We start from the raw sequence: 57,671 nt of genomic DNA on the forward strand, positions 1-57,671 counted from the left end.
TCGCCGCCGAATTGTCGATGCAACAGGCCAGCGACGCCCTGAAAGCCAAGGCTGGCGACAGCGCCGAGCCTTACCGCGCGGTACTCAAACAGCTGCGTGAGCGCCTGCGCGCAACCCGTAACTGGGCCCAGGCCTCCCTGACGGCCACCACGCCGGCGTCCGCCGATGTGCTGCAAAACAACCGCGACCTGCTGGACCCGTTGGAGCTGTGTTACCACTCGCTGCATGAATGCGGCATGGGCGTCATCGCCGATGGCCCGTTGCTCGACTGCCTGCGCCGTGCGGTGACGTTCGGGCTGTTTCTGGTGCGCCTCGATGTGCGACAGGACTCGTCGCGCCACACCGCGGCCATGACCGAAATCACCGATTACCTCGGCCTGGGTCGTTATGAAGACTGGAACGAAGAGGAGCGCATCGCCTTCCTGATGCGCGAACTGAACAATCGCCGGCCGTTGTTGCCGGCCTACTTCAAGCCGTCTGCCGACACCGCCGAAGTGCTGGCGACGTGCCGGGAAATCGCTGCAGCGCCGGGGGCTTCCCTCGGCTCGTATGTGATTTCCATGGCTGGCGCTGCTTCCGACGTGCTGGCCGTGCAGTTGCTGCTCAAGGAATCCGGCGTATTGCGGCCGATGCGTGTGGTGCCGCTGTTCGAAACCCTTGCCGACCTCGACAACGCGGGCCCGGTGATTGAAAAACTGTTGCTGCTGCCGGGCTATCGCTCGCGCCTGCAAGGGCCACAGGAAGTGATGATCGGTTATTCCGACTCGGCCAAGGACGCCGGCACTACGGCGGCGGCCTGGGCGCAGTATCGGGCGCAGGAGCGATTGGTAGACATTTGCCGGGAGCAACAAGTGGAGCTGCTGTTGTTCCACGGCCGTGGCGGCACCGTGGGCCGTGGTGGCGGCCCGGCGCACGCGGCGATTCTGTCGCAGCCGCCGGGGTCGGTGGCGGGGCGTTTCCGCACCACCGAGCAGGGGGAAATGATTCGTTTCAAATTCGGCCTGCCGGACATCGCCGAGCAAAACCTCAATCTGTACCTGGCGGCGGTGCTGGAAGCGACCTTGCTGCCGCCACCACCTCCCGAGCCTGCCTGGCGCCATTTGATGGACGAACTGGCCGCCGATGGGGTCAAGGCTTACCGCGCCGTGGTGCGGGAAAATCCGCAGTTCGTCGAGTATTTCCGCCAGTCCACCCCGGAGCAGGAGTTGGGGCGTTTGCCGTTGGGCAGCCGCCCGGCCAAGCGCCGCGCCGGCGGCATCGAAAGCCTGCGCGCCATTCCGTGGATTTTCGGCTGGACCCAGACGCGCCTGATGTTGCCGGCCTGGCTCGGCTGGGAAACGGCGCTGAGCAAGGCGCTGGAGCGCGGCGAAGGGGAGCTGCTGGGGCAGATGCGCGAGCAATGGCCGTTCTTCCGCACCCGCATCGATATGCTGGAAATGGTGCTGGCCAAGGCCGACGCCGATATCGCCCAGTCTTACGACGAGCGCCTGGTCGAGCCGGATCTGCTCCCTTTGGGTGCGCATTTACGCGACCTATTGTCGCAGGCCTGTGCGGTGGTCCTGGGGCTGACGGGTCAGTCCCAGCTACTGGCACATAGCCCAGACACCCTTGAATTCATCCGCCTGCGCAACACCTACCTCGACCCGCTGCATCTATTGCAGGCCGAACTGTTGGCCCGTTCGCGGCAGCAGGATGAAGCGCAGGGCAGCCCGGTAGAACAGGCGTTGCTGGTGTCTGTGGCGGGGATTGCCGCCGGTTTGCGAAATACCGGCTAAGGTTTTCGTCATAGGGAACAGGCACCTGGCGCGAGCGTCGAGTGCCTGCTGGCGAGCGGTCGAAAAGGTCTGTCAGGCGACAGTTAATGACGGGGTTGCGACTTGGGGTACCCCTTCGAAAGGGCACGTCCTGCGCAGGTTTCTCCGACTTTCGGCGGCTTGTGTGGGCAGGGTCTGCTGTGTATCTTGATCAGCCTTTGGCCGTTTGGGCGGTCACGACCCTATTTTTTGAGATTGGCCCTACGAGGCGAATCCTTTGTTTTGTTTAAGTAATTCTAAATAAAAAATTGAGGAGCACATCTAATGCGCGTCATTCTGCTGGGAGCTCCCGGGGCCGGTAAAGGTACTCAGGCTAAGTTCATCACCGAAAAATTCGGCATTCCGCAAATCTCTACCGGTGACATGCTGCGTGCTGCTGTAAAAGCCGGCACCGAGCTGGGCATCAAAGCCAAAAGCATCATGGATGCCGGTGGTCTGGTCTCCGACGATCTGATCATCGCTTTGGTCAAGGACCGTATTGCGCAGCCTGACTGTGCCAACGGTTTCCTGTTCGACGGTTTCCCGCGCACCATTCCGCAAGCTGAAGCGTTGGTAGACGCTGGCGTGGAACTGGACAACGTGGTCGAAATCGCCGTCGATGACGAAGAGATCGTTCAGCGTATCGCCGGTCGTCGCGTTCACGAGGCCAGCGGCCGCGTGTACCACACCGTCTACAACCCGCCGAAAATTGCCGGTAAAGACGACATCACCGGTGAAGAGCTGGTGCAGCGCAAGGACGACACCGAAGAAACCGTGCGTCATCGCCTGTCGGTCTACCACTCCCAGACCAAACCTCTGGTGGAGTTCTACCAAGGCCTGGCCGCTGCTCAGGGCAAGCCGAAGTACAGCCATATTCCGGGTGTCGGCTCGGTTGAGACGATTACCGGCAAGGTGCTTGAAGCACTGAGCTGAAAAGTCTGATCGGCTTCATCTTCTACGGCCCGCTTGCGGGCCGTAGTTGTTTATACTGGCGCACTTTTTCTGACCTCTCTTACGGATACATCGATGAGCACCTTGCTGGCCCTGGACACCGCGACTGAAGCTTGCTCCGTTGCCTTGCTGCATGACGGCAAGGTCACGAGCCATTACGAGGTGATCCCGCGCCTGCATGCGCAGAAGCTGCTGCCGATGATTCAGCAACTGCTGGCCGATGCCGGGACCACGCTGCAAGCGGTCGACGCCATTGCGTTCGGTCGTGGGCCGGGCGCGTTTACCGGTGTGCGGATCGCCATCGGCGTGGTGCAAGGGCTGGCGTTTGCGCTGGACCGTCCGGTGTTGCCGGTCTCCAACCTCGCAGTGCTCGCCCAGCGGGCTTATCGCGAACACGGCGTCAGCCAGGTCGCGGCAGCCATCGATGCGCGTATGGATGAGGTGTATTGGGGCTGCTACCGCGAAACGGCGGGGGAGATGCGGCTGGTGGGCAACGAAGCGGTATTGCCACCGGAAGCCGCCGCGTTGCCGGTCGATGCCAGCGGCGAGTGGTTCGGCGCGGGCACCGGTTGGGGTTATGCCGAGCGTATTGCAGTGAACCTGAGCGGCCAGGACGCGAGCATGCTGCCCCACGCCGAAGATCTGCTGACCCTGGCGCGTTTCGCCTGGGAACGCGGTGAAGCGATCGTGGCCGATCAGGCGCAGCCGGTGTATCTGCGCGATAAGGTCGCGACGCCGAAAGCGCGTTGATCCCGGTTGTCCTGTGGCGAGGGAGCTTGCTCCCGTTCGGCTGCGGAGCAGCCGTAGAACCTGACGGCGCGATGTATCTGACTGCGCGTAGGGGGCAGCTTCGCAGCCCAGCGGGAGCAAGCTCCCTCGCCACAAAGTGTTCCAACCGCAGCCAATCATCAGTTTCTGCCCGTCGCTTTTAAACCTTTTCGCTTTTCTGTGTTCTAGTTATCACTCGGCGGTTTGCGAAGTGGGTAATGCGCCACTAAACTGCCATCATCGATACCGAGCATGCACTTATGCGTATAGACGGCGTTTCCTCCCAGTCCTACCCGATCAAGCGCAAGCCTCGTAAAGGCCATGTGTCTGAGGATGACTCCGTCGATATCGACGGCGAGCTGGAATTCCCTACCGAAGAGCAATTGGCCGCCCGCGCCGCCAAAGCCTCCGCGCAACGCCTGAGCAATCTTCCCGCGCGTCAACAAGACATGATTTATCACCGCGCCATGAGCAAAAGCGTGGCGATGGCACTGGCCAGTTACCTGAGCACTGCCACTTTTGTCGATTGGGATGCGGATGTGCTGGGTCTCGACCTGTACATCTGATGCTGCCTTATTACCTCGGCTGCCCGTCCTGGAGCGAAAACGCCTGGCGCGACTACTTGTATCCACAGGACGCCAGGCCCGCCGAGTTTCTTGATCTTTATTCCCAAGTGTTCAACGCCGTGGAAGGCAATACGACCTTCTACGCGAGCCCGGCTGCCGCCACCGTGCAGCGCTGGGCCGAGACCATGCCCGAACACTTTCGCTTCACCGCCAAATTCCCCGGCGACATCAGCCACAGCGGTGACCTGCGCGAACAATTGACCGCCACAGAAACTTTCCTGCAATTGCTCAGCCCTCTGGGGGCGCGGGTTTCGCCATTGTGGCTGCAATTGTCCAAAAGCTTCACCCCGCAACGACTGTCAGAGCTGGCCGGTTTTATCGATGCGGTGGACCGGCCCTTGGCGGTCGAAGTGCGGCATGACGAGTTCTTTGCCAAGGGCGATGCCGAGCGAATGCTCAATCGCCTGTTGCTGGACCGTGGTGTCGAGCGCATTTGCCTCGATCCGCGAGCGCTGTTCAGCTGCACCTCGACCGATCCTTCGGTGCTTCACGCCCAATCGAAAAAGCCCAGGGTGCCGCCTCGCCCTGCGGCGTTCACTCAGTTTCCACAGGTGCGTTTCATCGGCCATCCGGAGCTTGAAGCCAACGATCCGTTCCTGGTGCCATGGGTCGAGAAAATCGCCGTCTGGATCGAAGAGGGGCGCACGCCGTATATCTTCCTGCACACCGCCGATAACCTGCTGGCGGCGAAACTGGCACAACGTTTTCACGCACAACTGATGCAGCGTTTGCCTGGCTTGCCGCCGCTGCCTGAGCTATACAGAGAACCCGCCGCCGAGCAACTTGGTTTGCTCTGAAGCGGGTTTTCCCTTTTTCAGGAGTCTGCCAATGGATGCGCAAACCCTTCGAGCCCAGGCGTTCAAAGCACTGCACGAACGCGAGGGCGCTTTTGTCATTCCCAATCCCTGGGACGCCGGCTCGGCGAAAATGCTCGCCAGCCTTGGCTTCGAGGCACTGGCAACCACCAGCGCCGGTTATGCCTTTTCCCAGGGCCGCCCCGATGGTGGGCTGACGCTCGACGATACCCTGGCGAACGTTCGGGCGATTGTCGCGGCGACCGACCTGCCAGTCGCGGTCGATCTGGAAAACGGTTTCGCTGATGACCCCGCCGAGTGCGCGCAAAGTATTCTGCGGGCCGCCCAGGCCGGTGCCGTAGGCGGTTCGATCGAGGATGCCACCGGGCGTGAAGACGGTCCGATCTACTGCTTCGAGCATGCCGTGGCGCGTATCGAAGCCGCCGTAGCAGCAGCGCGCAGCTTGCCTTTCCCCTTCACGTTGACGGCGCGTGCCGAGAACTATTTGCACGGCAATCCTGACCTCGACGATACCATTCGCCGCTTGCAGGCATTCGCCGAGGCCGGCGCGGACGTGCTTTACGCCCCAGGCCTACGCAATGCCGAAGAGGTCTTGGCGGTGGTTCGCGCCGTGGCACCGAAACCGGTCAATGTGTTGATGTCCGGCGGACTCAAGCTGACGGTTGCGCAGTTGAGCGAAATGGGCGTCAAGCGCATCAGCGTCGGTTCGGCCCTGGCTTTGGCAGCGTATGGCGAGTTCTTGCGCGCGGCCGAGGAAATCCAGCAACACGGGACCTTTGGCTTCACTTCCCGGTCGATGCCGTTCCAGAAGGCCAATCAATTCTTCAAAGGCTGACAGGGTCGGACCGAGGTGGCTGGGCCGCTGAGGGGTTATGCGGCGATGCGCAGGTTCTGCAGAACGATCGGGCGCGCCCAGCCGTTATCGAAATCGAGTTGTTTCTGTTGTTCCACCAGTTCTTGCGGTGAGAACGGCGGGAACGGCTTGTCCAGCAGGTCGAGTTCGAACTCGGCGATCGGCAAGTGCAGCGGACGTGGTTGCGGCGCGGCGCCAGGCTCGGGCAGCGGTTGACCGGCGGTGAGCACGATCGGGCGAACCCAGCCGCTTTCGAAATCCTGCTGTTTCTGTTGCGCGACGATTTCTTCCGGCGGGAACGGTGGGAACGGTTTATCGGCCAGGTCCATTTCGAACTCGGCAATTGGCAGAAACAATGGTTCCGGCGGACGGACTTCGGTTTCTTTCACATCACATTCACGCTGGGAAATGATGTGCGCCAGCAGCTCGCTGCCGACGGTCGGTTCGACCGGGCTGTCGAGATCGACCGGCGGGAAGTTGAGCGACGCCGGCACCCCATCACCCGACTGATCGGCCAGGGCCTGGGCAAAAAAATCTTGCCACAGGTGACTGACGCCGCTCAGTGCTTGGGAGTTTCGCAGGCCAAAATCGCCGTGGGGCGAGATGTAACCTATCGATGTGCGTTGAATGCCTGACATTTTTCTCGGTCGACGCTCAGCTCTGGCAAAATGCTCGATAGTTTGGTTATCGGCCGTTTTTGCCGATCATTAATTTTTTGAGCGTGTTTTCCCATGATTGAGCAACCTGCGGCCTGCCGCATCCATGTCGAAGCCTTGGGCGCGACGTTCCAGCCACAGGCCGAGCAATGGGCCGAGCGCCTGGGTTTGCCGTTGCAGGTGGATGACGGCGAGTTTGCCCTGCAGGTGGGTGAGCAGGGTTTGCAACTGCAACAACTGGGGCCGGATGCACCGGGGCCGGTGCGGGTCGACTTCGTCGAGGGTGGCGCGGCCCATCGTCGGTTGTACGGCGGCGGCAGCGGTCAGATGATCGCCAAGGCGGTCGGCATCGCCCAGGGCGTGCGCCCGCGGGTGCTGGACGCCACGGCCGGGCTGGGCAAGGACGCGTTCGTGCTGGCCAGCCTGGGCTGCGAGATGAGCCTGATCGAGCGCCAGCCGCTGATCGGCGCCTTGCTTGAAGATGGCCTGGCGCGCGGCGCGGAAGATTTCGACGTAGCGCCGATCGTGGCGCGGATGCGTTTGCTCAAGGGCAATTCGATCGAGGTGATGCGCAACTGGGAAGGCGAGCCGCCGCAGGTGATCTACCTTGACCCGATGTTTCCCCATCGAGAGAAAACCGCGTTGGTGAAGAAGGAAATGCGCCTGTTCCGGCCGCTGGTCGGCGATGATCCGGATGCACCGGCCCTACTCGAAGCGGCGTTGGCCCTGGCCAGTCACCGGGTGGTGGTCAAACGCCCGCGCAAGGCGCCGTGCATCGATGGGCCGAAGCCGAGCCATGCGCTGGACGGCAAGTCCAGCCGGTATGACATCTATCCGAAGAAAGCGCTCAAGCCCTAAAAAGATCGCAGCCTTCGGCAGCTCCTACAGGATCGGGTTTACATCATCCGATGTAGGAGCTGCCGCAGGCTGCGATCTTTTTGCAGGCAACACTTATTCCGCTGGATTCAGGGCCGATACGCCCGCATAAACAATCCCACCACTTCCTGCACATGGGCTTCGGCCGCATCCCCGGTTACCGGTTCGCCGCAGCCATACAGCAAGCGGAAATTCCCCGCACCCTTGAGCAGGCAGAAGAAGTGCTCGGCGGCATTGCGCGGTTTGTCGATGCTCAACACGCCACTCTGATCGATCTTGCTCAGCAAACGCTCCATGCCGTGCAGCACGCGTTCCGGCCCGGCCTCGAAGAAGATCTGTGCGAGTTTCGGGTCCTGGCTGCCCAGCGTCATCATCAGCCGGTGCAGGTTCACCGATTCGTCGCTGTTGATCAGTTGATGAAAGCCGTGTGCGATGTTCAGCAGCACGGTTTCCACGGCGATGCCGTCCGGCAATTCAAAAGCCAGCGGAGGCAATTGCTCCTCGCATTTGGCCACGACAGCGGAAGAGAACAGCGTCTCCTTGTCGTTGAAATGGCTGTAGACCGTCAGCTTCGACACGCCGGCCTCAGTCGCTACGGCATCCATGCTGGTGTTGGCGTATCCCTTACTCAAAAACAGGATTTTCGCCGCGTCGAGGATTGCCCGGCGCTTGGCCAGATCCTTGGGACGGCCCGGACCGCTGGGGGTGGAAAGATTGTCTGACATTCTTCGCTTTTAATACTGGACTGGTGAGTTTGCTATTAATAACATACTGGTCAGTATAATTATTCCAAGCCCCATTAGCGAAAGGTCGTTCACCATGCTGCGCTTTGCCTTGCCCCTCGCGTTGCCGGTCAGTCTGGCTTTTTTATTGTCGGCATGTGGCCATGAAGAAGCCCCTCCGGTCAGCGTGCGCCCGGCCATGGTGGTGCAGCCAGAGCCCTCGGCCCAGGCAATGGAAAGTTATCCTGGTGAAGTCCGTGCGCGGTATGAGCCGGACCTGGCCTTCCGGATTGGCGGCAAAGTCAGCCGACGACTGGTCGAAGAAGGGCAGCGGGTCAAGGCTGACCAACCCCTGGCGGAACTCGATCCTCAGGACGTGCGCCTGCAACTGGAAGCCACCCGTGCCCAGGTCGCGGCTGCCGAAGCCAATCTGAACCTGGTGCGCGCCGAGCGTGATCGCTACAAGACCCTGATGGAGCGGCAGATGGTCAGCCGTTCGCAGTACGACAACGCGGAAAACCTCTATCGCTCCGGTGAGGCCCGCCTCAAGCAAATCAAAGCCGAATTCAACGTTTCGACCAATCAGGCCAGTTACGCGGTGTTGCGTGCGCCGCAGGATGGCGTGGTGGCCAAGCGCGCGGTTGAAGTCGGGCAAGTGGTGGCGGCCGGGCAAACCGTGTTTACCCTGGCCACCGATGGCGAGCGCGAAGTATTGATCAGCCTGCCGGAGCAGAGCTTCGGCCGCTTCAAGGTCGGTCAGCCGGTCTCGGTGGAGCTCTGGACCCAACCCGATCAGCGTTTCCCTGGGCAGATCCGTGAGTTGTCGCCTGCCGCCGATCCCAAATCCCGCACTTTTGCCGCCCGTGTCGCATTTACCGCCGGCAAGGTTCCCGCCGAACTCGGCCAGAGTGCCCGGGTGTTCATCCAGACTGCCGAAGTGGTGCCGTTGTCAGTGCCGCTGTCGGCCCTCACCGCAGAAAACGGCGCCACCTACGTGTGGGTGGTCGGCGCCAACAATACCTTGAAAAAAGTCCCGGTGCGGGTCGGTGCATTTGGCGAGAAAACCGTGCCGGTGCTCGAGGGGCTGAACGCCAGCGACTGGGTGGTGGCGGCCGGTGTTCATGTGCTTCACGACGGGCAGCAAGTGCGCCCGGTGGATCGCTCCAACCGCGTGGTCAATCTGGCGCACAAGGAGTAATCCCCGATGGGTTTCAATCTATCCGAATGGGCGCTGCGTAACCGCCAGATCGTACTGTTCCTGATGCTCCTGCTGGCTGTGGTCGGGGCGTTGTCCTACACCAAGCTTGGCCAAAGCGAAGACCCGCCGTTCACCTTCAAGGCCATGGTAATTCGTACCAACTGGCCGGGGGCCACCGCCGAGGAAGTGGCGCGCCAGGTCACCGAGCGTATTGAAAAGAAACTGATGGAAACCGGCGAGTACGAACGGATCACCTCGTTCTCCCGCCCGGGCGAGTCCCAGGTGACGTTCATGGCGCGCGATTCCATGCATTCGGTGGATATCCCGGACCTCTGGTATCAGGTCCGCAAGAAAATCAGCGATATTCGCCAGACCCTGCCACCGGGGATCCAGGGCCCGTTTTTCAACGATGAATTCGGCACCACGTTCGGCAATATCTACGCCCTGACCGGCGAGGGCTTTGATTACGCAGTGCTCAAGGATTACGCCGACCGCATCCAGATCCAGCTGCAACGGGTCAAGGATGTGGGCAAGGTCGACCTGCTCGGGTTGCAGGACGAGAAGGTCTGGATCGAACTCTCCAACGTTAAACTGGCCACCCTCGGGGTGCCGCTGGCGGCGGTGCAGCAGGCACTTGAAGAACAGAACGCGATGTCCACCGCCGGCTTCTTCGAAACCACCAGCGAGCGTTTGCAGCTACGGGTCTCGGGGAATTTTCAGACGGTCGACGAGATCAAGAACTTCCCGATTCGCGTTGCAGATCGCACGTTCCGCATCGGTGATGTGGCGGACGTTCGTCGTGGCTTCAACGATCCACCGGCGCCGCGCATGCGCTTCATGGCTGAAGACGCCATCGGTCTGGCGGTGGCCATGAAGGACGGTGGCGATATTCTGGTATTGGGCAAGGCGCTGGAAATCGAGTTCGCCCGGATTCAGCAAAACCTGCCGGCCGGCATGCAGTTGCGCAAAGTCTCCGATCAACCCGCCGCGGTGAAAACCGGTGTGGGCGAGTTCGTTCAGGTACTGGTGGAGGCCCTGGCGATTGTGTTGCTGGTGAGCTTCTTCTCCCTTGGCGTGCGCACCGGCATGGTCGTAGCGCTGGCGATACCGCTGGTGTTGGCGATGACGTTCGCCTGCATGTATTACTTAGGGATAGGCCTGCACAAGATTTCCCTCGGCGCGCTGGTGCTGGCGCTGGGCTTGCTGGTGGATGATGCGATCATCGCCGTGGAAATGATGGCGATCAAAATGGAGCAGGGCTTCGACCGGATCAAGGCCGCCAGCTATGCCTGGACCAGCACCGCGTTCCCGATGCTCACCGGTACGTTGATCACCGCGGCCGGTTTCCTGCCGATCGCCACCGCGCAATCGGGCACCGGCGAGTACACCCGCTCGATCTTCCAGGTGGTGACTATCGCGCTACTGGCGTCTTGGGTGGCCGCCGTGGTTTTTGTGCCTTATCTGGGGGAGAAACTCCTGCCGGACCTGGCAAAAATTCACGCCGCCAAACACGGCACTGGCGACGGCCAACCCGACCCTTACGGCACGCCGTTCTATCAGCGCGTCAGACGGCTGGTGGAGTGGTGCGTACGCCGGCGCAAAACGGTGATCGTGCTGACCATCGTGATGTTCGTCGCGTCCGTGGTGTTGTTCCGTTTCGTGCCGCAGCAGTTCTTCCCGGCATCGGGGCGACTGGAATTGATGGTTGATCTGAAACTCGCCGAAGGTGCCTCCCTGAGCAACACCGCCGAGGAGGTCAAGCGTCTCGAAGGCCTGCTCAAGGATCACGCCGGGATCGACAACTATGTGGCTTATGTCGGCACCGGTTCGCCGCGTTTCTACCTGCCGCTGGACCAGCAACTTCCGGCCGCAAGCTTCGCGCAATTTGTTGTCCTGGCCAAAACCATCGAAGACCGCGAAACCCTGCGCACTTGGCTGATCGAAACCCTCAATGAACAATTCCCGGCCCTGCGCTCGCGGGTCACGCGTCTGGAAAACGGCCCGCCGGTTGGCTATCCGGTGCAGTTCCGGGTCACCGGTGAACACATTGCGGACGTCCGCGCCCTGGCGCGTAAAGTCGCGGCCAAGGTTCGCGAGAATCCACACGTGGCCAACGTGCATCTGGACTGGGAAGAGCCGAGCAAAGTCGTGTACCTGAACGTCGATCAGGACCGCGCGCGGGCGCTGGGCGTGAGCACGGCGAACCTCTCGGGGTTCCTGCGAAGCTCGTTGACCGGCTCCAGTGTCAGTCAGTACCGCGAAGACAACGAATTGATCGAGATCCTGCTGCGCGGCACGGTGCATGAGCGCACTGAACTGGCGTTGCTGCCGAGCCTGGCCGTGCCGACCGACAACGGTCGCAGCGTGGCGTTGTCGCAGATTGCCACGCTGGAATACGGCTTCGAAGAAGGCATCATCTGGCACCGTAACCGCCTGCCCAACGTGACGGTTCGCGCCGACATCTACGGCAAGGAACAACCGGCGACACTGGTGCAGCAAATCATGCCGACCCTCGATCCGATCCGCGCCGAACTGCCGGACGGCTATCTGCTGGAAGTCGGCGGTACGGTGGAAGACTCGGCCCGTGGGCAGAACTCGGTGAAGGCCGGCGTGCCGCTGTTCATCGTGGTGGTGCTGACGTTGCTGATGCTGCAACTGCGCAGTTTCTCACGCACTGCCATGGTGTTTCTGACAGCGCCGCTGGGGTTGATCGGGGTGACGCTGTTTCTGATGGTGTTCCGTCAGCCGTTCGGTTTCGTCGCCATGCTCGGGACCATCGCCTTGTCCGGGATGATCATGCGTAACTCGGTGATTCTGGTGGACCAGATCGAGCAGGACATCGCTGCCGGGCTCAAGCCCTGGCAGGCGATCATCGAGGCGACGGTGCGGCGTTTCCGGCCGATTGTGTTGACCGCGCTGGCGGCGGTGCTGGCGATGATTCCATTATCGCGCAGTGTGTTTTTCGGGCCGATGGCGGTGGCGATCATGGGCGGGCTGATTGTGGCGACGGCGTTGACGTTGCTGTTCTTGCCGGCGTTGTATGCGGCTTGGTTCAGGGTCAAGAAAGAGCCTGTTTGATCTTGGCGGCCTCGACCTCGTGGTTTGGCTCGCCGCCTTCCCTTGTAGGAGCATCCTGCGGTAGCTCCTACATGTATTTCAGATCCGTCTGATATTGAGTCAGAGCAAGGGCGGTGTTGTACTCGAGACTCGGTTTCGTGAGTTTTTGAGACAGCAATGATGAAAAAGCCGCCCATGCTGAAGGGCAGATCCGACCCGGTGTTCGATCGGTTGGGGCAATCGCCCAATAAGGAACGCCTCTCGGACTACCTCGCACTGCTCAAGCCTCTGGACGATCAGGGGCGTTACCTTCCATTCGATGACTTGCGCTACCGCTGGGCGCCGGGGCTGGACTCGAATCTGTGCTGGGCCTTGGTCAAAAAAGCCCGGACCGCCCAGTACTCAACCCTTCTGCCATTGGGCGAGCCTGTCCAATGGGGTCGCTTCGTGCTCACGCCGCTGGCGCAGAAAGCGGTTTCTGCCGTCGATCGGCAAGCGACAACGGCAGCGCTGGAACACATGACCAGCCAGATCGGCGAGCATGCGCATTTCAGCTATCTGCTTAACGATCTGATCGAAGATGAAGCAATCAGCAGCAGCCAACTCGAAGGTGCAGCGACCACTACCCGAGTGGCAAAAGATATGCTCAAGCGCAAGCGGCTGCCGCGTACGCCGGATGAGCGGATGGTCATCGGCAACTACAAAATGATGAACTTCGCCTGGGAAAAGCGTTATGAACCCTTGAGCGTCGAGCTGATTACGGCGATGCATCGTGTCGGCGTCGAGGGCATCGATGACACTCAATATTCACCCGGAGCTTTCAGGGCCAACGATGATGTGGTGGTGCAGGATGGCGAGGGCAATACCGTTCATACACCACCGCCCGCAGCAGGGCTGGTGTCACGGCTGCAGGTGCTGTCGAACTGGATCAATCAGTCCCACAACGACCCCTATCAAGTGGATTATCTTCATCCGTTGATAAAAGGCATCGCCCTGCATTTTGCGTTGGGTTATGAGCATCCTTTTCGCGACGGCAACGGCCGGGTCGCGCGGGCGCTGTTTTACTGGTTCATGTTCAAAAATGACTTCTCGGCCTTTCGTTATATAGCGATCAGCATTTTGCTGCGCAATGCGCCGGTGAAATATGGCCGCTCGTATCTGAATACGGAAGCTGATGAGCTGGACCTGACATATTTCATCGATTTCCAGTGTTCGGTGATTCTGCGTGCTGTCAGTGGTTTTACTGAGGCCTATCGGAAAAGTCTGGCTTATGCCGAGAACTTTGATCGATGGTTGTTGGAATCCGGCTTTTTTGACCAATTGACCGAGAGACAGCGCGCGGTATACCAAGTGGCCAAGAGTGGAATGGCCAAGGAATTTACGGCGGTCAATGTGAAGGAGAATCTGGACTGCTCTTACAACACCGCGTCGGCGACCTTGAATGGGTTGGTTGGGTTGAACGTGTTCGAGAAGAGGAAAATGGGCAGGGAGTGGGTGTTCTTCTTGCGCGGAGCGCCATAGGCGCTGGCAAGCTGCCATTGTTGACTTGTGACATAAGTGAAAAGCCCGCTGACCCCTTAAAAGGTCAGCGGGCTTTTTGCTGAGTCTGATTATTCCCAACCCATGGAAACGATCAGGTTACGGCTCAGAACAATATCTTCGCCACATCCGCAAAGCGCTTGGCAAAGTGCACGGTAATGCCTTCCTTCAGGTAGTCCGGCAACTCCTCGAAGTTACCGCGGTTCGGCTCCGGCAAAATCAGTTCATTGATCTTCTGCCGACGCGCCGCGATGACTTTCTCGCGCACACCGCCAATCGGCAGTACATGCCCGGTCAGCGTCAGTTCACCGGTCATGGCCACGCCTTTTTTCGGCGGTTGGTTGCGGGCGAGGGAGAGCAGGGCGCTGGCCATGGTCACGCCGGCGCTCGGGCCGTCTTTCGGCGTTGCGCCTTCCGGTACGTGGAGGTGGACGAAGGCTTCATCGAAGAACGTCGGGTCACCGCCGAATTGCTTCAGATGGGAGCTGACGTAGCTGTAGGCGATTTCCGCCGACTCTTTCATCACGTCCCCCAGCTGCCCGGTGAGTTTGAAGCCTCGGTTGAGGGTGTGGATGCGCGTGGCTTCGATCGGCAGGGTCGCGCCGCCCATGCTGGTCCAGGCCAGTCCGGTGATCACGCCGACGCCGGACAGCACTTGCTCGTTGCGGAACACCGGACGGCCGAGTGAGGCTTCCAGGTCTTTGGGGCCGAGTTTGATGACGGCTTTCGGTTCGTCGAGCAGTTTCATCACCGCTTTGCGCACCAGTTTGCCGAGGTTTTTCTCCAGCTGACGGACTCCGGCCTCTCGGGCATAGCCGTCGATCAAGGCCCTCAATGCAGTGTCGCTAATGCTCAAGTTGCCTTTGGAGACGCCGGCCTTTTCCAGCTGTTTCGGCCACAGGTGACGCTTGGCGATGGCGACTTTTTCTTCGGTGATGTAACCCGACAGGCGAATCACTTCCATCCGGTCCAGCAACGGGCCGGGGATCGAGTCCAGGGTGTTGGCGGTGCAGACGAATAGCACTTTCGACAGGTCCAGGCGCAAGTCCAGGTAATGGTCGAGGAATTCGACGTTCTGTTCCGGGTCGAGGGTTTCCAGCAGCGCCGAGGCCGGGTCGCCCTGGTAGCTCTGGCCCATCTTGTCGATCTCGTCGAGCATGATCACCGGGTTCATCACTTCGACGTCTTTCAACGCCTGGACGAGTTTGCCCGGTTGCGCGCCGATGTAGGTGCGGCGATGGCCCTTGATCTCGGCTTCGTCGCGCATGCCGCCGAGGCTGAAGCGATAGAACGGCCGCCCCAGGGATTCGGCGATGGATTTGCCGACGCTGGTCTTGCCCACGCCCGGCGGGCCCACCAGCAAGACGATGGAGCCGCTGATCTCGCCTTTATAGGCACCGACCGCGAGGAATTCGAGGATGCGGTCCTTGATGTCGTCGAGGCCGGCGTGGTGTTTATCCAGCACCTTGCGCGCGTGCTTGAGGTCGAGTTTGTCCTCGCCGTACACGCCCCACGGCACTGAGGTCGCCCAGTCGAGGTAGTTGCGGGTCACCGCGTATTCCGGCGATCCGGTTTCGAGGATCGACAGTTTGTTCATTTCCTCAACGATGCGTTTCTGCGCCTGGGGCGACAACACCTTGCCCGTCAGGCGTTGCTCGAACTGCTCGATGTCGGCGCTACGGTCGTCCTTGGTCAGCCCCAGCTCTTGCTGGATGACCTTGAGTTGTTCCTTGAGGAAGAACTCGCGCTGATGTTCGCCAATCTTGCGGTTAACTTCAGCGGAAATCTCTTTCTGTAAACGCGCGACTTCGACTTCCTTGCGCAGCATCGGCAGGACTTTTTCCATGCGCTTGAGCATCGGCACGCAGTCGAGCACTTCTTGCAACTCGCTGCCCGTGGCCGAGGTCAGGGCGGCGGCGAAGTCGGTCAGGGGCGACGGATCGTTGGGGCTGAAGCGGTTGAGGTAGTTTTTCAACTCTTCGCTGTACAGCGGGTTCAGCGGCAGCAGCTCTTTGATCGCATTGATCAGCGCCATGCCGTAGGCCTTGACCTCGTCGGTCGGCTCGGTGGGCTGGTGCGGGTATTCGACTTCCACCAGGTACGGTGGGCGATGGTGCTTGAGCCAGGTTTTGATGCGCACCCGGGTCAGGCCCTGGGCGACGAATTGCAGTTTGCCGTTTTCGCGGCTGGCGTGATGGACTTTGACCAGCGTGCCGTATTCCGGCAGGGCTTTGGTGTCGAAATGGCGCGGGTTGTCCTGGGGGGCATCCATGAAGAACAGGGCCAGAGAATGGTGGTCGGACTGGCTCACCAGTTCGAGAGTCTCGGCCCACGGCTCTTCGTTGACGATCACCGGCAGCACTTGCGCCGGGAAAAAAGGCCGGTTGTGGATCGGGATGATGTAGACCTTGTCCGGCAGGTTCTGGCCAGGCAGGGTGAGGCCTTTGCCGGTTGAAGGGTGTTCGTTGTTGTCTGTTTCGGCGTATTCGCTCGGGTCTTCGGGGAATTCTTGCTGGTCGGTCATGGGGCACCTGCGCAATAGGGTATGGATCTTAGATGGGGCAGGTGGGGGGTGGTTTCAATGGGCCTGGCTATTTCAGAGTGTGTGTTCAGGATTTTGACAGGTATTGGGCTCCTTGGCGGCCTTTGGGCCGACCATGTTCTTGTTGGTGGTGTACATATCCGTTGCTGCGGTAACGGCAGCTGGCGGTTTCGCCCTTACGGCGACTCCCTTTTTTACAAGCGCCTAAAAAAGGAAGCAAAAAACGCTCGGGTATGACTCACCCACATAGGTAACAAAACAGTTCAAGCACATAGGTAACAGTTTTTAACTGGCACTGGTCGATTCCGAGGATCTGACCATGCCGTGGCGGCCTGACAGCCGACCCATCTCTCCCAGATGTACCCCGTTCAAACTTGTAGGAGCTGCCGAAGGCTGCGATCTTTTGATCCTGGTGTCTTTACTGACTGCTGAAAATCAAGGTCAAAAGATCGCAGCCTTCGGCAGTTCCTACGGGGGCGGGTGACCTGAAACAATCGAGCACAAAAAAGGCGACGCCCCTCACAGGGCGTCGCCTTTGTTTTAACTGCCGCTACCGCTTATTCCGACAGTTTGTACGCAATCACATAGTCACCTTGCTTGGTGCCCAGCGAGCCGTGACCACCCGCAACGACGAGCACGTATTGCTTGCCGTCCTTGCCGGTGTAGGTCATCGGTGTGGTTTGCGCGCCGGCTGGCAGGCGGCCTTCCCAAAGCTGCTTGCCGTTTTTCACGTCGTAGGCGCGCAGGTACTGGTCGAGGGTGCCGCTCAGGAAGGCTACGCCACCGGCAGTGGTGAAGGTCCCGCCCAGGCTCGGTACGCCCATGCTCAGAGGGATCGGAACCGGCGAGCTGTCACGCACGGTGCCGTTTTTGTGTTTCCAGATGATTTTGCTGGTGGTCAGGTCGACCGCTGTCACGTAACCCCAGGCCGGTGCCTGGCACGGCAGGCCCATTGGCGAGAGCAGGGGTTCGAGGATGACGCCGTATGGCGCGCCTTTGTTCGGCTGCACGCCTTCGGTTTCGCTTTTACGCGGGCCTTGGGCTGCGATTTCGGCGGCGGGGATCAGTTTCGATTTGAACGCCATGTAGTCCGGGTTCATGAAAGCAATCTGACGCACCGGGTCAACCGAGATACCACCCCAGTCGAACACACCGAAGTTGCCTGGATAAACGATCGAACCTTGCAGCGATGGCGGCGTGAACGGGCCGTCGTAGCGCAGGGATTTGAAGTTGATCCGGCAGATCAGTTGGTCGAACGGGGTGACGCCCCACATGTCGCGCTCTTTCAGCGGCGGCGGCATCAGGTTCAGGTCGGATTTCGGTTGGGTCGGCGAGGTGTGATCACCTTCGACAGCGCCTTGTGGCACCGGCACTTCGTTGATCGGCACGATGGCCTTGCCGTTGCTGCGATCCAGCACGTAGATGCTGCCTTGCTTGGTGGACGCGAGCACCGCCGGTTTCACACCGTCTGCGGTTTTCAGGTCCATCAGGGTTGGCTGGCCACCGACGTCCATGTCCCACAGGTCATGGTGAGTGAACTGGAAGTGCCAGCGCACTTTGCCGGTGGCGATGTCCAGCGCGGTCAGGCCGGCGGAGTGCAGTTCCGATTCAGGGGTACGCGCGCCACCGAACTGATCCGGGGTCTGGTTGCCCATCGGCAGGTAGAGCATGCCGAGTTTTTCGTCGACGGCGAACATGGACCACATGTTCGGCGAGTTGCGGGTGTAGACCTTGCCTTCGGCAATCGGCGTGGTGTCGTCCGGGTTGCCGCTGTCCCAGTTCCACACCAGTTTGCCGGTGTGCACGTCGAACGCGCGGATCACGCCGCTTGGCTCGTCGGTGGAAACGTTGTCGGTGACGTGGCCGCCAATCACCACCAGGTCTTTGGTGACCGCCGGTGGCGAAGTGGAGTAGTAACCACCAGGGGTGAAACCGCCGATGTTGGCGGTCAGGTCGACCTGGCCACCGTTACCGAAGTCTTCGCACATTTTGCCGGTGTCGGCGTTCAGGGCGATCAGGCGGGTGTCGGCGGTCGGCAGGAAGATCCGGCGCGGGCAGACGCTGGTCACTGGTGGGTTGGCAGTGCCGGTCGGGCTCTGCTCGGATGCGTAGGTGGCATCATCGTGATAGGTCACGCCACGGCAGGTCATGTGCGCCCAACCCTTGAAGTTCGCCGCGTTCTGCGTGGAGAGCTTCGGATCGAAACGCCAGATTTCCTTGCCGGTGTCCGGGTCCAGTGCGATCACCTGGCTGTGCGGCGTGCAGACATAGAGCATGCCGTTGGCTTTGAGCGGGGTGTTTTCGGCGGTGGTTTCGCCCGGGTCGTTCGGGCCAGGCAGGTCACCGGTACGGAAAGTCCAGGCGGGAACCAGTTTGCTGACGTTCTGCGGGGTGATTTGCGCCAGTGGCGAGTAGCGATCGCCATGGGCGCTGCGGCCGTAGGAGTTCCAGTCGCCATCCGGCATGGCCGGGGCGGTGTTGCTCATGCCAGGCACGGCGTCACGGTCCAGTTGGCCTTTGATTTCACCGGGGTTGGTGAACAGGCTGGCCAGCGCGGCGATACCGGCGATAACCACGGCGACGCTCAGTGCGCCGGTGCCGATCGGGTTGAACTCACCGCGATGCAACGGGCGACGAACCCACGGCAGCAGCAGGACGATGCCGAGGGCAAAGAACAGCGCCAGGCGCGGCACTAATTGCCACCAGTCGAGGGCGACTTCCCACAGCGCCCAGACGGTGCTGGCGAACAACACGGCTGCGTACATGCCCAGTGCCGAGCGGCGGGCAGCGATCAGCAGACCCCCGGTCACCGCCAGGCCGATACCGGCCAGCAGGTAATACAGCGAGCCGCCGAGCATGCTCAGCTTGATCCCCCCGGCCAGCAAGGCCAGGCCCATTAGTAGAAGCAGAATGCCGAGCAGGGTCGGCAATAAACGGCTTCGACTCAAAGCACCGTCAGTGCTCATAGTGTGGTTCTCCGTGACGTTTTAAGTAGTCCCGCGCAAGTTCACTGTAGATGACGATCTGGCGCGGGCATGGTTCATCGAAAAAGTGTTTGGTTGATGCGGTCCCTGTGGGAGCAGGCTTGCCAGCTCCCACAGGTTTTATGCGTTTAATCAGAACGATGACTGGATCTTGATCCCGCCAATCAGCGCGTCGTCGACCTTGTCCACGCCACCGGGGTGGCGGATGTATTGCAGGTTCGGGCGCACGGTCAGCCAGTTGGTGACGTGCACGCCGTAATAGAGCTCGCTGCTGTATTCGGTGTCTTGCGGGGGCAGGAACGACGGGTCGTCGAAGTCCTGGACGGCGCGGGCCTGATTGGTCGCCTCGGCGTTCTTGCGGTAAGCCGGGTTGACGTGGACACGGGCCAGCGCGAAGCCGATATCGTCCTTGGCGCGGGCATCGAACAGGCCTTTGTAGACGACGCCGGCCTGGACATAGTTGTCGATGACGTTGGTCTTCTTGTCGTGCATCGTGGCGTTGGCGAACACACTCAGGCCGCGTGAATTGTCGCTGGCGCGGCTGGTCAGTTGCTGCTGAATACCGAGCCATACGCCATGCTTGCTCGATGCACTGCGGTAAGCCTCGCCGCTCAGGGCGGCCGGCTGGCCATGGCTGTCCTTATAGACGTCGCTGGCCTTGGCGCTGCTGTAGTAGTAACCGGCGCGGTATTCACCCGGCAGGCCATTGAGCTTCGGGGTCCAGACCAGCTCCACCGGCAGGATCGCGCCCTGAGTGCCGCTGCCGCTGAGCTTGAAACCGTTGCCGCGATCCAGATTGGACGGGTTTTGCTCGTAAGCCCCGACTTGTGCGTAGAGCTCGGGCGTCAGGTGATATTTGACGCGCATGGCCCACTGGCTGACCGGCCAGTTGTACCAGATGCCACCAACCCAGTTACCGACCTGGGAGCCGCAGAACGCCAGGTTCTGGAAGTCGCAGGGGAAGCTGTTGAAGTCTTCACCCTCGCCAAAGCGGCCGACCTTGATGTCGAGCTTCTGGTCGAAGAATTTCTGCTGATACCACATCTGCGTCAGGCGCCAGGTCTGGCCACGGCCCCAGACTTCCTGCGCCGAGGTGAAACCGCCAACACGCGGGTCGTTGATCCGGTCGTTGCTGATGTTGTTGCCGTTGCGTTCGGTGATGGTCAGCTGAAATTCAGCGTCGTCCCAACCCAGAATCTTCTGCAAGTCCAGGTGAGTACCCAAGGCAAACTGATCGCTGTAGCGCGCGGTACGGTCATGGTCGTAGCCGCCGTGCAGGTTGCTGCCCATTTCACCGGTGTAATCGACTTTGAAGTCGTAGCCTTTTTCCGAAAGTTCGGTGCGAGTGCCGTTCCAGTCACCCAGCATCCATGGCGAGTCGCTATCGAAGGCTGGCGCGGCCTGGGCGCAAGTGGCAAGGCCCAGAGCGGTGAACCCGCTGATCAGCTTCAGGGCTTTTCGGCTGGACACAGCGGGTGAGACAGCGCTGTCTCGCGGAGTTTGAAAATCAGGCATAGAGAAGGAATTCTTGATCTTTTTCTAAAGGGGATGCGCTGAACGCAGCAGGAATGCAGCAGGGAGAAGCGTTTCAGCTGGACGGGCGTAAGGATAATGTTCTGTAACACATTGAGAAAGGGCTTTTACTGACATGGATCATTTCGGATTTGGTAACAGTCGGCTGCGACCGGTCGCCGCAGTGCCAGGTGGCGCAAAAAAAGGCGGACTGAATAGTCCGCCTCGCTATGTTTCAGGGCCGTTAATTCAACAGATAGACCGGGAAGCATTCACACAAATGCATCACCCGTCGACGGACATTGTCCAGCAACGCCGCATTGGTCGGTTGCTCAAGCAGGTCGGCAATCAGGTTGGCCACTTCGGCGCATTCGGCTTCACCGAAGCCCCGCGTGGTCAGGGCAGGTGTGCCAATGCGGATGCCGCTGGTGATCGCAGGTTTTTGCGGATCGTCGGGGATCGCGTTCTTGTTCAAGGTGATGTGGGCGCTCTCGAGCAACGCCTCGGCATCTTTTCCGGTGATGTTTTTCGCGCGCAGATCGAGCAGGAACATGTGGCAGTCGGTGCCCCCTGACACCACCCGCAGGCCGCGTCGAGTAAGGATATTCGCCATGGTCCTGGCGTTGTCGATGACGCGTTGCTGATAGTGCTTGAACTCATCACCGAGGGCTTCATTGAACGCTACGGCCTTGGCGGCGATGACGTGCATCAGAGGTCCACCCTGATAGACCGGGAATATCGTCTTGTCGAGCAACGCCGCATGTTCGCGTTTGGCCAGGATCAGACCGCCCCGTGGGCCGCGCAGCGTTTTATGAGTGGTCGAGGTGACGAAGTCGGCAATGCCAATCGGCGAGGGGTACAGGCCGGCTGCGATGAGTCCGGCGTAGTGCGCCATGTCGACCATCAGGTACGCGCCGATTTCATCGCAGATGTTGCGAAAACGCTGGAAGTCGATGGTCCTGGAATACGCCGAGGCACCGGCAATGATCATTTTCGGCCGGTGTTCCCGGGCCAGGGCTTCCATCTCGGCGTAGTCGAGGGTTTCGCTGTGTTTTTCCAGGCCGTACGAGTACGCGGTGTAGAACTTGCCGGAGAAGTTTACCGAGGCGCCATGGGTCAAGTGGCCGCCATCGGCCAGGGACATTCCCAGAATCGTGTCGCCAGGGTTGAGCACCGCGAGAAACACGGCCTGATTGGCCTGGGAGCCGGAGTGCGGCTGGACGTTGGCATATTCGCTGCCAAACAGTTTGCAGGCACGTTCGATGGCGAGGCTTTCAATCTCGTCGACCACTTTACAGCCACCGTAATAGCGCTTGCCTGGGTAGCCTTCGGCGTACTTGTTGGTCAGCACCGAACCTTGGGCTTCCAGTACTTCTTCGCTGACGTAGTTTTCCGAGGCGATCAGCTCCAGGTGGGTTTCCTGGCGGTTGCGTTCGCGGCTGATCAGGCGAGCGAGGGTGGGGTCTAGATTCTGCAGGCTCATGGAGGGCATTCCTTTAAATGAGTGCTTCAGCCAAGGGGGCTGGCGCGTGACGCGGCAACACCCGTGACTGGCTTTTGCTGGTATCGGAAAGAAAAATGGACGTGTCTTTCAGACCGCTGCCGGTGATCAGCACCACGGCGGTTTGCGGCGTGTCGGGGTGTTCTTCGGCGTACTTGAGCAGACCGGCGAAGGCGCTGGCGGCCCCGGCTTCGGGGAAAACGCCGGTGCTGGCGGCCAGTCTGGACGCCGCTGCGACAATGCTAGGGTCACTGACACAGATGAACTCGCCCTCGCTGGCCGTTACCGCGCGCAAGGCCTTGAGACGGTCGCGCGGCAGGGCCACGTTGATGCTGCTGGCGAGGCTGGTAGGCGTAATGCGTTCGGTCTGCTGCATCGGCTGGTCGCTGCGCCAGGCTCGATACATGAAATTGCTGTTTTGCGCCTGTACGCCGATCAGCCGTGGCATGCGTTCAATCCAGCCCAGTTGCAGCAGATCGAAGAAGCCTTTGTACACCGAGCCCAGGATGCAGCCATTGCCGACTGGGACAAACACCAGGTCCGGGACTTGCCAGGCGAGCTGTTCGCACATCTCGAAAGCCACGGTTTTCTTGCCTTCGCTCATGTACGAATTGATGCCGGTGGTGCGGTTGTACCAGCCATGGGTTTCGCAGGCGTCGAAGCATTGTTCGAACGCTTCGTCGTATTGCCCATCGACCAGTACGATCTCGGCACCGTAGCCCTGCATTTGTGCGAGTTTCTCGCGGGGAGCACTTTTTGGCAGGTAAATCACGTTGCGCAGACCCAGGCTCGCGCTCATTCCGGCCAGCGCCGAAGCAGCGTTGCCAGTGCTGGCGACGGCGACGGTACTCGCACCGGATTGCATCGCATGGGCTACAGCCAGGGCGCTGGCGCGATCCTTCAATGAGCCGGTAGGCTGCCGGGATTCATCCTTGATGAATACCTTGATTGGCGCCTCTCTGCCGAGCAATTCGGGGCGTGAATACAACGGCGTGTTACCCACCAGTAATGGTGGAATGAACTGCGTGGAATTCAGCGGCATCAGCCGGTCATAACGCCACATTCCCCGGGCGTGGTCATGAGCCAGACTGTCCCGTGACCATTCGCGTGCCAGTGTCGGGTAATCGTAGAGCGCATCGAGAGCACCATCGATTTTGCAATGGGGGCAGTAGTAGTTGACTTCATGTGGCTGGTAGCGGCGTTCGCAAGCCAGGCACTGCAATACATACTCTCTGTAAGACTTCTTCATGGCCAACCCTTGAAAGTACGCTTCCCTGACAACGTCGGTTCAGCGCGGAAACACGGATCACTCCGATGCGCCGGACCGACGGGTACTTCGCTATCCGAAGATTTTTTTTCAGACCACCATGATGGCGTCGATGGCGACCAGGGTATTGCGCGCCAAGGCGCTGGCGCCGGCGGTGGTGCGGGCTGGATAAGGCTGGGTGAAATACTCTTCCATGACCCGGTTCAGGGTCGGGAACTCGCTCAGGTCCGTGATGAACGCAGTGACCTTGACCACGTTCGCCAGAGTGCCGCCCGCGGCTTCGGCCATCTGCGCCAGATTGTCCAGGGTCTGACGCAGTTGCCCTTCGAAATCCTGAGCCAGCACTTCATTGTTCAACGACGAGACCGGGGTCTGTGCCGACAGGTAGATGGTCTGCCCATGACTGACCTTGATGCCTTGGGAGTAAGTGCCCAGAGGCAGCGGGGCCTTGTCGGTGAAGATGACGTTTTCTTCGCCCAGAAAAGGTTTGGCCAAGGGCTGGAGTTGAGCGTTGGTCTGCATGATGACGATCCTTGTTAGTGGGTTGGGGGGTTAGTGCAAGTCGGCAACCTGTCGCACGGCCAGGGCCGAGAATTCCTCGTCACGGCAACGCGCCGGGGAAAAGTGTTGGTAGTTGAGGTGCAGGGCCGCCAGGTCGGACGGCATTGCGTTGCCCAGTGCGGCGTGACTGCACAACCGGGCAATGGCCGGTGCGGCCTGAATGCCGTAGCCGCCCAGTGCGGCAAGCCAGATGAAACTTTCCTGCAACGGGTCCTGGCCCAATACCGGCGAACGGTCGGCAACAAAGGTGCGCAGGCCTGCCCACTTGTTGATGATCGAGCGAGGGCGCAGCCGTGTGGTGTTTTGCAGGCGATCCATGGTGATGGCCAGATCGAGTTCATCCGGCAGGGCATCGCAAGGCAACGACGGGCTTTCATCGCAAGGCGAGACGATCAGGCGTCCGGCTTCCGGCTTGATGAAAATGTCTTCGTCGACCGTTCCCAGGTATGGTGTGCGGTGCACGTCGCATTGCGGATCGACCGCCAGCACCGTGCGGCGCAGTGGCCGCACACCTACCTTCGGCAAACCGCAGCGCTCGGCCAATTCATCGGCCCAGGCGCCGGCGGCGTTGACCACAATCGCGGTCTCGAGGTGCTGGCCATCCTGGGTGTGTAACGTCCAGTGACCGGCACGGTACTGGCCCCGCAACACTTCGGTCTCACGTTTGACCACACCGCCGCGAGCGCGCAGGCCGCCAAGATAGGCACCATGAATGCCGTGTACATCCAGATCGAAGGCGCTGGGTTCGAAAATCCCCGCGCTCCACGCGCCCTCAGCCAAGTAAGGCACCAGTTCAAGGACTTGTTTCTCGTCGAGGAACTGCGCCGTCGGCACCTGCCCGAGAACCGCGGTGAAACGGGCGGCCAACTTATCCACACGTGCCGCCTGGGCCACGATCAACGCACCCCGTGGTGCCCACAATGGATGTTCGGCGAGCCCCTCGGGCGGATTCTCGAAAAAACTCCGGGAGGCACAAGTCAGCGAGCGGATCTGCTGGTTGCCGTAGCTTTCCATGGAAATCGCCGCCGAACGCCCGGTGGTGTGATAGGCCAGTTGTGGTTCGCGTTCAAGCAGGCACACGCTGCCGTGAGCCGCCAGTTCATAGGCGGCGGATACCCCGGCAATCCCGCCGCCAACCACGATGAAGTCGTAACGAGCGGTCATGGTCGGCTGCCCTCGACGACGGTGCCGGATTTGCTTTCCCGGGTGTAGGTCAGTACGAAATGTGCCACGAGCCCGAAGATCAGGCCCCAGAATGCAGCGGCCAGCCCCAGGAAACTCATGCCCGAGGCGGTGACCAGGAAGGTGATCAGCGCGGCTTCACGTTGTTTCTCGTCAGCCATGGCTCCGGTCAGCCCGGCGCTGATCGCCCCGAACAGGGCCAGGCCGGCTAGGGAGGCGATCAGCTCTTTGGGCAAGGCAGAAAACACCGAAGCGAGGGTCGCGCCGAAGATGCCCATCAGAATGTAGAACACCCCGCAGGCGATCCCGGCGATGTAGCGCTTGTCGCGATCTTCATGGGCTTCGCGGCCGGTGCAGATAGCGGCGGTGATGGCTGCCAGGTTTAAGCCATGGGAGCCGAATGGCGCCATCAAAATCGAGCCGATGGCCGTGACCGAAATGATCGAGCGCGCGGGGGTGTTGTAGCCCGAGGTGCGCAACACCGCCATGCCCGGCACGTACTGCCCGGTCAGGGTGACGAGGGCCAGCGGCAGGCCGATATTGATGATCGCGTGCCAGCTCCACTGCGGGGCAATGAAGATCGGGTGAGCGACATCGACGGTGATCGAACCTGTGTTGAGTCCACCGAACGAGGCGGCCACGGCGCAGCCGACAATCAATACCGACAGGATGGCGTAGCGCGGTGAAAAGCGTTTGAACAGCAGGTACGCCGCGATCATTGACAGCACCATGCTCGGCTGCAGCTTGATCGAGGTGAAGAGTTCGGCGCCGAAACGAAACAGGATGCCGGCGAGCATGGCGGCGGCGATGGCTTTTGGCAGGCGACTCATCAATTTGTCGAACGCACCGGACAAGCCGACCACCGCGATAATCACCGAAGCCACCACATAGGCGCCGATGGCCTCGGGCAGGGAGACCGTGGGCAGCATCGACACCAGCAACGCCGCACCCGGTGTCGACCATGCCGTAATCACCGGAATCCTCAAGCGCCAGCTCAATAACAGACCGGTAATGCCGCTGCCGATGGAAATAGCCCAGATCCAGGACGACACTTGATCATTGGGCAGGTGTGCCTCCCGGGCCGCCTGAAACACGATGATCAGCGGGCCGGCATAGGAAATGATCACGGCGATGAAGCCTGCAATGATCGCTGACAGGGATAGATCCTTTCTGAGTGTGTCCATGATGTCTCGGCTTGGCGTGGCTGGCACGCGGTGATTCAGAATGAGATTGAGTCGATTGCTTCGATTCGAGATGAGTGTATTTGAATGAATTGAGTTGATTCAATAGGCGAGGAGGTTGTTACGAGATGTTTTTTTGCTATCAAGCTGTATTTGTCAGGTTTTTTTCAAATAACTATTTGATTTATAAGAAAATATAGTTTTTGAAAAATATTTTGCATGAAAGATGCTTTTCGATTCATTCGCCGAATCAATCGACTCAATTTATTGATTGAGTCCATTTATTAGTTGCCTAACCACCATGTGATATGCTCGGATATTCATCATTTCTACGATGGGTAGCGATCATTCATGTGGGTTCCTCAGCTAAGCGAGTTCAGCCAGCCGATGTATTTGTCGATTGCCGACGCGTTGGCGCGCGATATCAGCAACGGCGTGTTGAACGAAGGTGATCGTCTGCCGACCCTGCGGGAGCTGGCCACCACGCTGAATGTCACGCCCGGTACCATCAGTCGTGCCTATAGCGAAGCCCATCGGCGGCGTCTGGTGCAGGGGGAAGTGGGGCGTGGCACTTATGTGCTCAACCAGAAACAGTTGGAACTGCCGGCCAGCAACAGTGCCGTTTCGCTGAATCTTGGGCAGTCTGAGTTATTGGACCTTTCGATCATCAAGCCTTACAGCGAAACCCTGGAATACTGGTTGCGTGGAGCCTTGGTGGGCATGGCCAAAAGCACGGATTTTGCCCATACCCTCGACTATGCCCCCGATGGCGGTCATCCGGCTCATCGCGAGGCGGGCGCGCAATGGCTGCGCCATTCGTTGCCCGATGCACAATGGCAGCAAGTGGTGATCACCGCCGGCGCCCAGCATGGTTTGATGGTCGCGATGAGTGCGCTGACCAACGCCGGTGATCTGGTGCTCTGCGAGGAGCTTTGCTACCCCGGCATCATTTCCCTTGCCCATGGACTGGAACGACGTCTGCGTGGCGTACCAATGGACGATGAAGGGATCATTCCCGAAGCGCTGCGTGAGCTGTGCCAGCGTGAGAAACCGGCGATGCTGGTCTGCGTGGCGACGTGCCAGAACCCAACGGCGGCGATCATGTCGCAAAAACGTCGGGCACAAATCGCGGCGCTGGCCGAGGAGTTCGACTTCATCATCCTGGACGATGACATCTACGGTTTTCTAGCCACCGACCCGTCGATCAAGCCGCTGTCGGCGTTTGCCCCGGATCGTTCGGTGTACCTGACCAGTCTGTCGAAGTCGGTCATGCCGGCCTTGCGGATTGGCTATCTCTATAGCCCGCCGAAACTGCTGTCGCGCCTGACCTCCATGGTGCGCAGCAGCGTCTGGATGCCGTCGCCATTGACCGCTCAGTTGGCCAGCAACGTGATCACCGAGGGGTTGGATAAAAAGCTGATACGCATTCAGCGCAACGAGGCCGCCGGGCGGCAGGCGATCGCTCAGGAAATCTTCGCCAATTTCGAGCTCAAGACCCAGCCGTATTCCTACCACGTCTGGTTGACGTTGCCCGAGCCCTGGACCAGCGACGAATTCACCATGCTGGCCCGTGCCAACGGTGTGCTGGTCCTCAGCGGTACCCAGTTCCAGGCCGAACGTAGCGGCATTACGCGCTGCGTGCGACTGGTGTTGATGTCGCCCACCAGCCAGGACGAATTGCGGTTTGCCCTGACCAAGCTGGCTAGCCTGATCGATTCGGACCCGCGTCGTTATTACTGAGCCGGGCGCTATCTCCTGACGTTTGTCCCTCGGATGATAGCCAACTCGCCTACAGTTAATTCAGCCTCTGACGAATGCCTCTGTCCGGAGCCCTTCCACCGGACGAAAGCCTCCGTTAAGGTGCGCGGCTTCCCATCCTTTCATCGTTCGAAGGCCCGGCATGACCGAACACAACCCTGATCCCCTGCACGGCGTGACGCTGGAGCAAATCCTCAACGCCCTGGTTGCGCACTACGAGTGGTCGGGGCTGGCCGAGCGTATCGATATCCGCTGCTTCAAGAGCGACCCGAGCATCAAGTCGAGCCTGACATTCCTGCGCAAAACCCCGTGGGCGCGGGAGAAGGTCGAACGCCTGTACGTGAAACTGATGCGCACCAAGCGCCCGGTCTGAGCATGGTCATACCCTCGACCGCGAGGCGTCGTTGTGTGGCCGTGGCGGCGATTCTGGGCTGGGCGGGCTTGAGCATTCAGATGTACCTGATTCTCTATGCCCGCTGGAGTATCGCGGCCAGCCTGCTGGGCGGGCTGGTGAGTTTTTTCAGCTTTTTCACGGTGCTGACCAATACGCTGGTGGCGGTGGTGCTGACCTGTGAACTGACGTCCCGCGAGTCAGCGGCGCGACGCTGGTTTTTGCAGCCGTGGGTGAGCAGTGCCATTGCGGTGAGTATCGCGGTGGTCGGCGTGGCGTACAGCCTGTTGTTGCGCCATTTATGGCATCCCGAAGGCTGGCAATGGCTGGCCGATGAGTTGATGCATGACGTCATGCCGCTGCTGTTCCTGGTTTATTGGTGGTTCTGTGTACCCAAGGGAACGTTACGGCTGCGGCACATTGCGTTGTGGGTGATCTATCCACTGGTGTACTTCGGCTATTCGCTATGGCGTGGGCATCTGCTGGCGGTTTATCCCTATCCGTTCATTGATGTCGACAAACTGGGTTATCCACAGGTGTTCGTGAATGCAGGGGGATTGTTGGCGGGGTTTGTGCTGATTTCACTGTTGGTGATCGGGTTGGATCGGTGGCGCACGGATCGCAAGTGAACACTGACTGTGGCGAGGGAGCTTGCTCCCGTTCGGCTGCGAAGCAGTCGTTAACCGGACAACACGGTGTGTCAGTGGATACCTGGTTGCAGGTTCAGGGCTGCTTCGCAGCCCAGCGGGAGCAAGCTCCCTCGCCACAAAAAGCATGCAGCCACAGCGTGGCGGTTATTCCTCGTCGCTATCCTCCAGCCGCCAGTAGCCGACAGCCTTCACAAACTGCTCATCCAGTCCGTGCTCATCGAGCAATGCCCGGCGGATCTGCCGCGACACTTTGGTTTCGGTCGCCACCCACGCATACAGATTGCCAGCGGGCACCTTGATCTGTTGCACGGTGGTCAGCAGGTTGTTTCTGCCGCCTTCGCGCAGCACCCAGATCACATCGACTTGCGCGGCGCTTTCCAGGCGTTGTTGTTCGGCGCCGTTTTCCACTTCCACGATCACCAGTGCACGTCGATTGGCGGCCAGGCCTTCGAGACGGCGGGCGATGGCGGGCAGGGCGGTTTCGTCGCCTATCAACAGGTAGCTGTCGAAAATGTCCGGCACGATCATCGAGCCCCGTGGCCCGCCGATGTGCAGAAACTGGCCGGGCTTGGCCTGCTCGGCCCAGGTCGAGGCAGGGCCGTCGCCGTGCAGCACGAAGTCGATGTCCAGTTCCAGCGTGTCCAGGTCGTAACGACGGGGCGTGTAGTCGCGCATTGCGGGCATCGGCCCGTTGTCCTTGCCGGCGCCGAGTACCAGGGTTTCCAGCGCGGCCTGTTCCGCTGCGTTTTGCGGGAACAGCAGTTTGACGTGGTCATCCGTGCCGAGGCTGACGAAGCCTGCGAGTTCCGGGCCGCCCAGGGTGATCCTGCGCATCCGCGGCGTCAGGTCGACCACCCGCAGCACTTGCAGGCGACGGCGCTTGATCTCGTGGCTGACACGGTGAATGGATTGGGATGGCATGATCACATCGATCATTCGACTTTCTCCGAAACAGGTTGAACGGCGGGGCCGTCGACGATGGCTTTGGCCGTGTTGTTGAGCAGGTCGCGCACCCGCAGGATTTCTTCCGGGCTCCAGCGACCATGGTGCATTTGCAAGGCGTGACGCAGGTTGTGCACCGCTTCATGGATCTCGGCCGGGCGGTCCTGGCCGCGCAATGAGCGCTTGCTGACTTCGATGCGCATGCGCACACCGTCCAGGGCAATCGCCTGCTCGCTTAATGACAGACGTCCGGCGTCGGTGATGCTGTAGCGTTTTTTTCCACCCTCGGCGTCGCCCAGGATCATTTCGCTTTCTTCAAGGAAGGTCAGGGTCGGGTAGATCACACCAGGGCTGGGGCTGTAGGCACCGTCGAACATGCTTTCGATCTGGCGGATCAGGTCATAGCCGTGGCACGGCTGCTCGGCGATCAGCGCCAGCAGCAGCAATTTCAGGTCGCCAGGGGCGAATACGCGTGGTCCGCGTCCACCGCGCTCGCGGCCGGGGCCCGGGCGTTTCTCGAAGCCGTCGCGGCCGTCGCCGTGTTCGCGGTGGGGGGAATGATGGTCTCTCATTTTTTGTCTTCTCTCGTCGTGTTTAGATACAACTTAAGATATATCTTATAGAAAGGGCAAGCCAACAGGACCAACGGTCGTTGCCCGAGGGGGCATCGCGGCGGGGTTTCAGTGCGGCGTGGGACATGCCGTTTTGTGGCTTGCGGTTTTAGAGTGATTGATCTAATTATGCGTAACTAACAGCGAATGATTTTTAATAGTTGCGCCTAAGTAGTATTTCTCTTACAGGGAATGTATTTAACTAATCTGTGTGCTTTTTCTAATAAAACTGTTTGTAGTATGTTTCTGTCGGTTGAACGTTTTAAATATTGAATCTACGGGTTTTTTCTACTGGGTCGTGGGCAGTTGTTACTACATGTTCTTCGGAAGTTACGTACTTACTTTCTCAGCGGATTGGTCGATCATTCTCCTCGTCGAAAGTTGAGCCAGATTGCCTCTATTCAAGACGGTAATACGGGCGACTCATGCTTTCCACGGACCAATCCTTTGAAATTGACAGGTACTTAATAATGTTCAAGAAGCTTGCAATCGCCGTTCCGATGACCCTCCTGGCCCTGAGTTCTTCAATGGCGTTCGCTGCGGAAGAAGCGCGTTCGTCCATCAACATCAGCGCTAATATCCCCACCGAAGTATTCCACGCCCAACCGGTGAATCCTGACTTCGGTAAAGATGAAAAAATGACCTACAACGTGATAAGTGAGCGCTTGAGCCCGCTGCGTGCAGCTTACGATATCCGCCACACTAACGGTTCGGTCCATGCGTATGTGGAAGGTGGTCCGCAACCCCTGTTCAACGGCAACAACAACATCCCGCTGACCTACACCTTCAACGGCGTAGTCTTGGGCGGTATTTCTAAAGAAGTGGTCGGCGATACCGAATCCAACGCGGGCATGCGGGCTGATCTGGTGATTACCGCCGCCCCGCCGATTACCACTCAGACAGGTCTTTACACGGCCAATCCAGTCGTGATCTTCGATGCCGTTCCACGCATCTAAGTCAGCCATGACTTAAGGCTCGGCCTTATTCGTTAACACTTACCGGTCGATGGGTAATCACTGCCTGTCGATCGGGTTTCAACGCACTTATCTTCAGAGTATTCCGTTCATGTTCCCGATGACTCCCATCGCGACGGCGCTTGCCCTATGTTTTTGTGCAACCGCCCTGGCCGCGCCAGCGGACAACGGCCACACCCCTCGAAGTTTGCTGGCGCAAGCCAAGGGGTTACCGAGCGACTTCGAAGAGCACTTCTTTGATGTACCGCTGGCGGTGCGCGTGGAACTTGATCAACAGTTTCTCGGTGAGGCGATGGTCGTGTTGACCCGCGACGATCGCATCACGCTTCTTGAATTCGCCGATGTCGGTGACAGCACAATCAAGCCCAGCGAACGCGACATCTGGGCCAACCATCTGAAACAAGGCGTGGCGCTGGGCGCCTGCCAGGCCAACTGCCCCGAACAACTGTTGGCCGTGCACTACAGCCTGGAAAACTCGCTGGTGTCGATTCTCACGGAAAATGCCGAACGGGACGATCAGATGCAGCAGTATTACAACCTGCCCGAAGGCGGCAGCACCGGCCTGATCGTGCGCAACCAGTTGAACCTCAATGGCGGGCAGAACCAGGACCTCGGTGGTCGTTACGGTCTGGAAGCCAGTAGCAGCCTGGGTAACTGGACCCAAGCGGTCAACATGCAGCTGTCCCGTCTGGGCGGTGTGGACAACCAGATCTATCACGCCGTGCATGAGCTTTTTACCCAGCGTGAATTACAAGGCAACTTTCTGCGCCTGGGCTATTTCACGCCCACCTCCGAAGGCCTGACCCGTCAGCCGCGTACCTTTGGCGCAACGCCTGACACCGCGTTGGGCGTCATGTACGGCAGCTCCGACAGCCTGGCCATCAACAATCCGAAACCGGCGGTTTATCCGATCTACGTCACGGCCAATCGACAAGGCTCGGTGGAGATTTACCGCGACGGTTTGCTGATCAACACTCAGGCCGTTCCGGCAGGGTTGCAGACCCTCGATACGCGTCCGCTGCCCGGCGGGATTTATGAAGTGGAAGTGCGCCTGATCGAAGACGGCCAAATCACCTCCAGCACGCTGGAGCTGGTCTACAAACCCAACAATTGGCGTAATCATGACGAGCGCTGGCGCTACAACCTGTTCGCCGGCCGCGAATCCAAATTGCTCAGCAACTGGGAACAGCAGGCCGATGGCGACATAGCCGCCGGTGCCGCGCTCAACTTTCTGTTGCATCCGCGAGTGATTCTCGGCCTGACGGGGCGGCAGGTGCGCGACTCTTTGCAATACGGCACATCAATCGACTGGGCGATCGTCAACAACGCCAGCCTTTTTGCCAACGTCTACAAAACTGAAGACTACGGCACCGGCCTCGATGTGCAGGGACTTTATTCCTACGGTAGCGGCAGCATCGTCGCCAGCCATAACCGCAGCTGGCTTGACACCACTCGACTGTACGACACCCTGCCGGACGGCACGCGCGTGCGTCAGCGCAACGTATTTATCGGCCAGACCAGCAACTCTTCCTTGTCGTTGAATCATCGACTCACCGGCAGAAGTTCGGTCAATGCCCGGGTGTCCCACAGCGAGGGCAACACAGAAGGCGTCGGCCTGGATCTGGGATGGACCCAACGCACTGAGCTGTTCGGCAGCGACGCCAACTGGCGCCTGTCGCTGTTCGACCGCCCGGGCAATTTCAGCTCGGGGAATGATCGCAATCGTGGTGTCGACCTGAGCGTGAACATCGCGCTGGGCGGTCCGGGAGAGCAGTGGTCCGGCAGCATCGGCACCCGCACCGATCGCGACGGCGGGCGCGATAACAATGCCTCGCTTACCTACCGCAAAACCTTGCAGGATCACGTGCTGCAAAACGTCTCGGCCACGGCCATCACCGACACCTATGGCATCGGTTTGAACGCGATGGCGTCGATGCAATCGGACCTGGTCAACGGTGACGGGTTTATCCAGCGCTCATCGTTCAACAACGACTTGACCGGCGGTTTGAACCTGGACAGCACCGTGGCCGTCGGCGGACAAAAAATGGTCGTGACCAGCCAATACCACCGCAATGGTGCCGGCATGATCATCGACGTCGAATCGGACATCGACGGTATCGCCTTGCGCGCCGACGATTTGAGCGGTGGCAGCGCGGTGCTCAAACCCGGGCGCAATTTTGTGCCGATCACGGCTTACAAAAGCAGCTCGGTCAGTTTCGATTTTGAGGGCACCGACGTCCCCGCCGCGACTATTCAGCCATCCCGTTCCAGCTATCACCTGAACAAGGGCGGCGTGGACTATCGCCAGATCCGCGTGATGCGCACCCTCACCGTGCTCGGTCGCCTGATCGACCCCCAGGGCAACCCGCTCAAGGGCCACCACATCATCAACCACGCCAGTCGCGGGGTGAGCGAGGTGGACGGGTTCTTCTCGATGGAAATGAACGCCGGGTCACCAACCCTGGAAGTGCGTCATGGCAACCAGTTGCTGTGCCAGTTCCGCCTGGACCCGAGCCAGGGGCGAACGGAAAACAATGTGCTGATGATCGGGGATTTGCGTTGCACGCCGGATACGTTGGCGGATGCCGGTCATCAGGCAGGAAAAGCCGGTTGATGAGTAGCGGCATTCTTTTTAATCAACCTTGGGAGGTTTTAATGTGTTTATAAAACCGTTGTACGGTTGTGCAATCAGTTTGTTGTTTTTGTTGTATTCAGTCTCGAGCGCAGCGGTGTCCATTGAGGTGACCGCAGAGTTCAAGCCGGACTCTGCGAACCCCGCGCGCAATGAATTTACTAACACCACGCCCTTTACCGGGCACTGCGCGTCTTACCCGACTTTTTGCAGTGATTTGTCCATTTTCAGTATTTTGGTGCCTATTAAATTCAATTCAATTAGTGCAATCGATGCGAGACATACGGATGTACGCAAGGGAGCAATGTTTAGGGCGCCTACAGATTGGCGTCCATTACAAGTTGTAAACAAGGATACCCGGGAAGAATCAACATTATATGTACGCATTGCATCAATCGGTGCACGGTACTATCTGCCCGGTACCGTCCAGAGCCTTATCGGCGAAGGTGCTCCGACTAGTGATATCGAGGCACATGAAAAGTTGTGGGGTGGGTATAACTGGACCTACCCATCTCCTCCCTGTTTTTACACGGGGGGGATGTTTGTGCAGCCAACCTGGCGGTCTTTTTTCTGGCTGACCGCCGCCGGGGGAGGGATGTGTGCACCCACGGCCGACTATCAAATATCCAGTCTCTATTACGATCGTTTTCAGATTGGTTATGCATTGCGAACACCCAATCCTCTGGGGATGTCAGCAGGGCAGTACGTTGGAAGTTATACCTACAGCGTTGGGCCGGGTCTTGATTTTGATATGGGCGATATTATGTTGCCCGAAGACAACAGTTTGACCATCAACTTCACCCTTGATGTTCAACATACGCTAAGGGTTGATATCCCCCCCGGCGGTAATAAAGTCGAGTTGGTTCCCCAGGGTGGCTGGCAAGGCTGGCTGCAACAAGGTCGAAAACCAACGAGGTTATTTAGAGACCAAGCGTTCAATATTTCCGCGAGTTCGCGTTTCAAAATGAATCTGGAGTGTGAGTATTCGCAAGACAGCAAAACCTGTGCGGTGCGGGACTCGGTCTCGGGTCATGCGGTGCCTATGAACATCAGTGTCAGTCTTCCACAGGGTTTGACCGATGGTGATGGGGCACCGGTCAATCGCAGGCAATTGCAGCGTGATGGTAGCGGCACTCAATTGTTCCAGCCTGGTTTCTATGTCGATCGTAAGCCGGGAACACTGCACTTCGAAATTCCCGCAAGCGAAGTGGCAGAAATGATTCGCCCTGAACGACAACGACATTATTCGGGAAGTGTAACGGTGATCTGGGATTCAGACGTTTAGCGGGCCGCCCTTTTCAGCATTCAATTCAACGAGGTTCAGTACGATGAAACACCTGTTGGCACTGTTTGGTTTTTATCTTTTCACCCAGATGGCTCACGCCGCGCCGAGCATCAATATCGGAACGGTTTACGACTATCTGGACGGCGACAAAAGTACCTACTTGAAACGTGTATTCAATGGCGGCGACAGCACGGCGTTCGTCAAGGTCAACATCCTTGAAATCCTCTATGAGGCCGATGGCACCTCGCGCGAAGTGCCGCTCAAGACTCAGGCCGACGGCAATGCCCGGGATGGTTTGATGGCCAGTCCCGCACGGCTGATCGTGCCGGCCAACGGCATGCAGGGCACCCGGTTGTTGTTCATGGGCGAGCGTGACAGGGAGCGCTATTTCCGGGTGCGCTTCGTTCCGGTCGTACCGGAGAAGGAAGACGAATTCGCCGTCTCCAGCGAAGACCGCGAAGACTACAAAAAGTCCCTGTCGGCAGGGGTCACGGTGCTGGCGGGTTACGGCGCGGTGTTTTTCGTGCGGCCCAAGGAAACGCGTTTCGACAGCGCAATCGAGAACGAGGCAGGCAACTACCGGATCCGCAACAAAGGCAACACCGTGGTGGTGATCGACGAGTTCAAGGATTGCGCGGTCAAGAACGAGCAGGACTGCCAGCCAACGACCAAGCATCACATTCTGGCCGGCCGCACGTTTCAGTTTGAGAAGCAGGCCGGTCGCGAGTATCGCTTCACCTTGGTCGAAGGTGAGCGCAGCAAAAAAATCGACGTGAAGGGCTGACCCCGGGTGATGACCATGTTCAAGAAACTGACTGTCATGCACCTGTGGGTGGCGGCCCTGCTGGCCAGCCCTTGGGCTTATGCCGCCAAGGAAACGCACGTGTTTGAGGTGTTCGTGACGATTCCGACCCAGGCGTTCTATGTGATTCCCGCCGACCCTGGCTGGATTCATCGCGAGCAGCGCCTGCCGTGGAACCTCGCGGCGTCGACACTGGGCAGCCTGCGCAAGTATTTCGATGTGAGAAATGAAGCTGGCTCGATTGAAGCCAGGCTTGAGGGGCGGCCTTATCTGTCGAACGGCACCGATGCCCATGACATCGGCTTGCGCGTGCTGTTCAACGGCATCGTGTTGAGTGAGCTGGTAAACAGCGAAGTGGTGCCGATGAGCGAAGCGGCGCTGGGCAAACGGGTGCCACTGGAGATCGTGCCTGTACCGCCGGTCGACGGGGTTTACAAGCCAGGTAATTACTTTGGCAGCGTCAATCTGATTTTCAATGCGGTGTTGCCGAAATGATGAATGCATTCAATCAACGACTGGCGCGGATGCTGATCGGGTGTGGTGCGACCAGCCTCTTGTGCGCGGTGTTGGCACTACAGGCCAACGCGGTCGTCATGGACATCGACGCAATGTTCGAGCCCGACCCGGCGAAGCCACAGAAAAATGAGTTCATTAATCAGACACCGTCCGAGGGGTTCTGTCGTCAGGTCCCGCAGGCCTGTGCACCCTTTCGGCTTTTCAGTCTGATCGCGCCGATTCCATTCGTCGCCAACGCGCCGATTCTGGCCAATCACACGGATCCGCGTCAGGGAGGGATGGCCCGTGTTCCCTCGGAGTGGCGAGAGGTGCGTGTGACTCACGAATCGGGTGATTCAAAAGTACTTTCCATCAGGATTGGAGGTATTGGTCACGAGGCCTCACTGCCCCGTTCCGTGCGTGAGATAACTGGTGGAGGATGGTGGCATGACTTGTGGGAAGGTAGGGGGTGGGTTAATGCGCCTGCACCTTGTTTGGGCGTGAACACATACACAGCTGGCGAACATGGCTACAACAGCTTTTGGCGGGTCCCGGTCGGTGCCGGCGTGTGCAGCAAAAAGGCGCTTTTCGATATTCCGATGTCCTTCAAGTATCAGTATTTCGTTTTTGCGTATGAGCTACGGACACCTGACCCGCTGAACATGCTGGCAGGCAAGTACACCGGCTCCATCACCTACACGGTCGGTCCTCATCAGGATTTCGACATGGGCGATGTGATGATTCCAGCCGACAACCAACTGACCCTCAATTTCTCTCTGGATGTGCGGCACACGCTCAAGGTCGAAATTCCTCCCGGCGGCACCCGGGTGGAGCTGGTGCCTGAAGGTGGCTGGCAGGCCTGGCTGACGCAAGGACGCAAACCATCACGGCTGTTTCGTGATCAGACCTTCACAGTCGCGTCGTCGAGTCGTTTCAAGATGCGCCTGGAGTGCCAGTACACTCAGGACGGCGATAACTGCTCGTTACGAGAGCCGGTGTCGGGCCATTCTGTGCCGCTCAACGTTAGCGTCACCTTGCCCACAGGGTTGACTGACGCGGCGGGACGGCCAGTCCATCGCCAACCGCTGCGACGCGATGGCAGTGGTAGTGAATTGTTCGTGCCGGGTTTGTATGTCGATCGTAAGCCCGGCGCGCTGCACTTCGAAATTCCCGCAAGCGAGGTGGCAGAAATGATACGGCCCGAGCGACAACGGCAGTATTCGGGAAGCGTGACCGTCATCTGGGATTCGGAAGTCGGGTAAGCGCGCGGCGCGCCCTGAAAGCGTTGTTTGCCTTCAGGGCACTGGTGACTACCCGACGCTTTGCAACGCCTGCCGGGTCAGACGCCTACCTAGCTGTTTTTCTTCATAGCCAAGGTCATTGAGCAATCCATCGTAGACCTCGTCGGTCATTTCTTTATCGGTGAGCACAACCTCCTCCTGGACGTTCAACTGCTGGGCCAACCCCAGCAGTCGTTGTCTGAGCGCTTGTCTCTGGGCAATCACCCGTCCTTTGGAGTTCGCCCACGAGCGTTGGGCTTCGCGCAATTCCTCCACTAGCTCGGTCCTGAGTTCGTACGTGCGGGCATTGCGCCTGAATTCGGCGGGATAGGTGTCGTGCAGGTATTTCTCCCAGAACGACTGTTCGAGCATGTGGTTGATCAGTCCATCGCCGTTTTCCATCGACATCACGGTGTCGAACGCCGTATCGAGGGTTTTGGCATTCACGCCAGCAATCGGCCGGTAGAGCATGCTCTGCGACTGCCAGGGTAAGTCGAGACGCTGGGCAAGTCCGGTCTCGTAAGCGAGGAACACTTCGACTTCATCAGGATCACCTTCCCGGCTGGCGAAATCGGTCCGGGCGATGTCATCCACCCGTTCGAGACGGGCGGCGCCTTTTGCCAAGGCTACCAACTTGCTTTCAAGGATCGCTGCGGATGTCGACTGGGCATAGGCCTCACTGACCAATACTTTGATGCCCATGTTGTTGAATACCTGGGCACCGGCGTCAGCGCACGTGGTCGGCGCGGTCGCCATCTCGAACAGCTCCTTGCGCAATGCCTTGTCCAGGTCGATGGCTTCGATCATTCGCCATACGCGGTCGCTCAGTTGTTTGCGCCGCTCGCCACCGGCGCGGTAGTCGGCGGATTCTGTCTGCTTCTGGATCAAACGGAAGAACCCCTGGGAGTGTGGCTCGGTCATCAGGTCGTGCCAGGCTTCTACCCTGAAGATGCCCACGCCTGCGGCCTTGTCACTCCACCATCGCGAGTCGTCAGCCATGGGCCACTGATTGATCGCCCGGTCCGCAAGGGCGGAGTAAGGATGTTCAGGGCTGATGCCCACTGATCGTCGGTAGTCTTTGTAGACAATCAGGTTGGTGTCCGAAAGGTCTGTCGGAAACAGTCGCGTGCGTGCCACGAGGCGCGCGTCCTCTGAACCGGGAACGACCAAGGGGATGTCGCGCAACGGGTTTTGCATCAGGTCCAGATAAAATCCGCGCGGGCGGCGCCTTGTGAACAGGCCTTCAGGCCAGGCGGTTGCGCCGGTGTTGCTCAAGCTCAGAATCTTCAGTTTCGGCATCCGTTCGACGCTCGGCAGCAGACCCAACTGCGGGTTGTCATCGAGCCTGAGCGTTTCCATATGCGTCAAATGCCGCAATTGCTCGACCGACGACCGGGTCAACCGGATCCGGTTGTTGATCAAGCGCAGTGTGCGCAGGAAATGCATGTTGCCAATGGCAACGGGCAGCTTTTCCAATCCGCAGTCTCGGGCACTCAGTTGCCGAAGGTGAGGGAAATCCTTCAGCAGCCCCGTGGCGCTGCCGGAAAAGAGGGTACGGTCCAGATTGAGCGTACTGACCTGGTCGAGGTAATGCTTGAGATCAGGCAGTTCACGCCACCACAGCTCTAGGTCAAGCGTGTTGAAATCTGTTGACAGGTCCAGCACATACCCACCTTCGAGTGTGGGACTGCGCTCGCCAAAGGCCGTCGATTTTCTTTGAAAGCAGGCGATGAGCCGCTCGGAAATATGCAGCCCGCCACCATTCACAAACCCGTTACGATCCGGACCCCAGGCTTCAGGTTGCTGATAACGCCATTTGTTGAGTTTGACTTGAAGATCGTCCAGTTCGCGGTCAAGTCGATCGAGGGTCTTGCGTGCCTGAGGTTCTTCGCCCAGCGATCGGACAAAGGTGCTGACCTCGCGCTCGTTCAAGTGCGGGTAAATGTCCTGCACCCGTTCCGACAGGGTAGCCTTTTGTATGGAAAAGCCCGGGCCACGCAACAGCAGCAGGGTGTCGGGGTCGGCGATCAGGCGAATGGGCGGTTCTGCCAGCGCGGTCCGACGCTCGGCGGGTGCTTCGGTTTTGACCATCACCCATTGTCTGAACCAGGCTCCCTGGCCCGGTCGATAACCCAGTTGCACGCGTTTACTGGCTGGCAGGGCATTGAGCACCGATTCGTAAAAGTCGTCGGCTTCATGCAGTTTGTGGTTGTCGGCGTCCCACACTTCGTACCGTGCCCCGTCTTCCTGGATCAATACCCGGATGACCGAAGCGTCTTCCGCACCCACGCTGCATCGTAAGGGCCCGATGTCGGAACCTTGCCTAACGTCGATACGCAAATCGCCGAACGCGTCGGTGTGAATTCTGAGCGCGTTCAGCACCAGTCGCTCAGTCTCTGGAACCCAACGGGCAGCATCGGTGAAACCTTCATAGGCGTGGTTGGCCCGGGTTTCGAAGGCCGCTTCACGGGCCTGGTTTTTCAGGTCCAGCGGCAGGCGTTTGTCCCGGGCCATGCGTTCGAGTTCAGCACTGCCGGCCTTGTTGAGCAGTACCGTCGCCGCGTGGGTCGGCAGCTCTGGAGCCACGTCGCGCAGCTGTTGAACCTGCGGGTTGGCGCTCGCTTGTGTGGCCTGATAGCGCTGATTGAAGATATCGGGTCTGAGGCGGTCTGCCTCGTCAGCCAGTTGATTGCGCAGAGCCTGGATCCGTTCTCCCCTGGCGACGCCTGGGCCGATCAGCACTTGAAGTTCTTCTTCGCTCAGGAACTCGACGAGCTGCTTGGGCAGATCCCCCTGCATGAGTTGGGTGAGGCTGGTGCCGAGCGTGTGTTCGTCGCTTGCCTGGGCATTACCGTAAGTGCGAAACCGGCCTGTCAGGTCGGTGTTTTCGTAAACTCTCAGGGCCTTGTCCGAGGGCCAGCCTTCAAGGTAAGTCGCCAAGGGTTCGAACCAGTAAGAAGCGGGATCGAGAGGCCGTCCGGAGCGAATGTCATGAATAGCCTGCTCGGTTTGCTGCTGAATACCTGCGCGTTCAAGGCCATCGGTGAGCAACGGAGGCGGGGCGGTGTTTTCGACGTACATTCGGCGTAACGCCCCCGCTTCGGTGCCGCTGGCGATACGAATTTGTTCCAGTTGCGCATCGTTGAAACCGTCGACGGAGTGACCGAGACGCCGCATCAGCCTGGGGCTGTCCCAGTCTCGCGGGTTTTCCGCTTCATGTGTCCAGGCGCCGTAGCCGTTGTGTTTCAGCTCGGGTAAATAGGCCTCACCGCGATGGGGGTGCTTGACACGATAGGTGCCTGTTCTCGGGTCTTTTTGCACGGCGTACTGTTTTTCATCCAGCGGCAGAATCTTTTGACCTTCGTGGGTATGCAAACCCAATGCGTCAGGTGTGGAGTCGGCCGGTAACCCTACGTTCGGCTGCTCGTAGGACTTGAGGTCGGGATACCACAGGCGTTGCTGGCCGTTGGGCAGTTCCACCGGTTTCATGCCTTCGATCAGTGGTGAGAGTTTGAGGCGTGCGAGCTGGCCGATCTGCGCACCGGCGGCGAAAGCGGCCAACTGAACGACGTCCGTCACGACCCCGACAATATGTTCGGCGGCTTCAATCCACCGGGCTTGCGCCAGGTCCACGACGAATTCGACTACGTCGGTAGTGATCTGGTAAGCGGTGTACGCCATCATCAATTCACCCAGCCCCGGGACGAACGGGGTGGCGACCATCAGCGCGGCATTGAAGATGTCCGAGACAATTTTTTTGAAGTTCTCCCACCAGGCCCATCGGGCATTGCGATCGGTATCGGCGGTGGACACGGCGATGTTTCGCGCATCATTGAGGATTTTGTTCAGCTTTTGCTGATAGAGGTACTCCCACAATTCACCGCTGATCGGTGTGGCGTTGAAGTACAGGTAGGGGTTGTCGACCGGTTCTTCCCGCCAGCTGGGGCGTTGGTCCAGCGGTTCCTTTTGATGCCATTTAACCTCGAACAGGCGTTGCTCCAACCCTCCGAAAAAATGCCCGCGCTCGGGTTGGTTTACGAACCGGCTGAAGTACTGACGATAGGTCATTCCGGTAGACGATAGGGTGTTGTTATCGCGTAGCTGGCGAGTCAGCTCATTCATGAACGCGGTGGTTGACGGGTACTCTTTCAGTGGATGCTCCGGGTCTTGCGGGACGTAAGCAAATATCGGTACGACATCGCGGGTTCGTTCCAGGTCCGGTGTAATCAGCACGATCCCGGTCAACGGGCTGTCCATGATGGACAATTCAGCGAAGTGCATCACCCGGCCTTTACGGGTGAGATTGCGCTGACCATCAAGCATCTTCAGGATCAAATCGCGGGCGTCGGCGTCAATGTCATTGGACATCACGGCCTGTTGAGCAGCCGCTTTGAACGCGGTTTTCTCGTAATTGACGATGTTGAGTTTCAACATGACCTGTGCGAGGCCGTCACTGGGCAGCAACTGTTCTTCGAGGTATCGGGTGTAGCGGGCGCCGATGTCCAACTCGCGACATAAGGTCTGGAACTGTGCGATGGACATTTTGCGTTTGATCGGCCGAATGTCGAAGTGCCCGCGCGCATCGGGCTGACTGATAAAGTCCGAGCCCGATTCGCAGGTTTCGGTCAGCGCGAAGTTGTGCAAGGCAGCGTCCAGCAGTGAGACCGTACGGGTCACCACGCCGCCGGAGAGGTCAACGACATACCAAGGGCGCTCTTTGGGTAAGTAAAGATGCAGGCAGGTTGTCTTTACATCAACGTCGACACCGTACTGTTTCAACAACGCGTCGGTCAGTAACGGCTCGGCGAACTTATAAATGTTTTGTAACTCTTCAAGAATGCGGTCCACTCTGTTCTGAGCGGACCAAAGTTTGATATTGGATTCTTGTAACCGGGTGTGATCGATGTCTGTGGCGGTCTTTATCCATGTCCCGATTGCCGTTTGAGTGAGGCTTAGCTCTTGAACCCTTTGCAAAGAGGCGCTTTTGAAGATGGGGTGGATCCGGTTCTGGATAAAATCGTAATGGCGGCCTTTTAAATCGGCAGTTTCTGGCAATGAATCACCCAATATACTTCCTTGTATTTCAGACATGTTTTTATAAAGCCTTGAATGTTTATAGGAGTCACCAGCCTAACTCCCAAGGCTCAAAGTAAAAGTCTGAATTACTGTTCTTGAATACGTGTGGATACTTGCCGACGCATTGAGATTATCAATGCCGAAAATAATTAATTACCACCCCGTGATCAGCGTCGTGCGACATCAACAGGCAGACATCCCGTATGACTCCCCGGTTGCAGGTACGGCATCAGAATCGGTGCCATGCCCTTGAGCACTTGCACCGGCAACGCCGAGGTAAATTTGAAGGCTTCGGCCGTGCGCCCCGGCACGTAGGCGGTCAAGGTGCCGAAATGGCTATCGCCGATATAGAACACGAACGTTGCGGTGCGGTTGATCGATTTCGAGCTCAGAATCCGGCCTCCCGGACCGATGGCTTCGATGCGGTTGTCGCCGGTCCCGGTTTTGCCGCCCATGGCCAACGGGGTGCCGTTGGCCAGTTTGAAACTGCCTGCCACGCGTTTGGCCGTGCCGGCATCCACCACTTGCGACAAGGCCTCGCGCATAGCGGTTGCCACCTCGGAAGGCATCACGCGTTTGCCGACGACCGGATTGTTGAACAGTTGGGTTTCATAGGGCGTACCGGCCGCGAAGTGCAGGCTGTCGATACGCAGCGTCGGCAGGCGTACACCGTCGTTGAGGATGGTGCCGATCAGCTCTGCCAGCGCAGCGGGGCGGTCACCGGAGCTGCCGATGGCGGTGGCCAGCGAGGGCACCAGGTGATCGAACGGATAGCCGACTTTCTGCCAGCGCTGGTGAATATCAAGGAACGCCTCGATCTCCAGCATTGTGCGGATGCGGCTGTCACGGGCGCCCTTGTGGCGGCTTTTGAACAGCCAGCTGTAAACCTCCTGGCGTTCGAATTCGCTGGCTTTGACGATCTGGCTGAACTTGGCGTCGGGGTTGTTCAGCAAGTAGCCCATCAGCCACAGATCCAGCGGGTGGACCTTGGCGATGAAGCCCTGATCCGGCAGGTCGTAGCTGCCCGGGCCGTAACTCAGGTACAGGCGTTCGAGGCGTTCGTCGGTGAGTTTTTCCGTGAGCTTGGCGCCCTTGAGGTGTGAGCGCACGAAGGTGTTGAAGCTCTCCTGGTCGGCCTGCGGGAATAGGTAGCGATGCACGGCAGCCATGCGTATCGGTGTCGGGTGCATGCTGTCGAGGAAGGTCTCGAGGCGGGTTTGGGTGTCCTTGTTCTGGTACTTCTTCCAGAACCGCAACAGGAATGCGGTGCCTTCGCGGTCGGCGAACTGGGCCAGGTATTCCTGACGCCGCGGGTCGCGGTCGTCCTTGAGCAATTCGGCGCTGCTGTTGGGGCCTGCGTAGGTGCTGTAGCGCACCAGGTCGCGCATCAGCCGGATGAACGGCAGGTTGATCGACTCACGAATGGCATCGCGCAGGGTCGGCATGCGGCCGTTGTCTTCCTTGCGGAAGTTAACGAACGTGTGCAACCCGCCACCGGTGAAAAACGCCTCGCCGGGGCTGGCGGAATATTTGCGATCCAGTGCGGCACCGAGCATTTTTGGCAGGCTGCGGTCGGTGTTCTGAATCATGTAATCGACGGCCCAGCTGCTCAGGCGATCCTGTTCGGCGACTTCGGTTTTCTTCAGTTCGGCAACGGTCATGCCTGCGTAGCGATCGTGCAATTCGGAGATGATCTGCAGGTAAGTGGTGAGCACACGCATTTTTGCGGTGGAGCCCAGTTCCAGCTTGCTGCCTTCATTGATGTCGAACGGTTGGTCGGTGCTGTCGGTCTGCACCCGCACCCGCGAGCCGTCCGGGGTCAGTTCGAACAGGGTGAAGCTGTAGCGCACCTGCGTGGTGCTGGTGGGGGTGAGCAGGCGTTCGCCGATCAGGCCGATTTCCGCTGCATAGGCTGGGTCGGCCAGATGCTTGAGGTACGCGGTGGCCTGGGTTTGCAGCTCGCCTTGCAGGGTGCTGGTGGCGGAAAGATCGAGGCGGTCGAGGTCATACAGCGGACGATTGAGCAAACTGCCCAGACGACTGCGCGCGACACTGATGCCTTTGTTGGTTTCGATAGGTTGAATGGTGGGCTGGGTCTGCCAGTCGCGGTAGGTCACTTGGCTGGCCAGTGCCGCCGCCGCGAGCGGCGCATCGATCACGCCATTTTGTGACAGCAGGCGAATATGACTGTCGGTCAGACTGGCCAATTCATCGCGGCCCTTGGTCAAGTAGTGCGAAGGGCGGCGCTGAGCAATCATCAGCGACAGCATTTCACGCAGGGCCAGGCCTTTTTCAGCCAGGCTTTTCTGATCGGTGTCGGTGCTGGCCAGCCGTTCGTTGGCCTTATTGAAGTCGGTGCCGTACCACACACGCAAACCTTCGGCCATGCCGTGCACTTCACCGTGGCCCGGTACCGCGGACAGCGGAACACTGTTGAGGTAATCGCGAATCACATTTTGCCGTACCTGAAGGGTTTCCGGCCCCGTCTGATAGGCCCGCACGCTGGCGGAAATCATTTGGCGGATTTTTTCCGCGCCCGACACGGTCAAGCCATCGGGCGAATGTCGATATTTCTCAAGCTGTGTCGCCAGTGTACTGCCGCCCGCCGATTGGCCGGGCAGGCGCAACAGCTTGGCCACCTGGGACCACGCCGCCATGCCGAACCGTGGCCAGTCCACGGCGGGGTTGGCCAGGGGCTGGTGCGGATCGAGCAGAAAGCGGTTTTCGATGAACAGCAAGCTGTTGACCACCACCGGCGGGATCGCGGCAAAGCTTGAATAGAGCTGTTGTGGATACTTGAACTGATACAGCGGGGCCGCACGGCAATCTGTGATCGACAGCCCGGCCTGGATTTTCTCGGTATAGGGAATGAAAAAGCCCTTGTCGCTGTACTTCATCAGCGCAGGCGAAAAGCGGGTTTGCGCCGCTATCACGTAATCGCGCTTGAGCAGGCGCGGCAGAAATTCATCCAGGGAACTGTAGCCCAGACGCTGATCGAACGGGCCTTCGCCAGGGTAGCGAATCGCGTCGCTGGGGCCGGGTTGCAGTTCGTATTTCAGCGAGGCGGCATATTTGCTGATTTCCCGGGCTTGGAATTTGGAGGTGCGCATTTCCTTGGCTGCGGCCAGGCCCAGGACAATCAGGATAATCAGCAGCAGCAACCAGAACGCCCCCCAGCCGTGCCGTGAGCGACGGGGTTTTTCAGGTAAAGGCGCTTCATCCTCACGTTCAGTCGGAACCACAGTGTCACTCGAATCGGTTTGCCACAAAGCGCCCATAGTCGACTGATCCATTCACGCAGATTGATCGGACTTGTTTGAAGCTTAGACGGTGGTTGGCGTTGGTGAAAAAATTGTGAACAACCAAATATCAGATGCGCACGAATACCTACGGAGAAGGGCTGTTGTGGCGAGGGCGCTTGCCTGTGGCGAGGGAGCTTGCTCCCGTTGGACTGCGCAGCAGTCCCAAAAACCACCAACACCGGATTTTTTCAGACACACCGCATGTACAGGATTCACGACTGCTGCGCAGCCGAGCGGGAGCAAGCTCCCTCGCCACAGGGTTATGGTGCTGCTGGGTTCATAGCCAACAGGCATCCCATAGTGGGTAATCGCCAATTTTATTGACCAACCCTGCGCGCAATGGATTGGCAACAATGTAACGAGCGAATGGCAGGAGTCCTTCTCCATCGCGGATTGCCCGGTCGTGGTAGCCGCTTTGCCAAAAAGCCCCTTCATTGTTTGACGCTCGGTTGATGGAGAGTGTGCTGCGAGATTTGGTGGCTTGCATGAGTTGCGCCAGGGAGTGTTGTTCGAGTTGTACCAACCAATGGAAGTGATCTGGCATGACGACCCACGCTATTGAGTTGACCCATTTCTGGTCGTGGGCCCGCTTGAGTTCGGCAACTAACAGACGTCCCAACCGCCAATCAGTGAATATTCGGCGGCGTTGGTGCACAACTGCTGTGATGAGATAGGCCCGACCCTGTTCTGAACATCGTCCATGGCGTAGCAGATGTGAATTTGGTTGTGGATGCATTCCTTGCGCCCTTTTGAAGTTCCCCCTTTGACCCTAGTCCCTATCTCCAAACCTGAATCTGCAACACTTGACTGAAATTTCCGAAAACCATGCGGGATCCAATTGGGAATAGCGCTTTTGTGGCGAGGGAGCTTGCTCCCGCTGGGCTGCGAAGCGGCCCCAATTCCGGACTTGTCTGATAAATACGATTCACCGGGTTTGCGACTGCTGCGCAGTCGAGCGGGAGCAAGCTCCCTCGCCACAAGGGGGGAGGTCGTCTGAAAGGGTTGAGCTAGACGCATCAACGAGGTAAATGCTGCCTAGGTAGGGGCATGACGATGCACCATTGCTGTGCAATACTCCGTGCGGTTTCAGTGGAGAAAAAACCTGCATAAAACAGGTAATGCCACTCCGTTTTACGCGAATTACCCGTTAGTTATCGCTGAATATTGTGTTTTATATAGTTAAAACACCTGTCATTAGCTTTTTATACTGCACGCCCCGCTGATCTTGGAGGTTTTGTCCTACAAGACGTGTCTGTCCACAAGACAGGCCCGGTTTCACCAGGCACTGGCTTATCGGCCGGCGCTTCGACACTCGGTGGTCATATCCAATAACAAGACGAGGTTGCACCCCTATGCCAGTCGGCAATCACCTGCCTCACGGCGAGACCGCTCAGGGCGGCCCGCTTAAACGCGAACTGGGCGAACGGCATATTCGCCTGATGGCACTCGGTGCCTGTATCGGCGTCGGCCTGTTCCTGGGTTCGGCCAAGGCCATCGAAATGGCCGGCCCGGCCATCATGCTCTCCTACATCATCGGCGGTCTGGCGATCCTGGTGATCATGCGCGCCCTCGGCGAGATGGCCGTGCATAATCCCGTCGCCGGCTCGTTCAGCCGTTATGCCCAGGATTACCTCGGGCCTTTGGCGGGTTTTCTGACCGGCTGGAACTACTGGTTCCTGTGGCTGGTGACCTGCGTCGCGGAAATCACCGCAGTGGCGGTGTACATGGGCGTCTGGTTCCCCGACGTGCCGCGCTGGATCTGGGCACTTGCCGCGTTGGTCAGCATGGGCTCGATCAACCTGATCGCGGTGAAAGCCTTCGGTGAGTTCGAATTCTGGTTCGCCCTGATCAAGATCGTCACCATCATTGCGATGGTGGTCGGCGGTATCGGCGTGATCGCGTTCGGCTTCGGCAACGACGGCGTCGCCCTGGGGATTTCCAATCTGTGGGCCCACGGCGGCTTCATGCCCAATGGCGTGCAAGGCGTGTTGATGTCCCTGCAAATGGTGATGTTCGCCTACCTCGGCGTCGAGATGATCGGCCTGACCGCCGGTGAAGCGAAGAACCCGCAGAAGACCATCCCCAATGCGATCGGCTCGGTGTTCTGGCGGATTCTGCTGTTCTACGTCGGCGCCTTGTTCGTGATTCTGTCGATCTACCCATGGAACGCCATCGGCACCCAGGGCAGCCCGTTCGTGATGACCTTCGAGCGTCTGGGCATCAAGACCGCCGCCGGCATCATCAACTTCGTGGTGATCACCGCGGCGTTGTCGTCCTGCAACGGCGGCATCTTCAGCACCGGGCGCATGCTCTACAGCCTGGCGCAGAACGGCCAGGCCCCGGCCGGTTTCGCCAAAACCTCGAACGGCGGTGTGCCCCGTCGTGCGTTGCTGTTGTCGATCGGCGCGTTGTTGCTGGGCGTGCTGCTCAACTACATGGTGCCTGAGAAGGTTTTCGTCTGGGTTACCGCGATAGCAACCTTCGGCGCGATCTGGACCTGGGTGATGATCCTGCTGGCCCAGCTCAAGTTCCGCAAAGGCCTGAGCGCCAGCGAACGTGCCGGCCTGAAATACCGCATGTGGCTGTACCCGATCAGTTCGTATCTGGCGCTGGCCTTCCTGGTGCTGGTGGTCGGCCTGATGGCGTACTTCCCGGACACCCGAGTGGCGCTGTATGTGGGCCCGGCGTTCCTGGTACTGCTGACGGTGTTGTTCTACATGTTCAAGTTGCAGCCGACCAATGTGGCGCAAGGCGCGGTGCGTTCGGCGTCTTGAACCTGTAACGCCAGCCATACACAAGCCCCGGTCTGCATGATCGGGGCTTTTTATTGGTTGGCGCGATTCCTGTGGCGAGCGAGCTTGCTCGCGCTGGGGCGCGTAGCGGCCCTAAAATCACCGCTCAAACCGATTGCACGTACCGGATTACGACTGCTGCGCAGCCGAGCGGGAGCAAGCTCCCTCGCCACAAAGGCTGGCTTGTCTCAATGTCAGACGACGGCGACTTGAGTCGGCGTGTTCAACCGCTTATTGAAATCCAGCCAACCCCCCAGCAACGCCATCAACCCGACCCCCAACATCGCGCTGAATAGCTGCATCGCCAATACGTTCCCACCCAAGGCATTGAGCATGTCCGCCAACGGCGCCAGCAACACACCAAAACAGAACACCTCCAGAGAATATCGGCCCATGCGACAGCTTTGTCGTGCCAGCCAGTGTTGCGTCCAGCCCGTGTCCGGCAACAACCTGGCGGTGACGTAGGCGAGGGCGAGGAAGTGCAGCAGACGCGCCGGTGAGAGGTTGGTCTTGCTGATCGGATAGAGCCATTCGCCGAGCCATTGGGGCATGAACGCGTCATGCACGGTCGGCCATTTCCACGACAGCGCGATCAGCCCGGTCATCAGCAGATAGGCCAGAGCCGCGATGAAAACCGGCTGTCGAGTCAGCGGTCGAGGTTGCGGCGCCCGAGGCCTTTGCCGGTGAATCGCCGCCGCGCCCCCGAGAATAAACAGCAACTGCCAGGCCATTGGATTGAAAAACCACACGCCCCCGTCGGTGCCCGCCAGGTTCCACTGCAGCCATGGCGCCAGCAGGTACAACACCACCGACAGCCCCACCACGTATTCAGCCTTGCGCAGCAACATCGGCAGTACCAGCGGCAGGCCGAGCAGCAACAGAATGTACAGCGGCAACGGGTCCATCAGGTTCGGCTTGAAGCGCAGCAGCAACTCGTCCATCAACGCCTGCTGCGGATTGCTCAGGAAATACTGCAAACCCATTTCCTGCACCAGATCGCGGGTTTCCACGTGGCTGTTGGCGAAAAACACGATGCCCATCAGTAGCGCCAGCAAAAAGATGTGCACTACATAAAGCACCCAGGCGCGTCGCAGGATTTTCACCGTGGCGACCATGAGCCCGTCGCGTCGGGCGATCTTGCCGTAGGCCAGCACGGCCGCGTAACCGGCCAGGAACACGAAAATCTCCGCCGCATCGCTGAAGCCGAAGTTACGCACCGTGAACTGCGCGAGCGGGTTCTGCGGCACGTGGTCCCAGAAGATAAAGATCAGGGCCAGGCCGCGGAAAAAGTCGATTCGGTGATCCCGTCCAGACGTCATGAAGGCGGGCTCTTGAACGCAATGCTGTTCACTTAAATGCACTCTCACTTATGCCTACCTTTGTGGCGAGCGAGTTTGCTCCGGGCGGCGTTCCGACGCTGGGCTGCGTAGCGGCCCCAAAAATCTGACGGCCATTGCCGATTTTTGTGAGTGCTACGCACTCAAGCGGGAGCAAGCTCCCTCGCCACAGGTTTCTCTGACTCAAGACTCCCTTAATTGAACGGCATTGGGCTCTTGAACGGGCTCGCTCCTACAACGGCGCGCAGGGTGCCGTTATTCACAGGCAATTGCAAAAGGCTGGATATTACCGAATGTCTCAGCTGCTTATAGCGAACGGATCGAGCGGCGTGGCCGTCGGTCTGCCGGACAGTTCGCGTACCGGAACTCCCCATGATGGCATCTGGCGAGCATCTACACTTCGGTTCTCAGGAGTGTGAAACGTGAAGGTTTCGCTGATTGTTCCGGTATTCAACGAAGAGCAGGCGATCAGTCTGTTCCACCAAGCGGTGCGTCGTGAGTTGAAACTTGACCCTTATGAAGTCGAGATCGTGTTCATCAACGACGGCAGTACCGACCAGACGGCTGAGCAGGCCAAGGCGCTGGCCCAGGTCGATGAGCAGGTATTGCTGATCAATTTCTCGCGCAACTTCGGCAAGGAGCCGGCGTTGTTTGCCGGGCTGGAGTACGCCACCGGCGATGCGGTGATCCCCATGGACGTGGACCTGCAGGACCCGATCAGCGTCATCCCGCGGTTGATTGCCGAGTGGCAAAAGGGTGCCGATGTGGTGCTCGCCAAACGCCGGGATCGTACCAGCGACAGTTATTTGAAACGCCACAGTGCGGCAATGTTCTACCACCTGCTGAACAGGATTTCCTACACCCGTATCGAAGAGAACGTCGGGGATTTCCGCCTCATGGACCGCAAGGTGGTCAATGTGATTCGCGCACTCCCCGAGCATCAGTTGTTCATGAAAGGCGTTCTGTCGTGGGCCGGTTTCACCACCGTGGTGGTGGAGTACGAGCGGGCCCAGCGGGTGGCGGGACGCAGCAAATTCAATGGCTGGAAGCTGTGGAACCTGGCGCTGGAAGGCATTACCTCGTTCAGCACCGTACCCTTGCAGTTGTGGACTTACATCGGCGGCGGCATTTCAATCTTCGCGGTGCTGTATGCGGTGTACATGGTGCTGGACAAGATTTTCTTCGGCAACAGCGTCCCCGGTTACCCTTCGTTGATGACGGCCATATTGTTTCTGGGCGGTGTGCAACTGATCGGCATCGGCATTCTTGGAGAGTATGTCGGTCGCATCTACATCGAAGCCAAGCATCGGCCCCGGTATGTGATCAAAGACGTCATCGGCGGCAAAGACCGGGTCGGGCTTTAGCATGGGCAGACTGAGCGATTTTTTCAGCGGCGAAATCGGCCGTCGTCGGGTCTGGCTTTTTTTTCAACTCGCGACGCTGATCTATGTCATTCCGCTGATCCTCGCCGACTATCCCTACATCGATGACAACTGGCGTTCACTGTCCGCCGGCACGGACTGGGTGGGGCAGGGGCGGTTGTTCACCGAGCTGTTCTACAACGCGCTGACCTTCAGCGATGCCGCGCCGAACATCTTTCCGTTGCCGCTGTTGATCGCCTCCCTGGCCATGACTTTTGCGTTGACCAGCCTGACGTTTCATTACTACCCGCAGCCGACGCTATCCTGCTGCATGGTGGTGTTGCCGCTCTGGTACAACCCGTTCTTCCTGCAGAACCTGTCGTATCAATACGACGGACCGACTAATGCCTTGAGTCTGGTGGCGGTGATCTATGCGATCACGTTTCGTCATCCTTCGCGCATCCTGCAATGGCTGGTGCCGGCCTTCCTGATTGCCCTGGGGCTGGGGCTCTATCAGGTGAGTATTAATGTATTTCTGGGCCTGTGTTGCCTCGAACTGCTCAGGGGCGCGAACGATAAATGGGCCTGGCCGCAATGGTGCGAGTTGATCGGCTGGAAACTCGCGCAGGTGGTGCTCGGCGGCTTGATCTACAGCGTCACCGCTTATCCATACATGGATCAGACCCGTGTTTTGTTCCTGAACTGGGCGGCAGCACCCTGGCTGCAACTGGAAATCAACATCGGCCGTGTGCTGGAAAAAGTCGTGCTGCTGTTTCACGGTGGATTCACCTGGGTGTTCGCCGTGCTGCTGTTGTGCGCCATCGCGGGCAGCGTACGGTTGGCCCGGAACGTGGTGGCACGCCAGGACACAGGGTTGAGAAAAGTGCTGATGGGCCTGGCGTGTGTGTTGACCGTGCCGGTCGTGATTTTTCTAGTGTCGGGGGCTGTGTTGTTTTTCCGGGATTTCAATGAAGGCGCCAGAACCTTGATGGGGTTCGCAGTGCTGTTGGTGCTGCTGTTCTATTTGAGCCATCTGGCGCTGGCACATATTCATGAGCGGCTGACGCTGCTGTTGGTGGTTCCGCTGCTGGCCATGCTTTCGATGTCCTACGCCTATGGTCGCGTACTGTCGGTGCAGAACACCTTCGCTTCCAGCGCGTTGTTTTCCCTGGGGCATGACATTGCATCCCATCGGCAACTGCGCGAGGCCAAGCGCATATACATGTCGGTGAGTTATTCCGATCACTGGCTGGTGGAGGCTGCAGGCTCGTTCAAGCAGATGCCGGTTTTGCATTATCTGCTGAACATCAACTTCTACATGCTGGCGGAAAACCTGCCGAAAGCGGGCATCACCAACGTGGTCGCGGAGCGGGAGCGACGCAACGCGACGCTGATGGGTTATCAGGGTTATCCACCGCTGGTGGATAACAAGTTCTACAGCCTCTATCTGTTGGGTGACTACGGTTTCATCGTGATGAAAGAGCCAACGCCGATCGCCACGCTTGCGTGGTGAAAACGGTGAGCGCTCCTGCGATCTATCTCAAACGCTTGCCATCCGGGGTTGCCGACGGTGCGGGTTTGCTGGTGGTGCTGGCGATCGCATTGTTGGCGAGATTTCACGCTATCACCGTGCCGGTCATCTGGTACGACGAGGCTTACAGCATACTGCTGGCCGAGGGCTCGCCTGCGTACATCTGGGGTACGACGGCTCGGGATGTTCATCCGCCGCTTTACTATGTCTTGCTGCATTACTGGATGGTGCTGTTCGGTCATGGCGTGTTGTCTGCGCGGTCCCTGAGTGCTCTGGCTGATGTCGGCACGTTGTTGCTGGGCATTAAATTGATGAGCCTGTTGGCGACGCGAAGGGCGACATGGATCGCAGCATTATTGTTGGCGTTGCTGCCAATATCGGTGCGCTACAGCCAGGAAGTGCGAATGTACACCTTGCTGGGGTTTTGGCTGATGGGGGCGACTGTGGCGCTGGTGTGCTGGGTCAAGGCGCCGGATCAACAGCGTTACCCGGCCGTTTACGTGCTGTTGATGACGGCGGCTTTTTACACGCACTACTTCGCCGCATTGTGCGTGTTGGTGCATTGGCTTTTTTGGTGGCGAGTGCGCAAGGTCCAGGACACAGTCCCCGTACGTGCGTGGATACTGGCCAACAGTGCAATCGTCGTGTTGTACCTGCCGTGGGCACCGCCTCTCATCAGTCAATTGCTGCGAATGGATGGGCTCGAATGGATACCGCCACTCACCTGGCCGACGGTGCTGACCTTCGTTTGGCAACTGGTGGTGATGGAGGGTTCGACCAGTGACTTATGGCGCGTGACACCCTTGGTCTTGATCATTGTTTGCACCGCTGCCGTACTGTTCAAGGCACGCAACGAGCGACCCTTCAGTGTTTTGCTGGTCGGCTATTTTTTTGTGCCGGCACTGACCGTGTTTCTGGTGTCGCTGATCGTTCCGGTTTTCAATGCCAGGTACCTGGTGTTCGCCGCCGCTGCGTTGCCCCTTATTGTTGCGCTCGCACTGGACGCATTGAGCCAACGCCACGCTGTCCTTGCTGCTGTCGCCATGGTTTTTATTGTGTTGGTGGAAGTGCACGGGCTGTCGGCGATTTACGCACAAACGGATGAGATGAACGGCACCAGCATTCGCAGAGACGCGAAGCTGGATGCCGTGGTCGCCGGTCTCGGCCGTGAAGCCCATCCAGATGACGAAATCGTTGTGGATAACCTGTATTGGTACTTGCCGTTCATGTACTACAACTCGACAGGCATTCAGCCACGGCTATACGTCTTCAAAACAGCGACCGGCACCCTGTGGGGAACCGCCGAATACGGTGGTTGGGCACTCATCCCCCGTCACCTGCACTGGATTTTCTTCAATGACTTTTTGACCCTGAAACTGAATGCCAGGAGAGTCTGGTGGGTGACGGGCATTGCTCGTCCTGAGCATGACGCCTTGTTTCCGAAACATTGGAAGCATGTGCTGACGCTAAGGGAAGGGGGCAGTGAGGCTCGTTTGTTCGTCGTGGAGGACGCGCCAATCCCTGAGATTGGCGCGCAAACACAGCCTATGCAGCTGCCGCATCATTAGGCTCGAAACTGTCCGCCCGTGCCATCTGCCACATCCGCGAATAGAACTCGCCGTTCACTTCCCCGGTGAGCAACTCACCTGGCTTGAGGAACACATGCAACTGCGAAAACAGCTTGATCTCGGTCGCCGACATGCGTCGCACCAGATGCTTGGCCGACAGCTGTGAAGGATGGTCGAGGCCTGCGGCGGCGAGCATTTCTGCCAGGGCCTTCAGCGTATTGCGATGGAAATTGAACACGCGCTGGGCCTTGTCCGGAACGACGAGCGCGCGCTGGCGCAGGGTGTCTTGGGTGGCGACACCGGTCGGGCATTTGTTGGTGTGGCAGCTTTGCGACTGGATGCAGCCGATGGCGAACATGAAGCCGCGCGCCGAGTTGGCCCAGTCGGCGCCGATGGCCAGGACGCTGGCGATGTCGAAGGCGCTGACGATTTTGCCGCTGGCGCCGAGTTTGATCTTGTCCCGCAGGTTCAGGCCCACCAAGGTGTTGTGCACGAACAACAGGCCTTCACGCATCGGCACGCCGATATGGTCGGTGAACTCCACGGGCGCGGCGCCGGTGCCACCTTCCTTGCCGTCGACCACGATGAAGTCCGGAAGGATGCCGGTTTCCAGCATGGCCTTGGCGATGCCCATGAATTCCCAGGGGTGGCCCAGGCAGAACTTGAAGCCCACGGGTTTGCCGCCGGACAGTTCACGCAGTTGCGCGATGAAGTGCATCATTTCGATCGGCGTGGAAAACGCGCTGTGGCGCGACGGCGAAATGCAGTCTTCGCCCATCGGGATGCCACGGGTTTCGGCGATTTCCTGGGTGACTTTGTGCTTGGGCAAAATCCCGCCATGGCCGGGTTTTGCGCCTTGGCTCATTTTGATTTCGATCATCCGCACTTGCGGGTTCTGTGCCTGGGTGGCGAAGCGCTCCGGGTCGAAGCGGCCATCGGCGGTGCGGCAGCCGAAGTATCCGCTGCCCAGTTCCCAGGTCAGGTCGCCGCCGTTTTCCCGGTGATAGGGGCTGATGCTGCCTTCGCCGGTGTCATGGGCGAAGTTGCCGAGTTTGGCGCCTTGGTTCAACGCGCGAATGGCGTTGGCGCTGAGGGAGCCGAAGCTCATGGCCGAGATGTTGAACACCGACGCCGAGTACGGCTGGGTGCACTGCGGGCCGCCGACCATCACCCGGAAACTGCTCGGGTCGCTCAACGGTGCCGGGCGCATCGAGTGGCCGATGAATTCGAAACCCGACTGATACACGTCGATCAGCGTGCCGAAAGGTTTGTCGGCGCTCTCGTTCTTGGCTCGCGAATACACCAGCGAACGCTGAGCCCGGGAGAAGGGCAGGGCATCGCTGTCGGATTCGAGCAGGTACTGGCGGATTTCCGGGCGAATGCCCTCCACCAGATAACGGATATTGCCCAGGATCGGGTAGTTGCGGCGCACCGCATGAGGACTTTGCAACAGGTCGAACAGACCCACCAGGCTGAGGACGCCGGTGACGGCGGTGATCGGCCAGAGCCAGTCGTATGCCAGGAAGGGCAGGCTGGCGAGGGTGAATATCACACAGACGGCAAAGAAGGCGTAGCGGCTCAGGAGTGACAGGCTCATACGGTTTCCTTGGGTTCGGACTCGGTCATATAGGACCGTGGTATACAGGCTTTTGTGGCGAGGGAACTTGCTCCCGCTCGGCTGCGCAGCAGTCGCAAAACCTGCTGACGGGATTTGTCTGACTGAACGCATTGCCTGTTTTGGGTTCGCTTCGCGATCCAGCGGGAGCAAGCTCCCTCGCCACAGAGATCTCCTGTGTTAGCACAGAGCGTCAGGCATTCTGCGCCTGGAGAATAAACGAAAACAGCCTGGATTGAGATTTGATCCCTTGTTCGGCTGGTCAGACAGCCGCTTTCGATTGGCGCATCGGCAGCTCGACCCGAAACGTGGTACCCACGCCGACTTCGCTGCGTACCGAAATATCGCCCCGGTGTTTTTTCACGATGCCATAGGACAGTGACAACCCGAGCCCTGTTCCCTGGCCCACCGGTTTGGTGGTGTAGAACGGGTCGAATATTTTCTGCAGGCATTCCGGTTCGATGCCTGATCCGGTGTCCGCGACTTCGATCGACACCGTTTCACCTTCAAGCCCGGTACGCAGGGTGATGGTGCCCCGTTCCGGACCCATGGCCTGAGACGCGTTGACGATCAGGTTCATGATCACCTGATTGATCTGCGACGGCAGGCATTCGATGTCAGGCAGCGTTTGATACTCCTTCACCACATCGGCCTTGTACTTGAGTTCATTGGCGACGATGTTCAG

Annotated in this window: 41 protein-coding genes (2 of these 41 cut by a window edge); 23 read left to right on the plus strand and 18 right to left on the minus strand. The window is 59.1% G+C overall.

Translation table 11 applies throughout. The features are described 5' to 3' along the window. From ppc to ACCC96_RS03105, 6 genes are all read left to right on the plus strand, one after another. Window positions 1-1,775: the 3' portion of a phosphoenolpyruvate carboxylase gene (gene ppc / locus ACCC96_RS03080; RefSeq protein ID WP_413694971.1), read on the plus strand. Its footprint begins 856 nt before the window's first position; the window shows 1,775 of its 2,631 coding nt (coding positions 857-2,631); its start codon lies beyond the left edge, outside the window; the stop codon is at window positions 1,773-1,775. Window positions 1,776-2,078: 303 nt separating this feature from the next. After that, a complete protein-coding gene (gene adk, locus ACCC96_RS03085; RefSeq protein WP_019651821.1) occupies window positions 2,079-2,726 on the plus strand; it encodes an adenylate kinase in 648 nt (215 codons plus the stop codon). Window positions 2,727-2,819: 93 nt separating this feature from the next. After that, window positions 2,820-3,494 carry a tRNA (adenosine(37)-N6)-threonylcarbamoyltransferase complex dimerization subunit type 1 TsaB gene (tsaB, locus tag ACCC96_RS03090; RefSeq protein WP_018926673.1) on the plus strand — a complete coding sequence of 225 codons (675 nt, stop codon included), beginning with the start codon at window positions 2,820-2,822 and terminating at the stop codon, window positions 3,492-3,494. Between the two features lie 278 nt (window positions 3,495-3,772). Continuing rightward, the gene (locus ACCC96_RS03095; protein ID WP_007940187.1) at window positions 3,773-4,078 is read left to right on the plus strand and encodes a hypothetical protein; all 306 of its coding nucleotides are present in this window, start codon (window positions 3,773-3,775) and stop codon (window positions 4,076-4,078) included. Next, window positions 4,075-4,935 (plus strand): DUF72 domain-containing protein, encoded by an 861-nt coding sequence (locus ACCC96_RS03100; RefSeq protein WP_413695057.1) that lies wholly within the window; start codon window positions 4,075-4,077, stop codon window positions 4,933-4,935. Before ACCC96_RS03095 ends, ACCC96_RS03100 begins: the two co-directional genes overlap by 4 nt. Before the next feature lie 31 nt (window positions 4,936-4,966). Next, a complete protein-coding gene (locus tag ACCC96_RS03105; RefSeq protein ID WP_019651819.1) occupies window positions 4,967-5,788 on the plus strand; it encodes an isocitrate lyase/PEP mutase family protein in 822 nt (273 codons plus the stop codon). Window positions 5,789-5,823: 35 nt separating this feature from the next. On the opposite strand, the gene ACCC96_RS03110 is transcribed toward ACCC96_RS03105, so the two are convergent. Then, window positions 5,824-6,444 (minus strand): energy transducer TonB, encoded by a 621-nt coding sequence (locus ACCC96_RS03110; protein ID WP_413694972.1) that lies wholly within the window; start codon window positions 6,442-6,444, stop codon window positions 5,824-5,826. A 93-nt stretch (window positions 6,445-6,537) separates the two neighbouring features. Between ACCC96_RS03110 and ACCC96_RS03115 the strand changes: the two genes are divergently transcribed. Continuing rightward, window positions 6,538-7,320: a class I SAM-dependent methyltransferase gene (locus ACCC96_RS03115; RefSeq protein ID WP_018926668.1), complete on the plus strand. Its 783-nt coding sequence runs from the start codon at window positions 6,538-6,540 to the stop codon at window positions 7,318-7,320. Between the two features lie 107 nt (window positions 7,321-7,427). Here ACCC96_RS03115 and ACCC96_RS03120 read toward each other — a convergent pair whose 3' ends face one another. Continuing rightward, entirely contained in the window at window positions 7,428-8,063 is a 636-nt protein-coding gene (locus tag ACCC96_RS03120; protein ID WP_413694973.1) for a TetR/AcrR family transcriptional regulator, read from the minus strand. Between the two features lie 94 nt (window positions 8,064-8,157). On the opposite strand from ACCC96_RS03120, the gene ACCC96_RS03125 reads away from it, so the two are divergent. The 3 genes from ACCC96_RS03125 to ACCC96_RS03135 all read left to right on the plus strand — a co-directional run bounded on the left by ACCC96_RS03125 (window position 8,158) and on the right by ACCC96_RS03135 (window position 13,836). Continuing rightward, window positions 8,158-9,258: an efflux RND transporter periplasmic adaptor subunit gene (locus ACCC96_RS03125; RefSeq protein ID WP_258672462.1), complete on the plus strand. Its 1,101-nt coding sequence runs from the start codon at window positions 8,158-8,160 to the stop codon at window positions 9,256-9,258. Between the two features lie 6 nt (window positions 9,259-9,264). After that, the gene (locus ACCC96_RS03130) at window positions 9,265-12,336 is read left to right on the plus strand and encodes an efflux RND transporter permease subunit (protein WP_413694974.1); all 3,072 of its coding nucleotides are present in this window, start codon (window positions 9,265-9,267) and stop codon (window positions 12,334-12,336) included. A gap of 159 nt (window positions 12,337-12,495) precedes the next feature. Then, window positions 12,496-13,836, plus strand: coding sequence for a Fic family protein (locus ACCC96_RS03135; protein WP_413695058.1), 1,341 nt, complete (start codon window positions 12,496-12,498; stop codon window positions 13,834-13,836). Between the two features lie 124 nt (window positions 13,837-13,960). Here ACCC96_RS03135 and lon read toward each other — a convergent pair whose 3' ends face one another. From lon to ACCC96_RS03175, 8 genes are all read right to left on the minus strand, one after another. Further along, window positions 13,961-16,378 (minus strand): endopeptidase La, encoded by a 2,418-nt coding sequence (gene lon / locus ACCC96_RS03140; protein WP_019651314.1) that lies wholly within the window; start codon window positions 16,376-16,378, stop codon window positions 13,961-13,963. A 575-nt stretch (window positions 16,379-16,953) separates the two neighbouring features. Continuing rightward, window positions 16,954-19,362 carry a glucose/quinate/shikimate family membrane-bound PQQ-dependent dehydrogenase gene (locus ACCC96_RS03145; RefSeq protein WP_413694975.1) on the minus strand — a complete coding sequence of 803 codons (2,409 nt, stop codon included), beginning with the start codon at window positions 19,360-19,362 and terminating at the stop codon, window positions 16,954-16,956. Window positions 19,363-19,512: 150 nt separating this feature from the next. After that, complete coding sequence (locus ACCC96_RS03150) at window positions 19,513-20,895, minus strand: carbohydrate porin (protein ID WP_413694976.1); 1,383 nt, start codon at window positions 20,893-20,895, stop codon at window positions 19,513-19,515. Window positions 20,896-21,136: 241 nt separating this feature from the next. After that, window positions 21,137-22,375: a serine hydroxymethyltransferase gene (gene glyA / locus ACCC96_RS03155; RefSeq protein ID WP_413694977.1), complete on the minus strand. Its 1,239-nt coding sequence runs from the start codon at window positions 22,373-22,375 to the stop codon at window positions 21,137-21,139. A 13-nt stretch (window positions 22,376-22,388) separates the two neighbouring features. Beyond that, window positions 22,389-23,642 carry a threonine synthase gene (gene thrC / locus ACCC96_RS03160; RefSeq protein WP_413694978.1) on the minus strand — a complete coding sequence of 418 codons (1,254 nt, stop codon included), beginning with the start codon at window positions 23,640-23,642 and terminating at the stop codon, window positions 22,389-22,391. 108 nt (window positions 23,643-23,750) lie between these two features. Further along, window positions 23,751-24,182 carry a Rid family detoxifying hydrolase gene (locus tag ACCC96_RS03165; protein WP_413694979.1) on the minus strand — a complete coding sequence of 144 codons (432 nt, stop codon included), beginning with the start codon at window positions 24,180-24,182 and terminating at the stop codon, window positions 23,751-23,753. A 30-nt stretch (window positions 24,183-24,212) separates the two neighbouring features. Next, window positions 24,213-25,385, minus strand: coding sequence for an NAD(P)/FAD-dependent oxidoreductase (locus ACCC96_RS03170; RefSeq protein ID WP_018926658.1), 1,173 nt, complete (start codon window positions 25,383-25,385; stop codon window positions 24,213-24,215). Then, the gene (locus tag ACCC96_RS03175) at window positions 25,382-26,587 is read right to left on the minus strand and encodes a benzoate/H(+) symporter BenE family transporter (RefSeq protein WP_018926657.1); all 1,206 of its coding nucleotides are present in this window, start codon (window positions 26,585-26,587) and stop codon (window positions 25,382-25,384) included. Before ACCC96_RS03175 ends, ACCC96_RS03170 begins: the two co-directional genes overlap by 4 nt. A gap of 348 nt (window positions 26,588-26,935) precedes the next feature. On the opposite strand from ACCC96_RS03175, the gene ACCC96_RS03180 reads away from it, so the two are divergent. From ACCC96_RS03180 to ACCC96_RS03190, 3 genes are all read left to right on the plus strand, one after another. Then, window positions 26,936-28,324 carry a PLP-dependent aminotransferase family protein gene (locus ACCC96_RS03180; protein ID WP_064616271.1) on the plus strand — a complete coding sequence of 463 codons (1,389 nt, stop codon included), beginning with the start codon at window positions 26,936-26,938 and terminating at the stop codon, window positions 28,322-28,324. A 160-nt stretch (window positions 28,325-28,484) separates the two neighbouring features. Next, window positions 28,485-28,715 carry a VF530 family DNA-binding protein gene (locus ACCC96_RS03185; RefSeq protein ID WP_018926655.1) on the plus strand — a complete coding sequence of 77 codons (231 nt, stop codon included), beginning with the start codon at window positions 28,485-28,487 and terminating at the stop codon, window positions 28,713-28,715. A gap of 2 nt (window positions 28,716-28,717) precedes the next feature. Further along, a complete protein-coding gene (locus tag ACCC96_RS03190; RefSeq protein ID WP_349746542.1) occupies window positions 28,718-29,362 on the plus strand; it encodes a Pr6Pr family membrane protein in 645 nt (214 codons plus the stop codon). A gap of 165 nt (window positions 29,363-29,527) precedes the next feature. Here ACCC96_RS03190 and ACCC96_RS03195 read toward each other — a convergent pair whose 3' ends face one another. Next, a complete protein-coding gene (locus ACCC96_RS03195; protein WP_413694980.1) occupies window positions 29,528-30,319 on the minus strand; it encodes a siderophore-interacting protein in 792 nt (263 codons plus the stop codon). Next, the gene (locus ACCC96_RS03200) at window positions 30,316-30,897 is read right to left on the minus strand and encodes a PadR family transcriptional regulator (protein ID WP_019651322.1); all 582 of its coding nucleotides are present in this window, start codon (window positions 30,895-30,897) and stop codon (window positions 30,316-30,318) included. Before ACCC96_RS03200 ends, ACCC96_RS03195 begins: the two co-directional genes overlap by 4 nt. 509 nt (window positions 30,898-31,406) lie before the next feature. On the opposite strand from ACCC96_RS03200, the gene ACCC96_RS03205 reads away from it, so the two are divergent. From ACCC96_RS03205 to ACCC96_RS03230, 6 genes are all read left to right on the plus strand, one after another. Beyond that, window positions 31,407-31,892: a CS1 type fimbrial major subunit gene (locus ACCC96_RS03205; protein ID WP_413694981.1), complete on the plus strand. Its 486-nt coding sequence runs from the start codon at window positions 31,407-31,409 to the stop codon at window positions 31,890-31,892. 109 nt (window positions 31,893-32,001) lie between these two features. Then, on the plus strand, window positions 32,002-34,524 hold the full coding sequence (locus ACCC96_RS03210) for a TcfC E-set like domain-containing protein (RefSeq protein ID WP_413694982.1): 2,523 nt from the start codon (window positions 32,002-32,004) through the stop codon (window positions 34,522-34,524). A gap of 43 nt (window positions 34,525-34,567) precedes the next feature. Beyond that, a complete protein-coding gene (locus ACCC96_RS03215; RefSeq protein ID WP_413694983.1) occupies window positions 34,568-35,827 on the plus strand; it encodes a hypothetical protein in 1,260 nt (419 codons plus the stop codon). 43 nt (window positions 35,828-35,870) lie between these two features. Further along, window positions 35,871-36,611 carry a molecular chaperone gene (locus ACCC96_RS03220; RefSeq protein ID WP_413694984.1) on the plus strand — a complete coding sequence of 247 codons (741 nt, stop codon included), beginning with the start codon at window positions 35,871-35,873 and terminating at the stop codon, window positions 36,609-36,611. A gap of 15 nt (window positions 36,612-36,626) precedes the next feature. Beyond that, window positions 36,627-37,124, plus strand: a complete 498-nt coding sequence (locus tag ACCC96_RS03225) for a CS1 type fimbrial major subunit (protein WP_413694985.1) — start codon at window positions 36,627-36,629, stop codon at window positions 37,122-37,124. Beyond that, a complete protein-coding gene (locus ACCC96_RS03230; RefSeq protein ID WP_413694986.1) occupies window positions 37,121-38,386 on the plus strand; it encodes a hypothetical protein in 1,266 nt (421 codons plus the stop codon). Before ACCC96_RS03225 ends, ACCC96_RS03230 begins: the two co-directional genes overlap by 4 nt. A 48-nt stretch (window positions 38,387-38,434) precedes the next feature. Here ACCC96_RS03230 and ACCC96_RS03235 read toward each other — a convergent pair whose 3' ends face one another. From ACCC96_RS03235 to ACCC96_RS03245, 3 genes are all read right to left on the minus strand, one after another. After that, entirely contained in the window at window positions 38,435-43,252 is a 4,818-nt protein-coding gene (locus ACCC96_RS03235; RefSeq protein WP_413694987.1) for an NEL-type E3 ubiquitin ligase domain-containing protein, read from the minus strand. A 395-nt stretch (window positions 43,253-43,647) separates the two neighbouring features. Beyond that, a complete protein-coding gene (locus tag ACCC96_RS03240) occupies window positions 43,648-46,758 on the minus strand; it encodes a transglycosylase domain-containing protein (RefSeq protein ID WP_413694988.1) in 3,111 nt (1,036 codons plus the stop codon). Between the two features lie 301 nt (window positions 46,759-47,059). Then, window positions 47,060-47,518 (minus strand): REP-associated tyrosine transposase, encoded by a 459-nt coding sequence (locus ACCC96_RS03245; RefSeq protein ID WP_258672486.1) that lies wholly within the window; start codon window positions 47,516-47,518, stop codon window positions 47,060-47,062. A 616-nt stretch (window positions 47,519-48,134) separates the two neighbouring features. Between ACCC96_RS03245 and ACCC96_RS03250 the strand changes: the two genes are divergently transcribed. Further along, on the plus strand, window positions 48,135-49,556 hold the full coding sequence (locus ACCC96_RS03250; protein ID WP_204124696.1) for an amino acid permease: 1,422 nt from the start codon (window positions 48,135-48,137) through the stop codon (window positions 49,554-49,556). Between the two features lie 212 nt (window positions 49,557-49,768). On the opposite strand, the gene ACCC96_RS03255 is transcribed toward ACCC96_RS03250, so the two are convergent. Continuing rightward, on the minus strand, window positions 49,769-50,893 hold the full coding sequence (locus ACCC96_RS03255; protein WP_413694989.1) for an OpgC family protein: 1,125 nt from the start codon (window positions 50,891-50,893) through the stop codon (window positions 49,769-49,771). A gap of 440 nt (window positions 50,894-51,333) precedes the next feature. On the opposite strand from ACCC96_RS03255, the gene ACCC96_RS03260 reads away from it, so the two are divergent. From ACCC96_RS03260 to ACCC96_RS03270, 3 genes are read left to right on the plus strand one after another with little or no spacing between them, the layout of a single operon-like run. After that, window positions 51,334-52,275: a glycosyltransferase family 2 protein gene (locus tag ACCC96_RS03260; protein WP_019651333.1), complete on the plus strand. Its 942-nt coding sequence runs from the start codon at window positions 51,334-51,336 to the stop codon at window positions 52,273-52,275. 1 nt (window position 52,276) lies between these two features. After that, window positions 52,277-53,785: a glucosyltransferase domain-containing protein gene (locus tag ACCC96_RS03265; protein WP_413694990.1), complete on the plus strand. Its 1,509-nt coding sequence runs from the start codon at window positions 52,277-52,279 to the stop codon at window positions 53,783-53,785. Then, on the plus strand, window positions 53,782-55,371 hold the full coding sequence (locus tag ACCC96_RS03270; protein ID WP_413694991.1) for a hypothetical protein: 1,590 nt from the start codon (window positions 53,782-53,784) through the stop codon (window positions 55,369-55,371). The genes ACCC96_RS03265 and ACCC96_RS03270 overlap by 4 nt, the downstream gene beginning before the upstream one ends. Here the strand turns inward: ACCC96_RS03270 and ACCC96_RS03275 are convergent. Both ACCC96_RS03275 and ACCC96_RS03280 read right to left on the minus strand, forming a co-directional pair. After that, window positions 55,349-56,968, minus strand: a complete 1,620-nt coding sequence (locus ACCC96_RS03275; RefSeq protein WP_413694992.1) for an FMN-binding glutamate synthase family protein — start codon at window positions 56,966-56,968, stop codon at window positions 55,349-55,351. The two genes, ACCC96_RS03270 and ACCC96_RS03275, sit on opposite strands and share 23 nt — an antisense overlap. A gap of 280 nt (window positions 56,969-57,248) precedes the next feature. After that, window positions 57,249-57,671: the final stretch of an ATP-binding protein gene (locus ACCC96_RS03280; RefSeq protein ID WP_258672489.1), read on the minus strand. 984 nt of this gene lie beyond the right edge of the window; only the last 423 of its 1,407 coding nucleotides appear in the window; the start codon falls outside the window, past its right edge; it ends in the stop codon at window positions 57,249-57,251.

The organism is Pseudomonas sp. Pseusp11, assembly GCF_047304405.1.
Lineage (GTDB): Bacteria > Pseudomonadota > Gammaproteobacteria > Pseudomonadales > Pseudomonadaceae > Aquipseudomonas.

Coding starts and splice junctions, on each gene's coding strand:
- adk (WP_019651821.1), top strand. CDS start 2,079: ATGCGCGTCATTCTGCTGGGAGCTCCCGGGGCCGGTAAAGGTACTCAG.
- tsaB (WP_018926673.1), top strand. CDS start 2,820: ATGAGCACCTTGCTGGCCCTGGACACCGCGACTGAAGCTTGCTCCGTT.
- ACCC96_RS03095 (WP_007940187.1), top strand. CDS start 3,773: ATGCGTATAGACGGCGTTTCCTCCCAGTCCTACCCGATCAAGCGCAAG.
- ACCC96_RS03105 (WP_019651819.1), top strand. CDS start 4,967: ATGGATGCGCAAACCCTTCGAGCCCAGGCGTTCAAAGCACTGCACGAA.
- ACCC96_RS03110 (WP_413694972.1), bottom strand. CDS start 6,444: ATGTCAGGCATTCAACGCACATCGATAGGTTACATCTCGCCCCACGGC.
- ACCC96_RS03115 (WP_018926668.1), top strand. CDS start 6,538: ATGATTGAGCAACCTGCGGCCTGCCGCATCCATGTCGAAGCCTTGGGC.
- ACCC96_RS03120 (WP_413694973.1), bottom strand. CDS start 8,063: ATGTCAGACAATCTTTCCACCCCCAGCGGTCCGGGCCGTCCCAAGGAT.
- ACCC96_RS03125 (WP_258672462.1), top strand. CDS start 8,158: ATGCTGCGCTTTGCCTTGCCCCTCGCGTTGCCGGTCAGTCTGGCTTTT.
- ACCC96_RS03130 (WP_413694974.1), top strand. CDS start 9,265: ATGGGTTTCAATCTATCCGAATGGGCGCTGCGTAACCGCCAGATCGTA.
- ACCC96_RS03135 (WP_413695058.1), top strand. CDS start 12,496: ATGAAAAAGCCGCCCATGCTGAAGGGCAGATCCGACCCGGTGTTCGAT.
- lon (WP_019651314.1), bottom strand. CDS start 16,378: ATGACCGACCAGCAAGAATTCCCCGAAGACCCGAGCGAATACGCCGAA.
- ACCC96_RS03145 (WP_413694975.1), bottom strand. CDS start 19,362: ATGAGCACTGACGGTGCTTTGAGTCGAAGCCGTTTATTGCCGACCCTG.
- ACCC96_RS03150 (WP_413694976.1), bottom strand. CDS start 20,895: ATGCCTGATTTTCAAACTCCGCGAGACAGCGCTGTCTCACCCGCTGTG.
- glyA (WP_413694977.1), bottom strand. CDS start 22,375: ATGAGCCTGCAGAATCTAGACCCCACCCTCGCTCGCCTGATCAGCCGC.
- thrC (WP_413694978.1), bottom strand. CDS start 23,642: ATGAAGAAGTCTTACAGAGAGTATGTATTGCAGTGCCTGGCTTGCGAA.
- ACCC96_RS03165 (WP_413694979.1), bottom strand. CDS start 24,182: ATGCAGACCAACGCTCAACTCCAGCCCTTGGCCAAACCTTTTCTGGGC.
- ACCC96_RS03170 (WP_018926658.1), bottom strand. CDS start 25,385: ATGACCGCTCGTTACGACTTCATCGTGGTTGGCGGCGGGATTGCCGGG.
- ACCC96_RS03175 (WP_018926657.1), bottom strand. CDS start 26,587: ATGGACACACTCAGAAAGGATCTATCCCTGTCAGCGATCATTGCAGGC.
- ACCC96_RS03180 (WP_064616271.1), top strand. CDS start 26,936: ATGTGGGTTCCTCAGCTAAGCGAGTTCAGCCAGCCGATGTATTTGTCG.
- ACCC96_RS03185 (WP_018926655.1), top strand. CDS start 28,485: ATGACCGAACACAACCCTGATCCCCTGCACGGCGTGACGCTGGAGCAA.
- ACCC96_RS03190 (WP_349746542.1), top strand. CDS start 28,718: ATGGTCATACCCTCGACCGCGAGGCGTCGTTGTGTGGCCGTGGCGGCG.
- ACCC96_RS03195 (WP_413694980.1), bottom strand. CDS start 30,319: ATGATCGATGTGATCATGCCATCCCAATCCATTCACCGTGTCAGCCAC.
- ACCC96_RS03200 (WP_019651322.1), bottom strand. CDS start 30,897: ATGAGAGACCATCATTCCCCCCACCGCGAACACGGCGACGGCCGCGAC.
- ACCC96_RS03205 (WP_413694981.1), top strand. CDS start 31,407: ATGTTCAAGAAGCTTGCAATCGCCGTTCCGATGACCCTCCTGGCCCTG.
- ACCC96_RS03210 (WP_413694982.1), top strand. CDS start 32,002: ATGTTCCCGATGACTCCCATCGCGACGGCGCTTGCCCTATGTTTTTGT.
- ACCC96_RS03220 (WP_413694984.1), top strand. CDS start 35,871: ATGAAACACCTGTTGGCACTGTTTGGTTTTTATCTTTTCACCCAGATG.
- ACCC96_RS03225 (WP_413694985.1), top strand. CDS start 36,627: ATGTTCAAGAAACTGACTGTCATGCACCTGTGGGTGGCGGCCCTGCTG.
- ACCC96_RS03230 (WP_413694986.1), top strand. CDS start 37,121: ATGATGAATGCATTCAATCAACGACTGGCGCGGATGCTGATCGGGTGT.
- ACCC96_RS03240 (WP_413694988.1), bottom strand. CDS start 46,758: ATGGGCGCTTTGTGGCAAACCGATTCGAGTGACACTGTGGTTCCGACT.
- ACCC96_RS03245 (WP_258672486.1), bottom strand. CDS start 47,518: ATGCATCCACAACCAAATTCACATCTGCTACGCCATGGACGATGTTCA.
- ACCC96_RS03250 (WP_204124696.1), top strand. CDS start 48,135: ATGCCAGTCGGCAATCACCTGCCTCACGGCGAGACCGCTCAGGGCGGC.
- ACCC96_RS03255 (WP_413694989.1), bottom strand. CDS start 50,893: ATGACGTCTGGACGGGATCACCGAATCGACTTTTTCCGCGGCCTGGCC.
- ACCC96_RS03265 (WP_413694990.1), top strand. CDS start 52,277: ATGGGCAGACTGAGCGATTTTTTCAGCGGCGAAATCGGCCGTCGTCGG.
- ACCC96_RS03275 (WP_413694992.1), bottom strand. CDS start 56,968: ATGAGCCTGTCACTCCTGAGCCGCTACGCCTTCTTTGCCGTCTGTGTG.